The 57671-nt window shown below is 56.3% G+C and carries 54 protein-coding genes and 1 tRNA gene (1 of these 55 only partly in view); 26 read left to right on the forward strand and 29 right to left on the reverse strand.

The window, feature by feature from the left end; translation table 11 throughout:
* Positions 1-762, reverse strand: partial view of a LysR family transcriptional regulator gene (locus AC2Q8J_RS08500; RefSeq protein WP_204997376.1) — the 5' portion only. The gene continues 186 nt to the left of window position 1, outside the view; 762 of the gene's 948 nt are visible here — the first part of the coding sequence; its start codon is at positions 760-762; its stop codon lies off the left edge, out of view.
* A 154-nt stretch (positions 763-916) separates the two neighbouring features.
* The gene (locus AC2Q8J_RS08505) at positions 917-3103 is read right to left on the reverse strand and encodes a malate synthase G (RefSeq protein WP_372879803.1); all 2187 of its coding nucleotides are present in this window, start codon (positions 3101-3103) and stop codon (positions 917-919) included.
* 362 nt (positions 3104-3465) lie between these two features.
* On the opposite strand from AC2Q8J_RS08505, the gene AC2Q8J_RS08510 reads away from it, so the two are divergent.
* The 7 genes from AC2Q8J_RS08510 to AC2Q8J_RS08540 all read left to right on the forward strand — a co-directional run bounded on the left by AC2Q8J_RS08510 (position 3466) and on the right by AC2Q8J_RS08540 (position 13600).
* Positions 3466-5061 carry an isocitrate lyase gene (locus AC2Q8J_RS08510; protein ID WP_204997374.1) on the forward strand — a complete coding sequence of 532 codons (1596 nt, stop codon included), beginning with the start codon at positions 3466-3468 and terminating at the stop codon, positions 5059-5061.
* A 232-nt stretch (positions 5062-5293) separates the two neighbouring features.
* Positions 5294-5857, forward strand: a complete 564-nt coding sequence (locus AC2Q8J_RS08515) for a hypothetical protein (RefSeq protein WP_372877524.1) — start codon at positions 5294-5296, stop codon at positions 5855-5857.
* Positions 5858-5926: 69 nt separating this feature from the next.
* Complete coding sequence (rraA, locus tag AC2Q8J_RS08520) at positions 5927-6409, forward strand: ribonuclease E activity regulator RraA (RefSeq protein WP_204997372.1); 483 nt, start codon at positions 5927-5929, stop codon at positions 6407-6409.
* Positions 6410-6458: 49 nt separating this feature from the next.
* Entirely contained in the window at positions 6459-7493 is a 1035-nt protein-coding gene (locus AC2Q8J_RS08525; RefSeq protein WP_286696235.1) for an LLM class F420-dependent oxidoreductase, read from the forward strand.
* Positions 7494-7592: 99 nt separating this feature from the next.
* The gene (aceK, locus tag AC2Q8J_RS08530) at positions 7593-9350 is read left to right on the forward strand and encodes a bifunctional isocitrate dehydrogenase kinase/phosphatase (protein ID WP_372877526.1); all 1758 of its coding nucleotides are present in this window, start codon (positions 7593-7595) and stop codon (positions 9348-9350) included.
* Positions 9351-9404: 54 nt separating this feature from the next.
* Positions 9405-10478, forward strand: coding sequence for an efflux RND transporter periplasmic adaptor subunit (locus tag AC2Q8J_RS08535; protein WP_486451062.1), 1074 nt, complete (start codon positions 9405-9407; stop codon positions 10476-10478).
* Positions 10475-13600 carry an efflux RND transporter permease subunit gene (locus tag AC2Q8J_RS08540; protein WP_486451063.1) on the forward strand — a complete coding sequence of 1042 codons (3126 nt, stop codon included), beginning with the start codon at positions 10475-10477 and terminating at the stop codon, positions 13598-13600. Before AC2Q8J_RS08535 ends, AC2Q8J_RS08540 begins: the two co-directional genes overlap by 4 nt.
* 52 nt (positions 13601-13652) lie before the next feature.
* Here the strand turns inward: AC2Q8J_RS08540 and AC2Q8J_RS08545 are convergent, their stop codons facing one another.
* The 4 genes from AC2Q8J_RS08545 to typA form a co-directional block, all read right to left on the reverse strand.
* Positions 13653-14237, reverse strand: a complete 585-nt coding sequence (locus tag AC2Q8J_RS08545) for an outer membrane beta-barrel protein (RefSeq protein ID WP_286696238.1) — start codon at positions 14235-14237, stop codon at positions 13653-13655.
* A gap of 156 nt (positions 14238-14393) precedes the next feature.
* Positions 14394-14831 carry a D-aminoacyl-tRNA deacylase gene (dtd, locus tag AC2Q8J_RS08550; protein ID WP_372877534.1) on the reverse strand — a complete coding sequence of 146 codons (438 nt, stop codon included), beginning with the start codon at positions 14829-14831 and terminating at the stop codon, positions 14394-14396.
* Positions 14832-14864: 33 nt separating this feature from the next.
* Positions 14865-15842 (reverse strand): prolyl aminopeptidase, encoded by a 978-nt coding sequence (gene pip, locus AC2Q8J_RS08555; protein WP_486451064.1) that lies wholly within the window; start codon positions 15840-15842, stop codon positions 14865-14867.
* An 84-nt stretch (positions 15843-15926) separates the two neighbouring features.
* On the reverse strand, positions 15927-17735 hold the full coding sequence (gene typA / locus AC2Q8J_RS08560; RefSeq protein ID WP_286696241.1) for a translational GTPase TypA: 1809 nt from the start codon (positions 17733-17735) through the stop codon (positions 15927-15929).
* A gap of 189 nt (positions 17736-17924) precedes the next feature.
* Between typA and AC2Q8J_RS08565 the strand changes: the two genes are divergently transcribed.
* Positions 17925-19271, forward strand: coding sequence for a sodium-dependent transporter (locus AC2Q8J_RS08565; RefSeq protein ID WP_372877540.1), 1347 nt, complete (start codon positions 17925-17927; stop codon positions 19269-19271).
* Between the two features lie 29 nt (positions 19272-19300).
* Positions 19301-19735, forward strand: a complete 435-nt coding sequence (locus tag AC2Q8J_RS08570; protein ID WP_204997362.1) for a hypothetical protein — start codon at positions 19301-19303, stop codon at positions 19733-19735.
* A gap of 13 nt (positions 19736-19748) precedes the next feature.
* Here the strand turns inward: AC2Q8J_RS08570 and AC2Q8J_RS08575 are convergent, their stop codons facing one another.
* On the reverse strand, positions 19749-20168 hold the full coding sequence (locus AC2Q8J_RS08575; protein WP_372877542.1) for an acyl-CoA thioesterase: 420 nt from the start codon (positions 20166-20168) through the stop codon (positions 19749-19751).
* Complete coding sequence (gene thiI, locus AC2Q8J_RS08580; RefSeq protein WP_288363910.1) at positions 20165-21619, reverse strand: tRNA uracil 4-sulfurtransferase ThiI; 1455 nt, start codon at positions 21617-21619, stop codon at positions 20165-20167. Before thiI ends, AC2Q8J_RS08575 begins: the two co-directional genes overlap by 4 nt.
* Positions 21620-22001: 382 nt before the next feature.
* Here thiI and glnA point away from each other — a divergent pair, with 382 nt between their 5' ends.
* The 4 genes from glnA to ntrC all read left to right on the forward strand — a co-directional run bounded on the left by glnA (position 22002) and on the right by ntrC (position 26733).
* Positions 22002-23408 carry a glutamate--ammonia ligase gene (gene glnA / locus AC2Q8J_RS08585; RefSeq protein ID WP_204997359.1) on the forward strand — a complete coding sequence of 469 codons (1407 nt, stop codon included), beginning with the start codon at positions 22002-22004 and terminating at the stop codon, positions 23406-23408.
* A gap of 117 nt (positions 23409-23525) precedes the next feature.
* Positions 23526-24026: a DUF4124 domain-containing protein gene (locus AC2Q8J_RS08590; protein WP_486451065.1), complete on the forward strand. Its 501-nt coding sequence runs from the start codon at positions 23526-23528 to the stop codon at positions 24024-24026.
* 218 nt (positions 24027-24244) lie between these two features.
* The gene (gene glnL, locus AC2Q8J_RS08595; protein ID WP_286837108.1) at positions 24245-25318 is read left to right on the forward strand and encodes a nitrogen regulation protein NR(II); all 1074 of its coding nucleotides are present in this window, start codon (positions 24245-24247) and stop codon (positions 25316-25318) included.
* Positions 25315-26733, forward strand: a complete 1419-nt coding sequence (gene ntrC, locus AC2Q8J_RS08600) for a nitrogen regulation protein NR(I) (protein WP_027873074.1) — start codon at positions 25315-25317, stop codon at positions 26731-26733. The genes glnL and ntrC overlap by 4 nt, the downstream gene beginning before the upstream one ends.
* A gap of 20 nt (positions 26734-26753) precedes the next feature.
* On the opposite strand, the gene AC2Q8J_RS08605 is transcribed toward ntrC, so the two are convergent.
* From AC2Q8J_RS08605 to AC2Q8J_RS08620, 4 genes are all read right to left on the reverse strand, one after another.
* Positions 26754-27221, reverse strand: coding sequence for a tRNA (cytidine(34)-2'-O)-methyltransferase (locus AC2Q8J_RS08605; RefSeq protein ID WP_288363908.1), 468 nt, complete (start codon positions 27219-27221; stop codon positions 26754-26756).
* Positions 27222-27311: 90 nt separating this feature from the next.
* On the reverse strand, positions 27312-27797 hold the full coding sequence (secB, locus tag AC2Q8J_RS08610) for a protein-export chaperone SecB (RefSeq protein WP_204997356.1): 486 nt from the start codon (positions 27795-27797) through the stop codon (positions 27312-27314).
* A 38-nt stretch (positions 27798-27835) separates the two neighbouring features.
* A complete protein-coding gene (grxC, locus tag AC2Q8J_RS08615; RefSeq protein ID WP_027873077.1) occupies positions 27836-28093 on the reverse strand; it encodes a glutaredoxin 3 in 258 nt (85 codons plus the stop codon).
* Positions 28094-28099: 6 nt separating this feature from the next.
* The gene (locus AC2Q8J_RS08620) at positions 28100-28516 is read right to left on the reverse strand and encodes a rhodanese-like domain-containing protein (RefSeq protein ID WP_204997355.1); all 417 of its coding nucleotides are present in this window, start codon (positions 28514-28516) and stop codon (positions 28100-28102) included.
* Between the two features lie 196 nt (positions 28517-28712).
* On the opposite strand from AC2Q8J_RS08620, the gene gpmM reads away from it, so the two are divergent.
* The 3 genes from gpmM (at position 28713) to AC2Q8J_RS08635 (ending at position 32903) form a co-directional block, all read left to right on the forward strand.
* Entirely contained in the window at positions 28713-30281 is a 1569-nt protein-coding gene (gene gpmM, locus AC2Q8J_RS08625; protein WP_486451066.1) for a 2,3-bisphosphoglycerate-independent phosphoglycerate mutase, read from the forward strand.
* A 37-nt stretch (positions 30282-30318) separates the two neighbouring features.
* Positions 30319-31446 carry a murein hydrolase activator EnvC family protein gene (locus AC2Q8J_RS08630; protein WP_286696252.1) on the forward strand — a complete coding sequence of 376 codons (1128 nt, stop codon included), beginning with the start codon at positions 30319-30321 and terminating at the stop codon, positions 31444-31446.
* A gap of 119 nt (positions 31447-31565) precedes the next feature.
* On the forward strand, positions 31566-32903 hold the full coding sequence (locus AC2Q8J_RS08635) for a S41 family peptidase (protein WP_486451067.1): 1338 nt from the start codon (positions 31566-31568) through the stop codon (positions 32901-32903).
* Here the strand turns inward: AC2Q8J_RS08635 and AC2Q8J_RS08640 are convergent.
* Complete coding sequence (locus AC2Q8J_RS08640) at positions 32897-33613, reverse strand: hypothetical protein (protein WP_486451068.1); 717 nt, start codon at positions 33611-33613, stop codon at positions 32897-32899. The genes AC2Q8J_RS08635 and AC2Q8J_RS08640 overlap by 7 nt on opposite strands.
* A gap of 190 nt (positions 33614-33803) precedes the next feature.
* Between AC2Q8J_RS08640 and AC2Q8J_RS08645 the strand changes: the two genes are divergently transcribed.
* On the forward strand, positions 33804-34049 hold the full coding sequence (locus AC2Q8J_RS08645; protein ID WP_486451069.1) for a Rho-binding antiterminator: 246 nt from the start codon (positions 33804-33806) through the stop codon (positions 34047-34049).
* Positions 34050-34108: 59 nt separating this feature from the next.
* Here the strand turns inward: AC2Q8J_RS08645 and hisF are convergent, their stop codons facing one another.
* The 4 genes from hisF to hisB are packed head-to-tail and all read right to left on the reverse strand — an operon-like array spanning position 34109 to position 36941.
* Complete coding sequence (gene hisF / locus AC2Q8J_RS08650; protein ID WP_204997404.1) at positions 34109-34885, reverse strand: imidazole glycerol phosphate synthase subunit HisF; 777 nt, start codon at positions 34883-34885, stop codon at positions 34109-34111.
* Between the two features lie 28 nt (positions 34886-34913).
* Positions 34914-35645: a 1-(5-phosphoribosyl)-5-[(5-phosphoribosylamino)methylideneamino]imidazole-4-carboxamide isomerase gene (gene hisA / locus AC2Q8J_RS08655; protein WP_374973575.1), complete on the reverse strand. Its 732-nt coding sequence runs from the start codon at positions 35643-35645 to the stop codon at positions 34914-34916.
* A 21-nt stretch (positions 35646-35666) separates the two neighbouring features.
* Entirely contained in the window at positions 35667-36335 is a 669-nt protein-coding gene (gene hisH / locus AC2Q8J_RS08660) for an imidazole glycerol phosphate synthase subunit HisH (protein WP_486451070.1), read from the reverse strand.
* A 12-nt stretch (positions 36336-36347) separates the two neighbouring features.
* Positions 36348-36941, reverse strand: a complete 594-nt coding sequence (gene hisB, locus AC2Q8J_RS08665; protein WP_027873086.1) for an imidazoleglycerol-phosphate dehydratase HisB — start codon at positions 36939-36941, stop codon at positions 36348-36350.
* Between the two features lie 81 nt (positions 36942-37022).
* Here hisB and AC2Q8J_RS08670 point away from each other — a divergent pair, with 81 nt between their 5' ends.
* From AC2Q8J_RS08670 to AC2Q8J_RS08685, 4 genes are all read left to right on the forward strand, one after another.
* The gene (locus tag AC2Q8J_RS08670) at positions 37023-37424 is read left to right on the forward strand and encodes an acetyl-CoA sensor PanZ family protein (protein ID WP_486451071.1); all 402 of its coding nucleotides are present in this window, start codon (positions 37023-37025) and stop codon (positions 37422-37424) included.
* A complete protein-coding gene (mutY, locus tag AC2Q8J_RS08675; protein WP_486451072.1) occupies positions 37417-38487 on the forward strand; it encodes an A/G-specific adenine glycosylase in 1071 nt (356 codons plus the stop codon). Before AC2Q8J_RS08670 ends, mutY begins: the two co-directional genes overlap by 8 nt.
* Complete coding sequence (locus AC2Q8J_RS08680; RefSeq protein WP_286696258.1) at positions 38484-38756, forward strand: oxidative damage protection protein; 273 nt, start codon at positions 38484-38486, stop codon at positions 38754-38756. Before mutY ends, AC2Q8J_RS08680 begins: the two co-directional genes overlap by 4 nt.
* An 84-nt stretch (positions 38757-38840) precedes the next feature.
* Positions 38841-38916, forward strand: a tRNA-Phe gene (locus AC2Q8J_RS08685).
* An 877-nt stretch (positions 38917-39793) separates the two neighbouring features.
* On the opposite strand, the gene AC2Q8J_RS08690 is transcribed toward AC2Q8J_RS08685, so the two are convergent.
* The 10 genes from AC2Q8J_RS08690 to cyoA form a co-directional block, all read right to left on the reverse strand.
* On the reverse strand, positions 39794-40081 hold the full coding sequence (locus AC2Q8J_RS08690) for a hypothetical protein (RefSeq protein WP_486451073.1): 288 nt from the start codon (positions 40079-40081) through the stop codon (positions 39794-39796).
* The gene (locus AC2Q8J_RS08695; protein WP_486451074.1) at positions 40078-41688 is read right to left on the reverse strand and encodes a PepSY-associated TM helix domain-containing protein; all 1611 of its coding nucleotides are present in this window, start codon (positions 41686-41688) and stop codon (positions 40078-40080) included. The genes AC2Q8J_RS08690 and AC2Q8J_RS08695 overlap by 4 nt, the downstream gene beginning before the upstream one ends.
* 14 nt (positions 41689-41702) lie before the next feature.
* Positions 41703-41987 carry a hypothetical protein gene (locus AC2Q8J_RS08700; protein ID WP_204994614.1) on the reverse strand — a complete coding sequence of 95 codons (285 nt, stop codon included), beginning with the start codon at positions 41985-41987 and terminating at the stop codon, positions 41703-41705.
* Between the two features lie 231 nt (positions 41988-42218).
* Positions 42219-42767, reverse strand: a complete 549-nt coding sequence (locus AC2Q8J_RS08705; RefSeq protein WP_027873093.1) for a response regulator transcription factor — start codon at positions 42765-42767, stop codon at positions 42219-42221.
* Between the two features lie 4 nt (positions 42768-42771).
* A complete protein-coding gene (locus AC2Q8J_RS08710) occupies positions 42772-44100 on the reverse strand; it encodes an ATP-binding protein (RefSeq protein WP_288362323.1) in 1329 nt (442 codons plus the stop codon).
* 82 nt (positions 44101-44182) lie between these two features.
* The gene (locus AC2Q8J_RS08715; protein ID WP_486451075.1) at positions 44183-44902 is read right to left on the reverse strand and encodes an SURF1 family protein; all 720 of its coding nucleotides are present in this window, start codon (positions 44900-44902) and stop codon (positions 44183-44185) included.
* 7 nt (positions 44903-44909) lie between these two features.
* Positions 44910-45257: a cytochrome o ubiquinol oxidase subunit IV gene (gene cyoD, locus AC2Q8J_RS08720; RefSeq protein WP_027873096.1), complete on the reverse strand. Its 348-nt coding sequence runs from the start codon at positions 45255-45257 to the stop codon at positions 44910-44912.
* Positions 45254-45883 carry a cytochrome o ubiquinol oxidase subunit III gene (gene cyoC / locus AC2Q8J_RS08725; protein ID WP_204994618.1) on the reverse strand — a complete coding sequence of 210 codons (630 nt, stop codon included), beginning with the start codon at positions 45881-45883 and terminating at the stop codon, positions 45254-45256. The genes cyoD and cyoC overlap by 4 nt, the downstream gene beginning before the upstream one ends.
* Positions 45883-47877, reverse strand: a complete 1995-nt coding sequence (cyoB, locus tag AC2Q8J_RS08730; RefSeq protein ID WP_486451076.1) for a cytochrome o ubiquinol oxidase subunit I — start codon at positions 47875-47877, stop codon at positions 45883-45885. The genes cyoC and cyoB overlap by 1 nt, the downstream gene beginning before the upstream one ends.
* A 75-nt stretch (positions 47878-47952) precedes the next feature.
* Positions 47953-48906: a ubiquinol oxidase subunit II gene (gene cyoA, locus AC2Q8J_RS08735; protein ID WP_204994619.1), complete on the reverse strand. Its 954-nt coding sequence runs from the start codon at positions 48904-48906 to the stop codon at positions 47953-47955.
* A 194-nt stretch (positions 48907-49100) separates the two neighbouring features.
* On the opposite strand from cyoA, the gene AC2Q8J_RS08740 reads away from it, so the two are divergent.
* The 5 genes from AC2Q8J_RS08740 (at position 49101) to AC2Q8J_RS08760 (ending at position 55148) form a co-directional block, all read left to right on the forward strand.
* Entirely contained in the window at positions 49101-50375 is a 1275-nt protein-coding gene (locus AC2Q8J_RS08740; RefSeq protein ID WP_486451077.1) for an MFS transporter, read from the forward strand.
* 127 nt (positions 50376-50502) lie between these two features.
* A complete protein-coding gene (locus AC2Q8J_RS08745; protein ID WP_486451078.1) occupies positions 50503-51822 on the forward strand; it encodes a DASH family cryptochrome in 1320 nt (439 codons plus the stop codon).
* Positions 51819-53312: an FAD-binding domain-containing protein gene (locus tag AC2Q8J_RS08750; RefSeq protein WP_486451079.1), complete on the forward strand. Its 1494-nt coding sequence runs from the start codon at positions 51819-51821 to the stop codon at positions 53310-53312. Before AC2Q8J_RS08745 ends, AC2Q8J_RS08750 begins: the two co-directional genes overlap by 4 nt.
* Positions 53312-54874, forward strand: coding sequence for a cryptochrome/photolyase family protein (locus tag AC2Q8J_RS08755; RefSeq protein WP_486451080.1), 1563 nt, complete (start codon positions 53312-53314; stop codon positions 54872-54874). Before AC2Q8J_RS08750 ends, AC2Q8J_RS08755 begins: the two co-directional genes overlap by 1 nt.
* Positions 54875-54902: 28 nt before the next feature.
* Positions 54903-55148, forward strand: coding sequence for a DUF202 domain-containing protein (locus AC2Q8J_RS08760; RefSeq protein ID WP_204994624.1), 246 nt, complete (start codon positions 54903-54905; stop codon positions 55146-55148).
* Here AC2Q8J_RS08760 and AC2Q8J_RS08765 read toward each other — a convergent pair.
* Positions 55145-55585 carry a DUF3429 domain-containing protein gene (locus tag AC2Q8J_RS08765; RefSeq protein WP_286838625.1) on the reverse strand — a complete coding sequence of 147 codons (441 nt, stop codon included), beginning with the start codon at positions 55583-55585 and terminating at the stop codon, positions 55145-55147. The two genes, AC2Q8J_RS08760 and AC2Q8J_RS08765, sit on opposite strands and share 4 nt — an antisense overlap.
* 135 nt (positions 55586-55720) lie before the next feature.
* A complete protein-coding gene (locus AC2Q8J_RS08770; RefSeq protein ID WP_286696301.1) occupies positions 55721-57661 on the reverse strand; it encodes an alpha/beta hydrolase in 1941 nt (646 codons plus the stop codon).
* Between the last annotated feature and the right edge of the window lie 10 nt (positions 57662-57671).

Genomic DNA, 57671 nt, shown 5'->3' on the forward strand with positions numbered 1-57671 from the left:
GGTGGCGATCAGATCGGGGTGTCTTGCCAGCAAGGCAGCCACTTGATAGTGGCGCGTGAAAACGCGAATCTGACGTTCGTGCCCCACTTCGGCAAGTGCCTCATCCACCCAGCCCAAGCGCTGACTATCTCTGTGGCTCATGCCACGGCCAACCCCCATACCGGTCTTGCTTACCCAGATATGCGGCGCAGCAAGAAAGGCATCCATATCAAAATTCTCCAGCGCCTTATTCTCGCTGCTCATCAGGCAGGAAAAACTGTCGCGCCAGACGGTAGCCTGATGGAAGGATTGCGGCAAACGGTCGAAACGGTTGACCGCCATATCGATCTTGCCTTGCTCAAGGTCCTGGAAGGTCACATCGGAGGGCGTCAGGATATCCAGTGTAATATTAGGTGCCTCGTCACGGAGCTTGAACAAGAGCCTCGTCAACAAGGTCGATTCGGCGTAGTCACTGGCCATAACCCGGAACACCCGCGTGCTCTCAGTCACTTCAAAGTCTGATACGGGCAGCACCGCCTGTTCTACTGAGGACAGAATATTCCTTACCTGCGGTTGCAGCTCCAGCGCGCGCTCTGTCGGCGTCATCCCCTCACTGGTACGCACTAAAAGCGGGTCATTAAACAGGTCACGCAAGCGCCGCAAACCGTTACTCAGGGCTGGCTGGGTAATTCCCAATTGCTCCGCCGCTCGCGTGACATTTTTCTCGCGCAGAAGCACGTCCAGGTAAACCAGCAGGTTCAGGTCGATACGCGACAAATTCATGAGACTGATGACTCCGCTACTCAATATAATACGGGGTGATTATGGGCAGTTTTTCGCCACTTCGCCAGCAAAGCACATAGAAAGCAGGCAAAAAAAAGGCCCGGTAGAACCGGGCCAAGCCTCACTGACAGGAAATCGTTGTGGACCGGAGTCCTTAAGCGCCGTGCTTCGCTTTGTATTCAATACGGCGGCGGTGCAATACTGGTTCTGTGTAGCCACTGGGCTGTTTGACACCTTCAAAAACCAGCTCACAAGCAGCCTGGAAAGCCACACTATCGTCAAAGTTCGGCGCCATATTGCGGTAGCTTGCATCGCCGGCATTCTGGCGATCAACAACCGCCGCCATCCGCTGCATCGTTTCCATTACCTGCTCTTCGCTGCAGATGCCGTGGCGCAACCAGTTGGCGATGTGCTGACTGGAAATGCGCAGTGTCGCGCGGTCTTCCATCAGACCCACATCGTTGATGTCTGGAACTTTAGAGCAGCCCACGCCCTGGTCGATCCAGCGAACAACATAGCCGAGAATACCCTGGGCATTGTTATCCAGCTCGTTCTGAATCTCTTCAGCGCTCCAGTCGGTGTTTTCGGCGACTGGGATGGTCAAAATATCTTCCAAAGCGGCGCGCTGACGATCCGCCAACTGCTCTTGCTGGCTGCGCACATTCACTTCATGGTAGTGCATTACGTGCAGGGTGGCTGCCGTGGGCGACGGTACCCAGGCACAGTTGGCACCGGCTTTGGGGTGACCGATTTTGGCCTCCATCATCTGCGCCATTTCGTCTGGCATGGCCCACATGCCCTTACCGATTTGCGCCTTGCCACTGAGGCCGCAGGACAGACCGATATCCACGTTCCAGTCTTCGTAGGCCTTGATCCAAGCCTGTTGCTTCATGTCAGCCTTGCGGACAAAAGCGCCGGCTTCCATGCTGGTGTGGATTTCATCGCCGGTGCGATCCAGAAAGCCGGTATTGATAAAGATCACGCGCTCACTGGCGGCAGCAATACAGGCTTTAAGGTTAACCGTGGTACGGCGCTCCTCATCCATAATACCTATTTTCAGGGTATTGCGAGCCAGACCGAGAGCGTCCTCAACGCGGCCAAACAGCTCGGCGGCAAAGGCCACTTCTTCGGGGCCGTGCATTTTCGGCTTAACGATGTAAACACTGCCGGTGCGTGAGTTGCTCAGGCTACCGGTCTTTTTCAAGTCGTGCATCGCCGCCAGTACGGTAACCATGGCATCCATAATGCCTTCAGGGATTTCGTTACCCTGTGCGTCGATAATCGCGTTATTGGTCATCAGGTGACCGACGTTGCGCACCAGCAGCAGGCTGCGGCCGTGCAGCACTTTTTCACCGCCGTTGGGCGCTGTGAACAAGCGGTCTTCAGCCATGCGACGAGTCTGCTCTTTGCCACCTTTGCTAAAGGTTTCGCTGAGGTTGCCCTTCATCAGGCCGAGCCAGTTGCTGTAGGCCACGCACTTGTCTTCAGCGTCTACCGCGGCAACCGAGTCTTCACAGTCCTGGATGGTGGTCAGGGCAGATTCCAGGCAAACATCTTTCACCTGAGCGGCATCGGTTTTGCCAATCGGGTGGCTGCCGTCAATCTGAATATCAATATGCAGGCCGTTGTTAACCAACAGGATATTGCTGGGCGCAGCGGCATCGCCGATATAACCGGCAAATTTCTCCGGCGCTTGCAGACCGGTATTGGCGCCATTCGCCAGGCTAACTACCAGACTGCCATTTTCTACTTTGTATGCCGTGGCATCGGCGTGACTGCCTTCAGCCAGAGCAACATGCTTGTCGAGGAAGGCCTTGGCATAAGCGACAACCTTATCACCGCGAACCGGGTTGTAAGCGCCAGCGCGCTCGGCACCACCCTCTTCAGAAATCACATCGGTGCCGTACAGAGCGTCGTACAGGCTACCCCAGCGGGCATTGGCAGCGTTCAGACCAAACCGGGCATTCATCACCGGCACTACCAGCTGAGGGCCAGCCAGTTCGGCGATTTCTTGATCGACGTTTTCGGTGGTAATGGTAAAATCAGCGGGCTCGGGCAGCAGATAACCTAGCTCTTCCAGGAACGCTTTATACGCCGCCATATCCGGCTTACCCGGGTTGGCGCGGTGGTAATCGTCGATCTTGGCCTGAATCTCGTCCCGCTTGGCCAACAGAGCTTTGTTCTTTGGCGCCAGATCAGCGACAATCGCGGCCAGTGCAGACCAGAACGCGTCGGGCTCGATGCCGGTACCCGGGGCAACCTGCTCATTCACCAGACGGTACAAGACCTCGGCAATCTGAAGACCACTGTGTTCTACCCGGTTGATTTGCTGCGCTGACATCTGCCACTCCTTCTAGCGTCGGTGAGTCTGTAAACCGCCCTTTATATAAGAAGCATGAATGTTAACAGCTAACACATGCAAATCAGAGATAACGGCTTAGGAGGACATCCTAGCTAGCCGCCAATGATTTCACAAATATATCCACATTATGCTTGTTATTCATTTATTAAATGGTGGATAACCAGCGGGCCCCGCAGCAATTTATTAAAATAGAAATTGCTTATGCAAGCGAAGCAGCACAACACCCCAGCAACATTCCTCGCGAAAATACCGAATATAGAATCTATAAATTAGAAAAATTTATAGGTCGCGAGTACACTAGCCTGCGTTAAACCACCCACCGCAATGAAAAGGGACCGCATATGTCATCGTTAGAAGCAGACATCCAATCCATCGCCGGACTTAAAGAGCAAGCCGGTAGCCCATGGGATGCTATCAACCCCGAATCTGCCGCGCGCATGCGTGCTCAGAACAAATTCAAAACCGGCCTGGACATTGCCAAGTACACCGCTGGCATCATGCGTCGCGACATGGCCGAGTTCGACAAAGACAAAACCAAGTACACTCAGTCTCTGGGCTGCTGGCACGGTTTTGTTGGTCAGCAAAAGCTGATCTCTATCAAAAAGCACTTCGGCTCAACTGAGCGCCGCTACCTCTACCTGTCTGGCTGGATGGTTGCTGCACTGCGCTCTAGCTTTGGTCCTCTGCCTGACCAGTCTATGCACGAGAAGACCGTTGTTGCCGACCTGGTAAGAGAGCTGTACACCTTCCTGCGCCAAGCTGACGCACGTGAGCTGGGTGGCTTGTTCCGCGAGCTGGACGCAGCACGCGAAGCTGGCGACAGCGCTAAAGAAGCTGAAATCCAAAGCAAAATCGACAACCACGAAACTCACGTTGTACCCATCGTTGCTGACATCGATGCCGGTTTTGGTAACGCTGAAGCGACTTACCTGATGGCCAAGCAAATGATCGAAGCCGGTGCATGCTGCCTGCAGATCGAAAACCAGGTTGCCGATGAGAAGCAGTGTGGTCACCAGGACGGTAAAGTAACCGTACCCCACGCTGACTTCCACGCTAAGCTGCGCGCGCTGCGTTACGCCTTCCTTGAGCTGGGTGTTGATGACGGTGTTATCGTTGCACGTACTGACTCTGAAGGTGCTGGCCTGACTAAAGAAATCGCTGTTGTTCGCGAGCCAGGCGACCAAGGTGACATTTACAACTCCTTCCTGGATTGTGAAGAAGTTGCTCCAGAAGACACTGCTGAAGGCGATGTACTGATCAGCCGCAACGGCAAGCTGGTTCGTCCTAAGCGCCTGCCTTCAGGTCTGTACCAGTTCCGTCAGGGCACTGGCCACGAGCGTTGCGTATTTGACTGCATCGAAGCGATCAACGCTGGCGCTGACCTGCTGTGGATCGAAACTGCAGTACCGACTGTTCACGAAATCAAAGGCATGATGGACGAGATTCGCAAGGTTCACCCCGATGCGAAACTGGTTTACAACAACTCGCCTTCGTTCAACTGGACACTGAACTTCCGTCAGCAGACTTACGATGCATGGGCGGCTGAAGGTAAAGACGTTTCTGCTTACGACCGTGACAACCTGATGTCTGCTGAGTACGACGACTCTGAACTGTCTGCTGCAGCTGATGCACGTGTACGCACCTTCCAGGCAGACACTGCCCGTGAAGCGAACGTATTCCACCACCTGATCACTCTGCCGACTTACCACACTACAGCACTGTCTGTAGACAACCTGGCGAAAGAGTACTTCGGTGACAAAGCAATGCTGGGTTACGTTGAAGGCGTTCAGCGTAAAGAGATCCGTCAGGGTATCGCCTGTGTTAAGCACCAAAACATGGCCGGTTCTGACCTGGGCGACGATCACAAAGAGTACTACGCAGGTGAAATGGCACTGAAAGCAGGTGGTGCGAAAAACACCTCTAACCAGTTCAGCTAAATCTGAACACGCGTTAGGCGACGTGCCCGGCAATTAGCAACACGCGGGGCACAGCGCACTTGCGAATCGAAAGGCGACACCTTAAAAAAGGCGTCGCCTTTTTTGTGGGCAGAATTAGCTAAATAAGATAATCGCAGACCTTTTAGGGCCCGCAGAGATATTGCTAAGCTGTGCAAAGCTTCCCTAAACTTCTACATGCTTTCCAACTCAAACCGACTGTGTAACTTCTACTATGACTGACGCACCAGATTTTCTTAAAGATGCCAGGGCTTTATTAAGCGAACAGGGCTTTACCACCAGCAGCACGTGGTATCACGGCACCTCTTCGGCGCTGGTTGACGCCATCATGGAGCAGGGCTTAAAACGCTCTGGCGACAAGGCACTGAAGCAAGCGGCCAAAGAAACCATGGCCACTATCGGCAATAGCTATTCCGAATCTATCGAACCGGTCTTCTTAACCCAGAGCAAGGAATTGGCTTTTTACTGGGCCGAGCAAACCGTGAGAAATCGCCGCGTAAGGTTTCAGGGCGAGGAGCAGCCAGTTGTACTTGCGGTAACACTTCCTGAAGAACTGAACGCCAAAGTGAAACCCGATGTAGGCGCCGCCAGCTTATTATTAGTCGAAGAGGGCGAGCAATTTATGGCTTATCTGGCAGGTATTTACCAAGCTAATAATTTCGACGCGCCCGAAATAGACCTAATGAAAGCCGATCGCTTGGAGTACCTAAATAAATTGGGCATGGCCTATTACGATGCAGATATTAGTGCATCGTGCCTCGCTGTAGTCACAGACTAAGCCCTAACCCGAATCATTTATTTTATGCTCAGCGCCAACACTGCCGCGTTGAGCCCCCGGAGGAAAATCATGCCCATCTCTACACCCGATCTCTGCGACGAATTCGGCGACGACGTACGCGTTCTTGAACTGCCGCTGCGCCACTACGGCGCGACTCACAATTTCGGCGGCCAAGTTGTCACCATTAAGTGCTTTGAAGACAACTCCTTGGTTGCCGAGCAAGTTAAACAGCCTGGCGAAGGCCGCGTATTAGTCGTTGATGGCGGCGGCTCAGTGCGACGTTCACTGCTTGGCGACAACCTTGCTGGCGCCGCGGTTAAAAATGGTTGGAGCGGTATTATCATCTACGGCTATCTGCGCGATGTGGAAGAGATCGCCCCGATGGAGCTAGGCATATTGGCACTGGGCAGCGTGCCGCGTAAAACCGAGAAGCGCAACGAGGGCCAACTCAATGTCGCCCTACACTTTGGCGCTATCGATATCGCACCGGGCGACTACGCCTATGCCGATGAAACCGGCGTTATCTTCTCCAGCAAAGCGCTGGTAAGCTAACCGATTCGAGGGGGCGCAGGGCCCCGCTAAAATAATAAGGGGAACAGCAATGAAACTGGGACTACTACTGGGCTACTCGGGCGCGAAATTAACGCTGCCAATGGATGACATTAAACACGCCGAAGCCCTGGGCTTCGACTCAGTGTGGACAGCTGAAGCCTATGGTTCTGATGCCGTTAGCCCGGCCGCCTGGATACTTGCACAAACCGAAAAAATTAAGGTGGGTACTGCCATTATGCAGATGCCTGCTCGCAGCCCCGCCATGGCGGCGATGACGGCAATGAGTCTGGACGCCCTGTCCGATGGCCGCTTTATCGTCGGCCTGGGTGCATCGGGACCGCAGGTGGTGGAAGGCTGGCACGGCGTGCCCTACGGCAAGCCCGTCACCCGCACCCGCGAGTACATCAAAATTATGAAGCAGATTTTCGAGCGCAAAGGCCCGCTGGAATTTGACGGCAAGATGTACCAGATTCCCAACAAAGGCGAAGGCACCACCGGCCTGGGCAAAGCGCTTAAGTCAATTTTGCACGGCGACCCAAGCATCCCCATTTACACGGCGTCCATCACTCCCGCCGGGGTAGCCGCCTCGGCCGAAGTCGCCGACGGCGTATTCCCGGTGTGGATGAGCCCAGACAAGTATTCGGTGCTTGAGCCGGCGATCAACAAGGGCCTTGAGAAGAGTGGCCGCAGTAAAGCCGACTTCGATGTTGCTCCATTTGTCGGCGTTATCATGGATGACAACCTCGATGGCTGTCGCCACTTCATTAAAGACTTCCTCGCGCTATATATTGGCGGTATGGGCGCCAAGGGCAAGAACTTCTACACTGACTACGCCACCCGCATGGGCTACGGCGACGCGGCAGAAAAAGTGCAGGACCTCTACCTGGCCGGTAAGAAGGATGAAGCCCGCGAAGCGGTGCCCAACGAACTTGTCGACGAGGTCGCGCTGGTTGGCCCAGAAGCCCGCATTCGCGAGCGCGCCCAAGATTGGAAAGCAGCGAATCAACGCGGCGAAGTCGGCACAATGATTCTCAACTGCCAGCAGGCTGAAGCCCGTGAAGTAATGGCGGACTGCTTCCTGTAAGCGCAAACATCGCAGCCCCCCACTGCCCGACTTCGCTTTTCTGCGAAAGTCGGGCAGACTCTCAGCTATACCCTCCCACGTGACAGGACACTACCAGCAATGACCGCTGTTACCCGCCGACTCGCGATGGCCATTCTCAATGGCTTCGATGCGTTTTTCGCCGAATTTAAAAATATCACCCTCGGCGCCCAAGCCCGTTTTGAAGCCGCCGATTGGCACGGCTCTCAAGAGGCGATGCGCGCGCGCCTCAACCTCTGGAAGCAAAAACGGGTCATTGTCGCCGAAGCCGCCCACACCATTACCGGCGGCAGCGTGCAGGACCGCGAGCACTGGGAAGTTGCCAAGCAAGAATACGCCGAGCTAATTCAGAATCACGACAATTACGAGATTGCACAATCCTTCTTTAACTCCATTTACTGCTACGTCTTCGAGCACGAAAAAATTCGGGATCAACACACCTTTGCCACCACGCCGGCAGGACACCGAGGCCCAATCGATAGCGACTCTATTCTCCGGCGCTACAAGTTCAACGGCGACAATGGTGCCGCCATCGTCAGACAAATGTTAGACGACTGTGAGTTCAATATTCCCTGGGAAGACCAGCAGCGCGACATTCAATTTGTCATGAATGTCGTCAACCAAGACCTGGTGCCCCGCATCCCCGAAGGTACTGGAGAGATTTGGGTCGAGACCCTGGAGTCACTATTCTTTCGCAACAAAGCGGCGTATTTGGTTGGGCGCGCCTACAGCGGCAATTTCAGCAAGCCCTTCGTGCTGCCGATCCTGCACTCCGATGACGGTTCGCTCTTCGTCGACACCCTGTTGCACGAGCCTGACGACCTCTCAATTCTTTTCAGCTTCAGCCGCAGCTACTTTATGGTTGACGCCTCGATTCCTTCGGAATACGTGGCATTTTTACGACGCCTCATGCCGCACAAAGAGGTATTCGAGCTCTACAACGCAATCGGTATGCAAAAGCACGGTAAAACCGAGTTTTACCGCTTTGCCGTCAACGATACGTTAAACAGCGAAGATCCCTACGTGATCGCCCCCGGGATCAAGGGCATGGTGATGCTGGTATTCACCCGGCCGGACTTCGGGTACGTGTACAAAGTGATCAAAGACAAGTTCACGCCTCCTAAAGAGATGAGCCGGGAACACGTTAGGAAATGCTACAGCCTGGTAAAACGCTGGGACCGCGGCGGCCGCATGGCCGACACCCAGGAGTTTAACAACCTGGCCTTTGACCGCCGCCGTTTCTCCGACGAGCTCATGGCCGAGCTCTACAAAGAGGCTCCCTCGCTGGTCGAGGAGCACGGCAATGTGTTGATACTCAAGCACGTCTATATTGAGCGGAAAATGATTCCTCTCAACCTCTACCTGAAAGACTGCAACGAAGAGCAGCTTTACAGCGTAATGGACGAATACGGCAGCGCCATTAAACAACTCGCAGCGGGGAATATTTTCCCCGGCGATATGCTGCTTAAAAACTTTGGCGTTACCCGTCACGGACGTGTGGTGTTCTATGACTACGACGAAATTTGTCCGCTGACCGACTGTAACTTCCGCCGCCTGCCAGAGCCCAAAACAGAGGAGCAGGCCATGGCCACTCACCCCTGGTATGAGGTCAAACCCGAGGATGTGTTCCCGGAAGAGTTTCGCCTGTTCTTCTCGGGGAATCAGCGCGCCAAGAAGGTATTTGACGAATTGCACAGCGACCTCTACGACCCCGATTACTGGCGCGAGCTGCAGGACAAGATTCGCAACGGTTATGTCGCCGACGTATTCCCGTATAGAAAGAAACAGCGCTTCCAACAGCGCGATGGCGGCAACAACAGCCCTGCCACCTCAAATTAACTCTGGCTGGGAATAACACCTTTATAGGCAGCAATTTCAGGGATCGCGATTACCGTGTTAAGAAAACGCCTCAAGTTCGTACTACCACCGTTAATCGTTATCGGCGCACTGCTGCTGGCCAAGGTGCTTATCAGCAGCCGGCCAGAGCTTGCATCCCAACCCCGCGTGGACGAGCAACCGCTTGTGCAGGTGCACACCATCGAGCGCCAAGGGGCCGCGATGACCCTGGGCTCGCACGGCACGGTGAGAGCAAAAACCACCTTGCAATTAACCAGTGACGTCGCCGGCAGAGTCACCTGGGTGAACCCTGCGCTGGAGGTCGGTGCCATTATCGCTGCCGATACCCCCATCGCCAGAGTAGACCGCAGCCAATACAAACTGGCAGAAGCCCAGGCGCTACTCGCCCTGCGCGATGCCGAATTAGCCCTGGCGGACACCCGCAGCCGCTTTGAAACCCGCAACCCACGCCACCCACAAATTCGACGGGCGCGAGCCCAGATTGCCGCCGCCAAAGCGCAAATCCGCAAGGCTAATGTCGACCTTTCGCGAACAGAAATCTCACTGCCGATGGAAGCGCTGGTCAGTATCAAACAAGTGGCTCTCGGGCAGTATGTGGCTCCCGGCAGCGTCCTCGCCAGCTTTGAAGCGGTCGACCAAGTAGAGATTCCCCTGCCGATTAGCCACGCCGAGTTAGAGATGCTGGAGGCAGTCGATGGCGTCAGCGTTACGCTCCATGCCATCGACCAACAAATCGGTCGCTGGCAAGCGCGCCTCGGTCGCCTCAATCAACAATTGGACGACGCGACTCGGGTCGCCTATGCCGTGGCAGTGCTGGACGCCCCCTACGCGACCAAGCCGGCGTTGCGCATCGGTCAGTTTGTTCGCGCCGACATTCACGGCGTTGAATTTGACGACGCCTTTCGCATTCCCGCGAGCGCGGTTTTTGAAAACCGCTTCGTTTACCGCCTCGACCCACAGCAGCAATTGCAGAGCGTGACGGTAACCCTACTGCAAAAAAATGCCCAAGACGCCGTGGTAAGAGGAGACATAAACGTCGGCGACCAGCTGGTACTCAGCCGCCTAGACATTATGACCGAGGGCATGAAAGTTAGAGTCGAGTCGCTATGACGCCCTATGATCGCCGCAGTGGCGCCATTGGCTGGATGGCCCGCAATCCCGTCGCTGCCAATCTGTTAATGGCCGTGGTGATGCTCGCCGGGCTGGTCTCCCTGCTAGATTTGCGCAAAGAGGTCTTCCCCACGATCCCACTGGAGATGATCCGCATCACTGTTCCCTACCCTGGCAGCTCACCCAGCGAGGTAGAGGAAGGCATTCTGATCAAAATTGAAGAAGCCCTGCAGGATATGGAAGACGTCGACGACATCATTGCCGAAGCCAATGAGAATGTCGCCACAGTGCTAGTGCAAATGCAGCCCAAGACCGATATGGCGCCGGTACTCAACGATGTCACCTCCCGCGTTAACGCCATCGCTTCGTTTCCCGCCAATGCCGAAAAACCCATCATTGAAGAAATACTGGCCAAGAATCACACCATCAACCTGAGTATCGCTGGCGAAAAGCTTAGCGAGCATCAACTCAAAGCCCTTGCTGACGACGTGCGCGACGACCTGCTGGCCACCGGCGAGATTACCCAGATTGAACTCGTCGGTGTGCGCGATTACGAGGTGGCCATCGAGCTCTCCGACAGCACACTTCGCCAGTACGGCCTGAGCTTCGACCAAGTGGTAACGCTCATTCGCAGTCGATCCGAAAACTTACCCGGCGGCAATGTTCGCACCGACAGCGGTACGATTACTCTTCGCTCACAAGGTCAGGCTTACAGTGGCGATGAGTATCGCCGCATTCCGCTACTCACCCGCCCGGACGGCACCCGCTTGCTGGTAGGCGATATTGCCAATGTGCGCGATGGTTTCAGTGAGCAGCCTATTCTCAGCCGCCTGAATGGCGCCAACGGCGCGCGGCTCACAATTTTCACCGTCGGCCGCCAGAGCACCCTCGATGTCAGCCAGTTAGTCAAAGACTACGCCGCCCAGAAGCAACTGGAATTACCCGATGGCGTCAGCCTCAATGTCTGGTTCGATAACTCGCGTATCCTCAAAGGCCGAATCGACCTACTACTCAAAAATGCGCTGCAAGGGGGCATTTTAGTTCTATTAGCACTGGCGCTATTTTTACGCCTGAGCATGGCATTTTGGGTGTTAATCGGCGTGCCATTCAGCTTTCTTGGCGCCATGATGGTGATGAACCTTGGCTTTTTCGACTACTCGATAAACCTGATGTCGCTATTCGGCTTTTTGCTGGTGCTGGGCATTGTGGTGGACGATGCCATTGTTACCGGCGAGAGTGCCTACAGCTACCTGGAGAGAGAACAACAAGGCTTAGACAGCATTATTCACGGGGTAAAACGCGTCTCGACAGCGACAATTTTTGGCGTGCTTACGACTATTATCGCCTTCACCCCGATGCTGACAATGACCTCGCACATCGGCCGCTTTGGCTCCAATATCGCGGTGGTCGTGATCTTCTGCCTGATCTTTTCTCTGATAGAAACCAAGCTGATCCTGCCCGCCCACCTTCGTCATATCAAACTAGATAAAAAATCCACCGGCCCCATCGCCGCCCTGCAAAACGGCTTTGACCGCCAGCTAAAAGCGTTTGTGTACAATATTTATCGCCCAGCATTGCAAACCTTGCTTGCGTATCGCTATGTCAGTCTCGCCGTATTTGTGGCCGGCTTTATTGTCGTTCTCAGCCTGGTACCCGCTGGCATTGTCCGCATGGTGTTCTTCCCCGATGTTCCCTCTGACCAGATCGTAATTAGCCTGCGGCTGCCGCCCAGCGCGCCCTACCAGCTCACTCATGACTACGCACTGAAAATCGAGGCGGCGGCCACGACCGTCAATGAGCGCTACCGCGAACGTACTGGTGAAGATGTCGACGCCATTAGCAATATTGAAACCCTGAGCAGCTCCGACGACCAGGCAAGAATTTGGGCGTCCCTCGTCCCCTCGGAACAACGGCAAATCGATTCCGTTATTCTCGCCCAGTGGTGGCGAGAAGCGATCGGCCCGCTCCCCGGTATTAAACAGCTGAGCTTCGATGCGAAAGCGGGCCCGGGCGAAGGCGTCGACCTCGACGTCGCGTTAGAGTCTGACGACCTCGCTGAACTGCAGCGCGCCGCACAGTGGCTCAAAGCGGAGCTTCAGCAAATAAGCGGCGTATTCGATATCCGCGATACCTTTGGCGCCGGCGCACCGGAGGTGGATATTCGCATTAAACCCGCCGGCGAATTGCTGGGCCTCGGCCAGGCTGAAATTGCCCGCCAAGTGCGCCAAGCCTTCTTTGGCGCTGAAATTCAGCGTTTCCAACGCGGCCGTCACGAAGTGCGAGTCTACGCGAGATTGCCACTCGCCGAGCGCAACACGCTGGAAACCCTGGAACAATTGTGGATCAAGCTGCCTAGTGGTGAGCGGGTACCCTTCAGTGAAGTGGCCGAAGCGCAATATTCCTCCGGCATTTCCAGCATCAAACGGGTCGACAGAAAGCGCGTGGTCAATATCCAAACGGGCATCGACAAAGCCACCATTGAACCCGATGCGGTGGTCGCCAAGCTCGACCGGGACGTGATGCCCACACTACTGAAACAATTCCCTGCGGTTAGCTATTACTACACCGGCCAGGTGGAAGAGCAGCAAAAAGACACCCGCGAACTGCAGGTGATGGGGTCGCTGGTATTACTGCTGATTTTTGCCGCACTGGCCATTCCGCTGAAGTCCTATATCCAGCCGCTGTATATCATGTCGGCAATTCCCTTTTCAGTGGCAGGCGCCATTATTGGACACTGGCTCACCGGCAATGATCTGAGCATGCTATCTATTATCGGTGTGGTTGCGCTCGCCGGGGTGGTGGTGAATGACTCGCTGGTTCTGGTGGACTTCATCAACCAGAAGGTTTCCGAGGGAGAAGAAAAACTCAAAGCCGTGGTCGAAGCCGGACAGATGCGCTTTCGCGCGGTGATACTGACCTCACTAACCACTTTTTTGGGGCTACTGCCCATTCAGCTGGAAACCTCGATACAGGCGCAATTCATCAAACCAATGGCCACCTCCGTTGGCTTCGGCATATTATTTGCCACGGCGGTCACATTATTTTTAGTGCCAATCCTGTTTTTTATCGCCCATGACATCAGCCAGTTTTTTGCTAAACGACTGAGCCCAAAAACCCTCTGAAGCGTGCAAAAAAAACGGCGCTCCCTGCGCCGTTTTTTTGCTGCCGCCGCAGTTAAAACTGCACGCGGCCACTAATGCCAAAGCTGTCTGTATCCAGGTCGCCAACAAAGCTGCGATTCAGCTCCGCTGCCACAGAGACCAGCGGCGTCACGTAGAGTCGCACACCAGCACCAAGCACAGCGCCGCTATCGTCACCCTTATCGTAGTCTGCGTGGGCATAACCCGCACTGAGATTACCCTCTATATTATTGGTCAGCCAGGTGCGTGATTGCACACTCGCTGCCAAAGTATCGATGTCGTTGTCACCCCGGTCGGGATCGGTATAGCTGTAGTCCAGCGCCAATACTAAGTCGCTGCGCTCAGATATCCGCATCGGATGGCCCACACCGAGGCTCACCACATCGGCCTCACCGGGATCAAAATCCAGATTACCCACTGACGCGCGAATAAATACATTGCGATCCAAGGCCAGCGAGCCGCCTCCATAAAGGTAGTCGCCATCGCGATCATCCACCTCAATATCAGCCACCCCTAATTCCGCATAACTGTAGCTAAATTCCTTTGCCATCAGTGGTGAGCTGACCGCCAGTGCAAGAAAGCCAGCGGGAACCATTAGAGTCGATGTAATGCGCTTCATAAGACATCCTTTTTTTGCCAATAGATGCCTTTTAGACGAGCTCATATTACTGAGTTCACCGAAAAAACCGGCTTTGTGAAGAAGTTGACACAGGCGCAAAAAACGGCAAACACGCGGGAACCGCGTCGCCATAAATCTGTCGGGAGTGGGATAACGTTACGATTCCAGTAGAAAAGTCACCGGCCCGTCATTGAGCAGAGAGATCTGCATATCCGCGCCAAATTCTCCGCTTGCCAGTTTTGCCTGACGAGGAGAAAGCCACGCCAGGGCATGATCGTAAAGCTGGCGGGCGCGCTCGGGTTCGGCGGCCGTTGAAAATCCGGGGCGCCGCCCCTTACTGGTTTGTGCCGCGAGGGTAAACTGGGAAACCACCAACAGCCCGCCTTCAATGTCGCGCAGCGACAAATTCATACGCCCCTGCTCATCGGAAAAAATGCGGTAATTCAGCACCCTTTCCAATAACTTTTCCAGCTCGGTTTCACTGTCGTGTTTTTCCAGCCCAAGAAACAACAATATTCCCTGACTAATTTCACCAACGCAGCGCTGATCAACCTCGACCTTCGCGTGGCGAACCCGTTGAAGTAGTGCTTTCATTCAATTCTCTATACGTAAATCCGTGGTGCAGTATTATGCGCCCTCGCCCGAAAACTGCCGTACCAGCACCTCGGCAATCTCATCTGTTGCCTTAACCAGGGCATCACTCATGCTCGGCTCAAAAGCGGAATGCCCGGCATCGCGAACCACGAACAACTCGGCGGCTGGCCAGTATTGCGATAGCGTCATCGCATTGTCTAGCGGGCAGATCATATCGTAACGACCGTGGACAATAACCCCGGGAATATCTGCCAGCGCCGACATATTATCCAGGATTTGCTGATTCAACAGGTACGGGTCACTGCGGAAAAAGTGATTCTCGATATGCGCCATCGCCACGGCGGTGTGAGCGTCCAGCAAATGCGACTCAACATCGTGGTTAGGGCGCAGCGTTGAGCAGCGCCCCTCCCAGTGGCACCAAGCCTTTGCGGCGGACATCCGCGCCAGTTCATTACTGCCGTGCAACTGCCGGTGATAAGCCTCGATCCAGCTCTCACCGGGCTGGCGATGGGCAGCCTCATCAAACTCCTGCCAGTAATCGGGAAAAACGCGGCTCGCGCCTCCCTCCTCGTAAAACCACTGAAGCTCCTGAGGACGGCACAAAAATATACCGCGCAATATCATCGCCAGCACGCGGCTCGGGTGACGTTGTGCATAGGCAATACTGAGCGTGGATCCCCAGGAGCCACCAAACAGCACCCAGTGATGTACACCCAAATACTCTCGAATAGCTTCCATGTCTTCGATCAGCGCTTGCGTCGTATTGTTGTCCAAACAGGCATGGGGCTCGGATTGGCCACAGCCGCGCTGGTCAAACAAAATAATGCGGTAGATTTCTGGGTCGAAAAAGCAGCGCGCCTTGGGGCTGCAACCCGCACCGGGACCGCCGTGCACAAATAGCACGGGGATACCGTCCGGGTTACCAGATTCTTCTACATAGAGAACGTGGGGGGCTTGAACAGCCAGACGATGACGTTGATAAGGTTTGATATCGGGATAAAGTGCCAACATTCAGCGCACCTGAGGTCGATTAACAGCGGAGACCTTCAGTGTAGCGCAGCGAGGGACGGCTTGCCCGCCCTCGCCCCAGGCAAATTATTTTGCCGCGCGTTTGCGCTCGTTTTCCGTTAGCAGCTTTTTACGCAGGCGAATGCTCTTCGGCGTCACTTCCACCAACTCGTCGTCTTCAATGAACTCGAGCGCTTGCTCAAGGGTATGACGTACCGGCGGCGTCAGCGTCAGCGCATCATCGGTGCCAGAAGCGCGAACGTTAGTCAGCTGCTTGGCCTTGGTCGCATTCACCACCAGGTCGTTGCTGCGGCTGTGCAAACCGATAATCTGCCCTTCGTAAATTTCCTCAGCGTGGCCGAGGAACAAGCGACCGCGATCCTGCAGGTTAAACAGACCGTAGGCAAGGGTTTTGCCCTTCACCATCGAGACCAATACGCCGTTTTGGCGTTTGGCCATCTCACCGCCTTTCACTTCACCGTAGTGGTCGAAGACTGTGGTCATAATGCCGCTGCCCGAGGTCAGCGTCAGGAATTGACCGCGGAAGCCGATCAGGCCACGCGCAGGCGCAATAAACTCAAGCTTAACGCGACCTTTGCCGTCGGGCTCCATGTTGGTCAGCTCTGCCTTGCGCAGCCCCAACTCTTCCATGACGGCACCTTGGTGCTGATCTTCAACGTCGATAACGACCTGCTCGTAGGGCTCTTGCAGAACACCGTCAATTTCTCGCTGAACAACTTCAGGACGTGACACACCCAGCTCAAAACCCTCGCGACGCATGGTTTCAATCAATACCGACAAGTGCAGCTCACCGCGACCGGACACTTTGAATTTGTCGGGGCTGTCGCCCTGCTCAACCCGCAGCGCCACATTGTGGATCAGCTCTTGCTGGAGACGGTCGTTGATATTACGCGAGGTAACAAACTTGCCTTCCAAACCGGCAAACGGTGAATCGTTAACCTGGAAGGTCATACTGACTGTGGGCTCGTCAACGGTCAGCGCTGGCAACGCTTCCGGCTGACTGGGCGAACAGATGGTATCGGAAATATTTAAGCCTTCGATACCGGTGATACATACAATATCGCCGGCTTGTGCTTGCTCGACTTCAACACGCTCCAGACCGTGATAACCCATCACCGTGAGCACACGCCCTTTGCGCTGCTTACCATCGGCGCCAACAACCACAACCTGCTCATTGGGCTTCATGGTACCGCGCGTGATGCGGCCAACACCGATAACGCCGACATAGCTGTTGTAGTCCAGCGCTGAAATTTGCATTTGCAGCGGACCGTCAACATCGACATCTGGCGAAGGCACTTTATCCACGATCATCTCAAACAGCGGCGTCATATCCTCCGCCAGCTCGTCGGCCTCTGGGCCGGCAATACCGTTCAAGGCAGATGCGTAAATGATGGGGAAATCAAGCTGTTCGTCGGTCGCACCCAGGCGGTCGAACAGGTCAAAGACTTGGTCAATTACCCAGTCAGGGCGAGAGCCCGGGCGGTCGACTTTATTGACGACGACAATGGGCTTGAGACCGCGCTCGAACGCTTTTTGTGTAACGAAGCGTGTCTGCGGCATAGGGCCGTCTACGGCGTCTACCAACAGCAGTACACAATCAACCATCGACAACACCCGCTCTACTTCACCGCCAAAGTCGGCGTGCCCTGGGGTGTCCACAATGTTAATGCGGTAGTCGTTCCAGCGGATCGCGGTGTTCTTAGCTAGGATGGTAATGCCGCGCTCTTTCTCCTGATCATTGGAGTCCATAACACGCTCGGTGTCTTGGTTGCGGCGGTCGAGCGTACCCGACTGACTCAGCAGTTTATCAACCAGGGTCGTTTTACCGTGGTCAACGTGGGCGATGATGGCAATATTGCGCAGCTTATCAATCATGGGCGAGGTCGTCGTCGGATAAATTTGGGCGCGCAGTATACACCAGCAGCGCCGAGATACGCACAACTCATCGGCATCTACGACATATTGCCAGTGTTTACTCGACCACCGCACTGGCCAAACCTTGGGCCGAAGTACCATTTGCCGCTACAATTCCCAAAAAAGCCTTCCCGCGACGGAAAAAATAATATGAGTAAAGCCCTTTCGGCCCCCGAGGGCGTGACATGGAAATCGCGCTGGACATTTATACTTGCCGCCACAGGCTCAGCCGTCGGCCTTGGCAACATTTGGAAATTTCCCTACATCACGGGTGAATATGGTGGCGGTGCATTTGTACTGGTTTATCTCGCCTGCATATTGATGATCGGCATTCCCGTGATGATCGCTGAAGTTATGCTCGGCCGCGCCGGGCGCAGCGACCCCGCCGACTCAATGGCCAAACTGGCAAAAGAAAGCGGGCGCAGTCGCTACTGGGGCGTGATCGGGGGTGTCGGCATGCTCGCCGGCCTGCTTATCATGATGTTTTACAGCGTTGTCGCTGGCTGGGCGTTGGAATACGTATCACAGAGTATCGGCGGCACTTACAGCAATTTAGACCCGGCGCAAATCGAGAGCAATTTCAGCAGTTTACTCGCCAGCAACAGCCAACAGTTGCTTTGGCACAGCGTGTTCTGCCTGCTCACCGCCGGCGTTGTGGCAGCGGGGGTCACACAGGGCATCGGCAAGGCCGTCGACATTTTGATGCCCATGCTGTTTTTCTTCCTGTTGCTACTGGTGGGCTACAGCGCAGTAAACGGCGATTTCGAAGCCGGGCTGCACTTTATGTTCGACACGGATTTTAGCCGCCTAAACGGCGAGGCAATACTGGTAGCGATGGGGCACGCCTTTTTTACCCTGAGCCTTGGCATGGGCGCCATCATGGCCTACGGCGCATACTTTCCCGGGCATTCATCCATCGGCAAAACCGTCATGACGATCGCCGCACTGGATACCATTATCGCCCTACTGGCGGGCATGGCGATGTTCCCGCTGGTCTTCGCTAACGACCTTACGCCGGGCCAAGGGCCGGGGCTGATGTTTGTCACACTGCCAATCGCCTTCTCCAACATGAGCGGCGGCATCTTTTTCGGCACCCTGTTTTTCACCCTGGTGAGCATCGCCGCACTCAGTTCGTCGATCTCCCTGATTGAGCCGGGCGTTGCCTGGCTGGAAAAGCACGGTATCAAGCGGCCAGTATCCACCTTCGGCTTGGCCGGTATCGCCTGGCTGGGCGGCATCGCGAGCATTCATTACGAGTCCGTGTTCAACGCCCTGGACTACCTGACGGCCAACGTTATGCTGCCGCTTGGCGGCCTGTTAATCGCAGTATTTGTCGGCTGGCTGATGCCTAGCGACCGGGTGTTCGACGAAACCGGCATATTGCACGCCAAGGTCTTCAAAGCCTGGCGCTTTTTGTTGCGCTACATTGCACCACTGGGCATTATCGCGGTGTTCCTGCACAGCCTGGGCCTACTCGGCTGGCTTATGCGCCACTGATACCGTTAGCACCTCATTTAGGATCACTTGTGAACAGCACCCTGCTCCGCAGCTTTATTCTGGTTGGTCTCATTGCCTTTGGTGGCCTGTATTACTACAGCAGCCAAGTCGAAGAGCAGTACGGCGAGCCCGCGCGCAGTTATTTAGACACGGCACTGAGTAGCATTTCGAGCTGGCAGCCCGCAGCGCTGCGCGCCCAGCTCAGCCGCGAAACACTGGCGCAAGTCAATGATAAGCAACTGGCTGCTCTCAGCGCGCAATACCAGCATTTAGGGCAATATCAGCGCATGGACGAACTGCGCTTTTCTCGCCTGAGTGGCGCCCTATCTCTCTTTGCAGACTCGCCGCGACTCAGTTACAGCAGTAAGCTTTATTTCGAAAACGGTAGCGCGATCATGACCGCAACGCTGACCCTGCAAGATCAGCGCTTCAAACTGTATAACTTCAATTTGGCTACGCCCTGACGCGGCAAAAGCGCTAGCTTTCGATCAGCGACCGCGCCAGTACGGCTCTGGCAGCAGCAGAAATGGCTACCGGCCGGTGATCCTCATTCACATGTACCAGGGTGGCATCGCCCTCTGCCACCAGCTGCTCACCATCGTCACTAAATAGCGCTTGCCGCAAACTAAAGCTACTGTTCCCCACGCGCGTAACCCAGGCGCGCGCCCGCAGCGATCGGCCGTGTCGCCACTCCTGCCGGTAATTCAAAGCGATGGCAGCAATAACAAGCCGAAAGCCGCCCAGGGCTAGCATTTCCTCGGAGCGCAGCCAGTGCACTCGCGCCTCTTCAAGATAAGAGAAGTACTGCACGTGATTGATATGCCCCAGGCTGTCTTGATCGGCCCAGCGAGGCGCTATCTCGACATCAAATAACGGCGGTTGCGTGTAGATAGTCATGAGGGGCGATACACCTTAATGTTGTCATAACCCTGCTCAAGCAGGTGTGCAGCATGCAGACGACTCATCACTCCCTTGTCGCAATACAGCTGGTAGACCGTGTCGCGATCGAGCTCAACGCAGCGCTTATGCAATTCATAAAAGGGCATGCACGCCACGCGATTGCGTTCCAACTTGAGCGGCTTGCGGTCAACTTCATCGGGGTGGCGCACATCCAGCACCACGGCGTCAGCCAAGGGAATCGGCAGCACCTCGACCTCGGTATGGCTGACCTCTTCATCTGCCAATTTGTCGATGTTGATATATTTGGCACTGGCAACCGCGCGCTCAAGCACTGAAAAATCGAACTTCTCTTCCTCCGCAGCAATCCGCTCCGGGCGCGCGCGCGTGGTGGGCTTCACAGAAATCACACCGCAGTATTCAGGCATATTCGCGGCAAATTGCTCGGTGCCAATTCTGGACGCGGTATTGATAATATCCAACTTGTCGGTGGTGATCAGCGGGCGCAACACCAGGGTATCAGTCACCTGATCGATCACAGAGAGGTTGGTTAGCGTCTGACTACTCACCTGAGACACCGCCTCACCAGTCACCAACGCTGGCGCCTCCAGCTCCGCCGCCACCTGTTCGGCAGCGCGCAACATCATGCGCTTGAGAATCACCCCCATCTGTGAGTTCTCAACATTCTTCAAAATTTCGGCGACAACATCTTCAAATGGCACGCTGATAAATTTCACGCGATGCGACGCACCAAACTTCTGCCAGAGGTACAGCGCGACTTCTTTTACCCCCACCTCGTGCTCACGACCACCGAGATTGAAAAAGCAAAAATGCGTGCGCATGCCCCGCTTCATTGTCATGTAACTGGACACCGTGGAATCAAAGCCACCGGAAATCAGGCTAACAACGGAGTCGACGGTGCCGATGGGGTAGCCACCCAGCCCTTCGTGGCGTCGCCTGACAACAAAGAACTGATTGTGACGGACTTCGACGCGCACCACTTCATCGGGGTTTTTCAGCTTCACCCCACCCGTTTCTGAATACTGATTTAAGCCACCACCGACGTAGCGTTCAACCTCATTGGAATTGAACTCGTGATCACCCGTGCGCTTGCAGCGCACCGCAAAGGTTTTACCACGCAAGCTATCGCCAACGGCGTCCCGGACCTTTTCATAGATATCGTGCACATCTACCAGGGGGTACTCTGCCACCTCGACGACATGAGCAATGCCCGGGGTATTGCCCAACACTGCCAATATCGCCGCAATATCGGCGTCGGCACGACACTGGGTTTCAATAGTGATACGGTCCCATTCACGAACGATCTGGAGTTCAGGGTCAATCGGGATCAGCAGCTTGCGCAGGTTATCGCGCAACTGTTTGATGAACTTTTTGCGAACAGGCTTGCTCTTGATGATAATTTCAGGGAAGAGCTTTACGATGAACTTCATTGTGGCACCACGGAGATAGCTGGGCGGGCATTATAGCGGTTCACTTAAAACGCTTCAGCTCCGCAGAAACCCCGACAACGCACCAAAATGAAACACCAGAGCACCATATTGGTGCGCACTTTTTGGCAAAACGCACAGTTTTCAGGCAAAGTGGGTTTTTCGCTCGGATTTTGAACAAAAAACCAGCACAAAAATATGGCACGCATATTGCTCTATAAATTTCGAACAGAAACAGCGGCGCCACGGCCCGCAGCGCATATGCGTGTTTACTTTCGGTTCTATGCAGATGTCGCTATGCGGCACGCGGCAATGAACCTATAATCGCCACTGCTTTCGGCCACGCCGAATCGACTACAAGACTCTATATTGGAGGATGTTAAGAATGTCAGAGAACACTCTGAAGTTAATCGCCGATAATGACGTGAAGTGGGCGGACCTGCGCTTCACCGACACTAAAGGTAAAGAACAACACGTCACCATGCCGGTGAGCGAAATCGACGCGGGCTTCTTCGAAGAAGGCAAAATGTTCGATGGCTCATCGATCTCAGGCTGGAAAGGCATTAACGAGTCAGACATGATCCTCATGCCGGACGACGAGGCCTCTGTTCTCGACCCCTTCACCGACGAGCCCACTATTATCATTCGCTGCGGCATCGTTGAGCCTTCTACTATGCAGGGCTACAACCGTGACCCACGCTCTATCGCTCAGCGCGCCGAAGACTACATGCGCTCTGCCGGCATCGCCGACAGCGCACTGTTTGGTCCCGAGCCCGAGTTCTTCGTGTTTGACGACGTGAAGTGGAAAGTGGCAATGGAAGGCGCGAGCTACGCGATTTCTTCTGACGAAGCCGCCTGGGTTTCTGGCAACAGCTTCGAAGAAGGCAACACTGGTCACCGTCCTGGCGTTAAAGGCGGTTACTTCCCCGTACCACCTGTCGACAGCCTGCACGACCTGCGCGCAGCAATGTGTAACGCAATGACCGACATGGGTCTGGAAGTTGAAGTACACCACCACGAAGTAGGTACTGCTGGTCAGTGTGAAATCGGTGTTGGCCCTAACTCTGCTGTGAAAAAAGCTGACGAAGTACAGGTACTTAAGTACTGCGTACACAACGTCGCTCACGCCTACGGCAAGACCGCTACTTTCATGCCCAAGCCAGTTGTCGGCGACAACGGTAGCGGTATGCACGTGCACATGTCACTGAGCAAAGACGGCCAAAACCTGTTTACTGGCGACGCTTACGGCGGCCTGTCTGAAACAGCACTGTACTACATCGGCGGTATCATCAAGCACGCTCGCGCGATCAACGCCTTTGCCAACGCTTCTACTAACTCGTACAAGCGCCTGGTTCCCGGCTTTGAAGCACCTGTTATGCTGGCTTACTCAGCACGTAACCGCTCAGCGTCTATCCGTATTCCATTCATCACCAACCCGAAAGCACGCCGCGTAGAAGTTCGCTTCCCAGATCCCTCTGCGAACCCCTACCTGGCATTCGCGGCCCTGCTGATGGCTGGCCTTGACGGTATCCAGAACAAGATCCACCCTGGCGATGCGGCAGACAAAGATCTGTACGACCTGCCTGCAGAAGAAGCGGCTGAAATCCCGACTGTTGCGTCTAGCCTCGAGCAAGCGCTGCAAGCACTGGATGCAGACCGCGCCTTCTTGACCGCTGGCGGCGTATTCGACGACGACATGATCGATGCTTACATCGAGCTGAAGTCTGAGGAAATCGAGCGCCTGAACATGACAACTCACCCCGTTGAGTTCGACATGTACTACAGCGTTTAATACGCCTTGTGCGAAAAAGCCCGCTTCGGCGGGCTTTTTTTTGCCTGTCATTTTTTAAACCTTGCCGCGCCTATCAACTCGTCGCACACTACAGAAAAGTGATAGCGAGGGCTTTTTATGTATCGTCTGCTGAGCCTTATTTGCGTAGCGAGCGTGCTCTGCAGCCCACTGCATGCAGAAATCTATCGTCATACCGACGAACAGGGCCGCACCGTTTACAGCGACTCTCCCCGCGACGGCGGCAGCCCGGTCGATCTACCCCCGGTAAACACCACGCCGGCTGTGTCGCCACCGCCACCGGCCAAGCTGGACCGACATGCCACCCCCGTACCGGCCTCAGTCAAGGTACAAATCATCCAGCCGCGCGACGGCCAGGTATTCCCCAATGGCCGCATTCCCACCACTGTTAATGTAAAGCTTGAGCGCCCCCTGCGCGGCGACGAGAGCCTGCGCATCGCCGTCAATGGCAAAACCCTTAGCCGGGGAAGCGCCACCTCTGCACGCATTGAGCACCTGAGCCGCGGCCGGCACCAAATCAGCGCAGAAGTCCTCGGCCCAAACGGGGAAAAGCTGAGTCGAGACACTGTTTCAGTCGTGGCCCACTGGCCAAACAACTGACCCTCCAGCCAAGCTATACACAAAGCACCAAATTGGTGCACACTAAGACAATAGCGGCGGTCGAGCGCGCCATCGCGGGGCCAGCCCCAGCGGCGCAGCACCGCGGCACGCCATATACAACGCCCAATTAGCGCCCACTCAATAACAACGCCCCCATTCCGGGGCACTGGCCTAATTATTGCTTTGCAATGAACCATAATGAAGACAGTGGCGAGCCCATGCCCCCAGCGAATTTGCACCACCACATACTCGACAACCTGAAAACGGCGATCCTACTGGTCGAGCCCAACCTCACCGTGAGTTATATCAACCCGGCGGCAGAGTCGCTGCTGGCGGTGTCTGACCAGCGCATCCACGGCGAGGCCATCACCCACCTTTTTCACGAAGACGAAGACACCGTTGTGAAACTGCTGGACGCCATCAACAACCGCGAGGCATTCACTAAACGGGAAACAGTATTAACCCTGCGCTCCGGCGACGAAATCACGGTGGACTATGCGGTAACGCCGATTGTGGAACACCCGCGAACGTCTCTTATCATCGAGCTGCAGCCGCTGGATCGACTGCTTCGCATCAGTCGCGAAGAAGGCCTGCTATCTTCCCAGCAAAACAGCAAAGCGCTGCTGCGCGGCATTGCCCACGAAGTGAAAAACCCGCTCGGCGGCTTGCGCGGTGCGGCACAACTTCTGGCACGCGAACTCGACGACCCGCGCCTGCACGATTACACCAACATCATTATCGAAGAGGCCGACCGCCTGCGAAACCTCGTCGACAATATGCTGGGGCCCAATAAGATGCCCAACCAGCTGCCCACCAATATCCATGAAGTGCTGGAGCGCGTGCGCCAGCTAGTGGAAGTTGAGGGAGGCGAGGAGTTAAGCATCATCCGCGATTACGACCCCAGCATCCCCGACATCATCGGCGATCGCGAGCAATTAATTCAGGCGGTACTCAACATCGTCCGCAACGCGCTTCAGGCGCTGAAACAATCCCCTCCTGAAGACGGCGCACAAATTACCCTGCGCAGCAGAACGCTGCGCCAATTTACCATTGGCTCTCACCGCCACCGACTGGTGTGCCGCGTGGACATTATTGATAACGGCCCGGGCATACCCGAAGACCTGGCACCGTCGATATTCCTGCCAATGATCAGCGGCCGCGCCGACGGCTCTGGGCTTGGACTGTCGATCTCACAGTCCATTCTCAACCATCACCAAGGCCTTATTGAATGCCACAGCGAACCCGGTCGCACGGAGTTTTCGCTGTTTATACCCGTGGAGCAAAACCGATGAGCTATAGCAACACCGTATGGATTGCCGACGACGACAAATCGATTCGCTGGGTACTCGAAAAAGCCCTCAACCAGGCCGGCATTGAAACCCGCAGCTTCGAAAATGGCGATGCCCTGCTTGCTCAGCTGGAGTCGGGGGTGCCCGACGCGGTTATCAGCGATATCCGCATGCCGGGTATCGATGGCTTAAAACTGCTGTCGCGCATCAGCGACATCCACCCCGGTTTGCCGGTGATTATTACCACCGCCCACTCAGATCTGGATAGCGCCGTTGCCTCCTATCAAGGAGGCGCCTTTGAATACCTGCCCAAACCCTTCGACGTCGACGAGGTATTGGCAACAACCCAGCGCGCCCTGCAACACGCCAATAAAAACCGCCCGGTACTGCCCGAGGAAGTGCCGCTGGAGAGCACCGAAATTATCGGCGAAGCACCCGCGATGCAGGAGGTGTTTCGCGCCATTGGCCGCTTGTCCCAGTCCAATATCACGGTACTGATTAACGGCGAATCCGGTACCGGTAAAGAGCTTGTCGCCCAGGCCCTCCACCGCCACAGCCCGAGGGCCAGCAAACCTTTTATCGCGCTGAATATGGCTGCGATCCCCAAGGACCTGATGGAATCGGAACTCTTTGGCCACGAAAAAGGGGCCTTCACCGGTGCCACTGCCCAGCGTCGCGGACGCTTTGAGCAGGCCGATGGCGGTACGCTTTTTCTGGACGAAATAGGCGATATGCCCGCCGAAACCCAAACCCGCCTGTTGCGGGTACTCGCCGACAGTGAGTTCTACCGCGTGGGGGGGCATACCCCGGTGAAAGTCGATGTTCGCATTATCGCGGCCACCCACCAAAATCTTGAAAAGCTGGTGCAAGACAACAGCTTTCGCGAGGATTTATTTCATCGCCTAAACGTTATCCGCATCCACCTCCCCAAACTTGCCGAGCGCCGGGAAGACATTCCCAAACTGATGCAGCACTTCTTTACCATTGCCGGCAATGAACTCAATGTGGAGCCCAAGCGCCTGCTGCCCGACACAGAGGAATACCTCAGCCAACTCGATTGGCCCGGCAACGTTCGGCAATTGGAGAACACCTGCCGCTGGCTAACGGTGATGGCATCGGGACGGGAGATTCACCTTAATGACCTGCCCCCCGAACTGCTGGAGCACAGCGACAGCGAAGCGGCACCCGCGGCTAACTGGCAGGAGAATTTACGCCGCTGGGCCGACCAAGAATTACTACTGGGCAGGGATAAGCTGCTGGATCGCGCGGTACCGGAGTTTGAGCGAATCATGATCGAAACAGCGCTCAAGCACACCCACGGCCGACGTCGCGATGCCGCCAACTTACTCGGCTGGGGGCGCAACACCCTCACCCGCAAAATCAAAGAACTGGATATGGGTGGCGATGAGGACGAGTAGCCCTGGCTAGCGCAATACCGCTACCGAAGCGCGCCGGCAAACCCCTGCTGGCGCCATGCTTCATAGCTGACCAGAGCCACCGTATTTGACAGATTTAAGCTGCGCGCGCCCTCCATCATGGGCACCCGCAGGCAGTGATCCGGACCGAGTTCATCACGAATTTCAGCGGGCAGGCCCGCGGTTTCAGAACCGAACAGCAACACATCGCCGGGCCGGAATGCCACCTCGGCATAGTTGCGCTGCCCCTTGGTCGTCAGCGCAAAAATGCGTTGCCCCGCCACCGCCTCGCAAAACGCGGCGTAATCGGCGTGGCGGCTAACCCGCGCCATGTCGCTGTAATCCAATCCCGCACGCCGCAGTTTTTTCTCTTCCAAGTCAAAGCCCATGGGCTCGATCAAATGCAGATGGCAGCCGTTGTTCGCCACCAAGCGAATGATATTGCCGGTATTCGGCGCGATCTTGGGTTCGTGCAAAGCAATATGGAACATGGCGCATTCACCACAGCAGCAGGAAAGAAACAGGCCGAGACAGACATCCCGGCCTCGCCGCGCAGGGAGCGCAGCTGATATGCAGAGAGTTTAGTGAGTGGTCTCTTCAGCGGCAGCTTTTTCATCCGCCTGCGCTTTGGCCTGGCGGTAAAGCGCCTCAAAATTCACCGGCTGCAGTGCCAGCGCCGGGAAACCGCCTTTTACTGCCAGTGCGTCAACTGACTCACGTACATAGGGGAACAGCATATTCGGACAGGCTATGCCCAGCAGCTGGCGCAGCGCCTCACCTTCAATGCCCTCTGCGACAAACAGGCCCGCTTGCTGCACTTCAACCAAAAACGCGGTCTCGTCTTCTTCCAGCTTGGCGGTCACTGTCACCGTCAGCGTCACTTCATAGCTGTTTTCACCCACGGGCTGGCTGCGCGTGTTGAGATCCACGTGCATTTTCGGCTTCCAGCTTTTGGTGAACACCACAGGGCTGGACGGCGACTCAAAGGAAGCATCTTTTATGTAAATGCGCTGCAATGCGAACTTGGGCGTATTGTCTTGTGCTTGGGCGTTTTCTTGTTCAGCCATTGTCGGGTCTCGACTCCTGATAGGTAAATTTTCGTTATTTAACTGGCTGCCAACAGGCGATCCAGCTTGCCGCCACGCTCCAGCGCAAACAGCTCGTCACAACCGCCAACATGGGTTTCACCCACCCATATCTGCGGCACTGTGCGCTGCCCCGTACGGGACAACAATTCTTGGCGCAGGTCGCTGCGGCCGTCTACCGGCACTTCGTCGTAGGCAACCTGTTTGTGTTCAAGCAAGTGCTTGGCGCGCACACAGAAAGGGCAAAAGCGAGTGGTATAAATAGTGACCTTCGCCATAAGCCCTTAGCCTTTCACCAGCGGCATCTGCAGTGCCTGCCATTCGCTAACACCACCTTTTAAACGGTGCACATTGCTGTAGCCCAGTGCCGCCAGCTTTTTACCCGCCGCACTGGAGTGCTGACCCAATTTACAGATCAACACCAAGGGCTGCTCCTTGTCACCCGCGACGCGGTCAATCTCCTTGTCCAACTTGGCAAAGGGCAGGCTCACCGCATCTAAAATGTGGCCCTTGTTGTACTCAGCCTTGTCGCGCAGGTCGATCATCAAGGCCTTTTCTTGATTAACGAGGTTCACCACCTGCTGTGGCGTCAACGCGCGACCTGCTCGGCGTGACTCGTGAAAGCTCAATAGCATAAGGCACGACAGCAGGGCAGCTACCAGCAGCCACTGTTCAGCGATAAATAAAATCAGTTTTTCCATGAATTCTCTCGAATCACTCGTGTGAACATCGTCAAAAAAGCCGTAGGCCGGCGCGCGAAAAGGCCAGAGTATACACCGCTAAACGGGAATTCTCACCACGCCAAGCGTGGCCGCCTCCCAAAGGAAAAGTTACAATGCCTTATTTCGTTTTCACCGCGCTACACGCGAGCGGCGATGAGACCTCAACGACTTAAGAATGGATTTTCTACGCATGGCTGACCCACAGGTAAAACAACCCGTCGTTCTGATTATTCTGGATGGCTTCGGCTACCGGGAAGCACCGCAGGACAACGCCATTTACCACGCCAATACGCCCAATTGGGACGCACTGTGGAAAAACCAGCCGCACACCCTGATCTCAGGCTCGGGGCTGGATGTTGGTTTGCCAGACGGCCAAATGGGCAATTCGGAAGTCGGCCACATGAGCCTGGGGGCGGGCCGCATCATCTACCAAAATATTACCCGCATTGATAAAGAAATTGCCGATGGCAGTTTCTTCGACAACGACGTTTACAAAACCAATATCGACAAAGCGGTCGCCGCTGATAAAGCCGTGCACATTTTCGGCCTGCTATCCCCGGGCGGCGTCCACAGCCACGAAAACCATATACTGGCAATGATCGATATGGCCGCTCAACGCGGCGCCAAAAAAGTGTATGTACACGCCTTTCTCGACGGCCGCGACACACCGCCACGCAGCGCCCAGGCCTCGCTGGAAAAAGTCGACGCCAAATTTGCCGAACTCGGCTGTGGCAGGCTGGCGTCAATGATCGGCCGCTACTACGCCATGGATCGCGACAACCGCTGGGACCGCGTTGAAAAAGCCTATCGCCTGCTGACCGAAGCAGAGGCCGAGCACCGCTACAGCACTAGCCAAGACGCCCTGAGCGCCGCCTATGCTCGCGACGAAAACGATGAATTTGTCGCCGCCAGCGTTATTCAAGCCGAGGGCCAGGACAGCGCCGCCATTGCCGATGGCGATACCGTCATCTTTATGAACTTCCGTGCCGACCGCGCTCGTGAAATTACTCGCGCGTTTGTGGAAAACGATTTCGATGGCTTTGAGCGCCGGGTTCGCCCGGCGCTTGCCAGCTTTGTCATGACCACCGAATACGCCGACAGCATCGACGCGCCCGTGGCCTACCCGCCGGAGAATATCCAAAACAGCCTCGGTGAACTGCTGGAGAAACACGGCAAGACACAGCTGCGGATCGCCGAAACTGAAAAATATGCCCACGTTACGTTTTTCTTCAGCGGCGGCCGCGAAGCACTCTATCAGGGTGAAGAGCGCAAGCTGATCAACTCCCCCGACGTTGCCACCTACGACTTAAAGCCGGAAATGAGCGCCCCGGAAGTCACTGAAGAGCTGGTCGCGGCCATACGCAGCGGCAGCTACGATGCGATTATCTGCAACTATGCCAACGGCGACATGGTGGGCCATACCGGCGTTTTCGACGCCGCCGTAAAAGCCGTGGAAGCGCTGGACGACTGCATTAAACAGGTTATCGATGCCGTTCGTGAGGTCGGTGGCCACTGCCTGATTACCGCAGACCACGGCAACTGTGAGCAAATGCTCGACTACGACGCCGACCAACCACACACTCAGCACACCACCGAGTTGGTGCCGCTGGTGTACGTGGGCGACGACACCGCAACCCTGACAGCCGAAGGCGGTCGCCTCGCTGATATCGCACCGACGATGGTCGCATTGCTGGGCATTGCTCAGCCGGAAGAAATGACCGGCAAGAACCTGATCAGTCACTGAGGAATTGCGAATTAGCAGCAAACGGGCACATCTAGGGATGCCGTTCATCGTCCTGCTGTTCGCTGGCCTGTTGGCCAGCGCCAGCCTTGCTGAGGATGAAGCCGCCACCCGCCAACAGCTGAAAGACCTCAGCCAGCAGCTTCATTCACTGAAAAAGCAGCTTGGCAGTACCCAGAAAGAACGCAGTCGTGCCGCGCGGGAGCTTCGCGAGGTTGAGGTCGAGATCGGCAAAATCGCGGCTAAACTGCACAGCACTCGCGCAGAGCGCGACCGCCGCCAGAGCAAATTGACCGCCCTTCAGGGCGAACAACAAACCCTGCGCCAGCGCCAAAGCCAGCAAAAAGCACTGATTGCAGAGCAAATTCGCAGTGCGTACACATTGGGGCAAGAGCGGCAGATCAAAATGCTGCTCAATCAGGAAGACCCTCAATCGCTCAGTCGGCTGATCACCTACTACGACTATTTCAATGCCGCCCGCAGCCAACAGCTCGACAGCTATCGCGAAACACTCACTGCCCTCAACGCGCTGATCCCCGAAATCAGCGCGCAAACCGAGGCGCTTAGCGCCACAGAACGCCAGCTGGCCCAGCAGCGCCAGCAACTGGAAGTTCAGCAGCAACGCCGCCAGCGCAGTGTCGCGAAACTCGACCAGGAGCTGAAACAGCAACAGAGCAGCATTGGCTCGCTGGACAAGCAACGCAAGAGCCTGGAGAGCATCCTCTCGGCAATTGAGCGCGAAATTACCGATATCGCTATTCCATCGAGCTACCGCCCCTTCAAACAAATGCGCGGTGCCATGCCCTGGCCTGTTGCCGGTAAGCGGCTGAATCGTTACGGCGCGCCGCGCCAAGGCAGCGCGGTACGGTGGCAGGGAGTGCAAATTGCCGGTGAAGAGGGCAGCCCGGTGCGCACCATCCACAATGGCCGCGTTGTCTACGCCGACTGGCTGCGTGGGGCCGGCCTACTGATTATTGTCGACCACGGCAATGATTATATGAGCCTCTATGCTCACAACCAGAGTCTGCTCCGCCAGGAAGGCGACTGGGTGCGCGGTGGCGAGGCGATTGCCACGCTCGGCAACAGTGGCGGTCAGCGGCGCAGCGGACTGTATTTTGAGATTCGCCACAAGGGCCGCCCTACTGACCCCGCCCGCTGGTGCCGCTGAACGCGGCAGCCCACATTTAGAGGTAGCGACAAATCCCGACAAAGCTGGCTACAATGGGTGCTTTGTTTCTGTCGGCGGGCGCCGGACGCCCCGCCGCATGTTGTATCGGGAAGCTGATAATGCTGCGTCATCTTAGTCGAGCCGCCGTGCTCAACCTTGCTCTGCTCTCTCCCTTTTGTCTGGCCGAGGCGCCCGCCTCGCCACACAGCGCGCAAGGCGAGCTGCCCCTTCAGGCGCTGCGAAATTTTGCCGACGTATTCAACCAAATTCGCCGCAGCTATGTTGAAGAGGTGGACGACGAAACGCTATTAGAAAATGCCATTCGCGGCATGCTCAGCGGCCTGGACCCGCACTCCGACTACCTGGACTCCGACTCCTTCGACAACCTTCAAACCCACACCACCGGCGAATTCGGCGGCCTGGGTATCGAAGTGGGCATGGAAAATGGCTTTGTCAAAGTTGTTAGCCCCATCGATAACACGCCAGCACAACGGGCGGGTATGCAACCCGGCGATCTGATTATCCAGATCGACCAACAGCCCATCAAAGGCCTTAGCCTGCAAGAGGCCATCGAACTGATGCGCGGCCCCAAGGGCAGCCCCATCACCCTCACTATTCTGCGCGAAGGGGTAAAAGCGCCGATAGAACTGGAACTGAAGCGCGACATTATCACCGTCGCCAGTGTACGCGGCCGCATGCTCCAGCCCGGCTACGGCTATCTTCGCATTTCGCAGTTCCAAAGCCGCACCGGCGAAGACCTGCGCAGCGAGTTGGCAAAACTTAAAGCCAACCGCAGTGGCTTGCGCGGAGTGGTACTGGACCTTCGCAACAACCCAGGCGGCCTGCTGCAGGCTTCCGTACAAGTGGTCGACACCTTTTTAAACGACGGGCTTATTGTCTACACCGAGGGGCGCTTACCCAACGCCTTTAGTCGCTATATGGCCAGCGACACCAACAACGCCGACGACACCCCTCTGGTGGTGCTAATAAACGGCGGCTCGGCCTCCGCCTCAGAAATTGTTGCCGGCGCACTGCAAGACCACCGCCGCGCTATTATTCTGGGCACCCAGAGTTTTGGCAAAGGCTCGGTCCAAACCGTGCTGCCACTGGCCGAGGACAGCGCCATAAAACTGACCACCGCCCGCTACTACACCCCCAGCGGCCGCTCGATACAAGCGCAGGGCATCGTGCCGGACATTATTGTCGAGCGTGCTCGCATTGAATCTCTGGGCGCAGAAAAAATGGTTACCGAAGCTGACCTGGCGGGCCACCTGGGCAACGAAAGCGGAAAAGAAAACAACGGCAGCAACCGCATTGTCGACAGTGCTGCCAACGAACTTGCTGCCACCGATAACCAGCTTTACGAGGCACTCAACCTGCTAAAAGGCCTGCATATTATGTCGGCCAATAGTCAGCGTTTGGCCAAGCAAAAACTGGAGGCGCCAAACGCTCAGTGAGCGCTTTCCGCCTCAACACGCAGGGACTCGGCCAGGGCCTTAATCACGCCCTGGCCAAGAGGCAGCAGAAAAATATCGCCATCGCTGACGCCGTCCACCGACACTCCTAGTACATAGCGCTCACTCACGATGTACTCACGCAGCGCATTGTAGTTAACAGAGGTGTGCCAGAAGCGCTCTCCCTGACCATTCACCCCCTCGACTTCCAGCGACAGCTTTGGCGACACCCTCACCACCAGCCCTTCCACAATCCCGATGCCGGCACGGGTAATATCACTGGAGGGGTAGGACAAATAGCCGCGCAAATTCATATAGGCTCTGCCGGCGTCCACAGGGTACTCAAAGCGAATGGCCGACAGCTCATTGTGATCACCGTACACCATTACCATTTCCGACTCCCCAGCCTGCACCACGGGCACACCTGACACCTCACGCACGCCATCAACAATCAGGCGTTCAAAGCGGCGCAACTGCGCATCCAGCTGAGCACTGGCGACCGGGTCGAGAGCGCGCTCCACAGCTTGAAAAACGCGCTGCCAAGAGTTGATGCGCCGCTGATCCTTGCCCTCTGGCTCCGTCAATGCGCTGAGCGATTCAAAGTCTACCGTCAGGCTACGTATCTGCACGTCACCCTGATAGTTGTGGGTCAAAGGCTGATTGGCACAGGCGGCCAGCAGCACTATAGAAATAGCGAGTATCGCTCGCAGCATGATGGATTCCTCAAAGCCCGCACCCGCCGGATGGCGCGCACATTGCCGCAGATAATAGCGCAATACTCGAAGTTGGGAAGTAGCCGCAGCGCCGCGAGTCGCAAACTAACCGCAGCGCTCTCCCAGCACGGGCGCATTTGCCCGCGCGGATGCGTTATGCTGCGATTTTCCTTCTCGGGTATTTAGGATAATGATTCGCTGCGAGCTGCACGATTACATAGAAATTGCCTGCACCTTTCGCTACCCCGTGCGCTTAACCATGCGAACCGGAGAGGTACTAGACGGTGTGGCGGTAGACACCAGGCGCGACGCACAGGGCGAGGAGTGTATCGCCATCCGCGTGGATGGCGCTGAATGCTTGGTGGTACTGGATAAACTGGCGAGCATGAAAGCAGGCGTACAGAACCCGCATTTCGACACAGTTTTCTTTGATTAAGCGGCGCTCATTGCACTCAGCAAGACCGTGAAACAAAGGCCAGGTGCCTTGGCAATGCCTTACAGCCGAACCTCAACACCTTTGTCGGCCATATACGCCTTGGCTTCGGGCACTGTGTGCTCGCCAAAGTGGAAGATGCTGGCCGCCAACACCGCGTCGGCTTTACCGGCGGTTACCCCTTCGACCAGGTGGTCTAGGGTACCGACACCACCCGAGGCAATAACAGGCACAGAAACCGCGTCGGCCACCGCGCTGGTGAGCGCCAGGTCGTAGCCGGCCTTGGTGCCGTCGCCGTCCATACTGGTTAGTAAGATTTCGCCAGCGCCCAGCTCAACCATTTTTGCCGCCCACTCCACCGCATTGATGCCGGTAGGCTTGCGGCCACCGTGGGTAAATATCTCCCAGCGCGGGCTGCCATCGGCCTCATCGTCGACGCGCTTGGCATCGATCGCCACCACAATACACTGCGAGCCAAAACGCTCGGCGGCGTCACGCACAAAGTCGGGGTTGTGAATAGCTGCAGAGTTGATCGCTACCTTATCCGCCCCCGCATTCAGCATGGTGCGAATGTCTTTGATCTCGCGAATACCGCCGCCCACGGTGAGGGGAATAAACACCTCGGCAGCAATCTGCTCAACCGTGTGCACGGTCGTCTCACGTCCCTCGTGGGTGGCCGTGATGTCGAGAAAGGTGATTTCGTCGGCGCCCTGTTCGTTGTAGCGCTTGGCGACCTCAACCGGGTCGCCCGCGTCGCGAATACCGACAAAGTTCACGCCTTTTACCACGCGCCCTTTATCAACGTCCAAACAGGGAATAATGCGTTTTGCCAGAGCCATTGCAGTGCTTACCTTGTTGTTAAGGGGCTTATTCGCCGTCGCAGTAGCGCTGCGCTTCTGCCAGATCCAGCTCGCCTTCATAAATCGCGCGACCGGTAATCGCACCGAGAATCCCGGCATCGGCCACGGCCTTCAGCGCGCGAATATCATCCATATTCGTCACCCCGCCAGAGGCAATAACTTTCAGGCCAGAGGCCTGGGCCATGGCAACCGTGGCATCGATATTCACGCCCTGCATCATGCCGTCGCGGGCAATATCGGTATAAACGATGGACGACACACCGTCTTGCTCGTAGCGCTTGGCCAGCTCTGTTGCCTGAATATCAGACACTTCGGCCCAGCCGTCGGTGGCCACCAGGCCATTTTTTGCATCCAGACCAACAATTACCGCACCGGGGAAGGCTTTGCAGGCCTCGGTAACGAAGGCGGGCTCTTTCACCGCCTTGGTACCGATAATCACGTAGTTCACACCGGCATCCAGGTATTGCTCAATGGTATCGAGCGAGCGGATGCCACCGCCAATCTGTATTGGCAGATCCGGGTAGGCCTTGGCGATCGCCATCACTGCGTCGCCATTTACAGGCTTGCCGTCAAACGCGCCATTCAGGTCAACCAAGTGCAGGCGGCGAGCGCCCTGCTCTACCCAGCGTGCAGCCATTTCTACCGGATCGCTGCCATAAACGGTGGCGTCGCCCATTTCACCTTGGCGAAGGCGCACGCACTGGCCGTCTTTCAAATCAATTGCGGGAATCATTAACATAATTACAAAACCTGATAACGCTTAGGATACGGGCCGGAAGGTCGGTTGCCCGCCATCCCAGCGCAGAAAGTTACTGAGCAGACGCAGACCGGTCTCGCCGCTCTTTTCCGGGTGAAACTGCACGGCAAACACATTCTCACAACTCATTGCGGCATGTATCTCTACCCCGTAGTGAGCCGTGGCGGCAACAAATTCAGGCGCGTCGATATAGTAGCTGTGCACAAAGTAGAAACGGCTATTATCGGCAATACCTTCCCACAGCGGGTGGTCGATGGTTTGGCTAACCGTGTTCCAGCCCATGTGCGGCACTTTCAGGCGCTCGCCGTTGGCCTCGCGCAGCTCTTTACCGAAAAACTTTACCTGGCCCGGTAGCACGTCCAGGCACTCGACGCCGCCGTTCTCCTCACTGCTTTCCATCAGCGCCTGCATACCCACGCAAATACCCAGCAGAGGTTTAGTGGCAGCCACTTCCTGAACAATTTCATCCAGGCCGCGGTTTTTCAGCTCGGCCATGCAGTCGCGAATCGCGCCCACACCTGGGAAAATCACCCGGTCAGCGGCAAAGATGGTATCCGGGCAATCGGTAACCTGTACCTCAACGTCGTCGCCACCGACCTTGTGCAGTGCACTGGCCACCGAGTGCAAATTACCCATGCCGTAGTCGATAACGGCAACGGTTGATTTAGTCATATCGCAGAAATCCTAGAGACACCCTTTAGTCGACGGGGTAATGCCCGCCATACGCTCATCCACCGACAAGGCCATACGCAGGGCACGACCGAAGGCTTTAAACACCGTCTCGGCCTGGTGGTGAGTATTGGTGCCGCGCAAATTATCGATATGCAGGGTGACCTTGGCGTGGTTGATAAAGCCATGGAAGAACTCTGAGAACAGGTCTACATCGAAACCACCCACGCTGGCACGGGTATAGGGCACGTGGTATTCCAACCCGGGACGCCCAGAGAAGTCGATAACGACCCGCGACAGGGCCTCATCCAGCGGCACATAGGCGTGGCCGTAACGGGTGATGCCTTTTTTATCGCCCACCGCCTCGGCAAAGGCCTGGCCCATGGTAATACCAATATCTTCCACGGTGTGGTGGTCATCGATATGCAAATCCCCCTTGGCCTGCACAGCCAGGTCAATCATGCCGTGGCGGGCAATCTGATCCATCATGTGATCGAGAAAGGGGACCCCGGTCTCGAAACTCGATTGGCCGGTGCCATCCAAGTTAACGCTGACCGTGATTTGGGTTTCCAGGGTGTTGCGGCTGATACTCGCCTTGCGCTCTGTCATCGACGTCTCTACTGAAGATTGCGTACAATACGCCATTATAAAAAATCCCGACCCGTATTACAGCCAGCAGAGTGCGGATAAATGCCCGTATATTCAGAATACATTCGCGATCCTGCCCCAGAGGACCGCGTAGACCTAGAACGTCTCTATGCCGACGACGCCGAAAAACTCATCAGCGCCGCGCAGGGTGAGCAGCTATTGCTGATTGGCGGGCGCTTTAATGACCGCCTGATCGCCGCGATGACCTTAACGCCGATCCACAATGGCGACTACCAGTTGGCCAGGCTCACCGTTCGCGATATCACCCGTCGACGCGGTGCAGCGCGCCAGCTATTGATCCAGGCAATGAAAGCATTACCTGAGGACCTGCGCAGCATGTCGGCCGACATCACCAGCGCGCCAGAACTCAGCCCGCTGCTGACCGAGCTGGGGTTTCAAAATCAAGGATCGACGTGGCAGTGGCAGCGCCCCAGCGGTGAGTGACAGCGACTTCAGCCGCCGCCTGCTGAACTGGTTCGACCAGCACGGCCGCAAAGACCTGCCCTGGCAGCAAGACATCAACCCCTATCGGGTGTGGGTGTCTGAAATTATGCTCCAGCAAACCCAGGTCACCACGGTCATTCCCTACTACCAGCGCTTTATGGCCCGCTTCCCCAGTGCAGAGGCGCTGGCGCAGGCTGATATCGACGATGTTCTCGCCCTTTGGACAGGGCTGGGCTACTACGCCCGAGCGCGAAACCTGCACAAAGCGGCGCAAACCATTGTGAATGAGTACAGCGGCGAGTTCCCGCAAACACCGGAGACTATCGCGTCACTGCCGGGTATTGGTCGCTCCACGGCTGCAGCAATATTCAGCATTGCCTGCGGTGGCAGCGCCGCCATTCTCGATGGCAACGTCAAACGCGTACTCAGTCGCCACAGCGCCATCGATGGCTGGCCGGGCAAGCGCGAGATTGAACAACAGCTTTGGCAGCTCGCCGAGGCTTACACCCCACAAGAACGGGCCGCCGACTACACCCAGGCCATCATGGACCTCGGCGCAACCCTTTGCCGGCGCAGCAAACCCGAGTGCGATCGCTGCCCCGTCAGCGACGATTGCAAGGCCAAGGCAATGGGCCGCCAGAGTGACTACCCTGGTAAAAAGCCACGCAAAGCCCTGCCGGTAAAAACCACCCATATGCTGTTGATTGAAAACCCTCAAGGGGAGATCCTGCTGGAAAAGCGCCCCAGCAGCGGCATTTGGGGCGGCCTGTGGAGCCTGCCGGAGCTGGACAGCGACGGTGATATCGACGACTACCTCGACGCGACGGTTGGCCACGGTGGCGTTGCCGAAGCGCTGAGCCCGATGCGCCACACCTTTAGTCACTATCACCTGGACATTCAACCGCAGCACATCCGTCTGCAGCGAGAGCCGACGCGGATCATGGAAGGCACTCGCCAGCTTTGGTATAAGGGTGGGCAACAACAGCTCGGCCTCGCGGCGCCCGTCAAAAAACTGCTCGACAGCCTGCTGCAAAACGACTTATTTACGGAATCTCAGCCATGACACGCACCGTTTTCTGCAAGAAATACCAACAAGAACTCGAAGGCCTGGCAAAGCCGCCCTACCCCGGCGCGAAAGGTCAGGAAATTTACGAAACCGTTTCCAAAAAAGCCTGGGAAGAGTGGCAGGCCCACCAAACCATGCTCATCAACGAGAAACAGTTGAGCATGATGGACCCCAGCTCGCGAAAATTCCTCCAGGCGGAAATGGAAAAATTCTTTGCCGGCGAAGACTTTGAACAAGCCGAAGGCTACGTTCCTCCCAGCGAGTAAGTTCCTGTTTTCAAGGGCTTGACTCATCGAATCGGAACAGGTTTAATACGCGCCTCTTGCGAAGCACATCAGATGCGTCGCCATGCCCAGATAGCTCAGTCGGTAGAGCAGTGGATTGAAAATCCTCGTGTCGGTGGTTCGATTCCGCCTCTGGGCACCATTTAAAATCAAAGACTTAGTCAACTCTCCCCTTAATTAACATACCTCAAAAATTTTCGATGTAACGATCGATGTAAGCAGGTTTTAGGGTATCGTCGTTTTTTAGCAAAGCCCCCACCCACAAATCGAGATAGTAAGTGCAAAGAAAATCGGCTTAGTTGACCACTACAGCCGCAGAAATCAGCTCAGCCCGCCAAACCGAGACAGAACTGTGCATCCTCCCAGCTCGGGCGAATAAACTGCTACTCATTGGGATATACAAAAGCCCGTCAGTCGCGCTGCTATGGTCATTAAGGATACCTTTGGTGTTCTACCCCGTTTCGGTGTACAAGGTAGTTCCAGCCGCAAAAGGTATCGAATAACAGTCACAACAGGGAATGTTGATATGAGAGCAGTAATACTACTCGCATTCATTGCGGGAATTCCTGAATCGCCACCTGTTTGCTAGATACCTCCCAGCCAGAGAAGCGATAAGCAAACCTCGAAGCGAGGTTAAAGAGAGCAGTGCGATTAGCGAAAGCCAATGCCGCCCTCGCCGGTGCGCTAGCTGAAATCAAGTAAGGGGGAATAATGATAATCAACAAGAAGCCTAACTCAGTTTCGAAATTTCCCACACCAGAGAAGGTGAAGCGCGAAGTGCAATCGAGGAACGAAACTTTGCCCACGCCAGAAGCGGAGCCGCTTCGTTGTTGCGGCGGTTTAACCGCACCCTATTTAACGCTGGTGCCCTCCGGCAGCGATGAGCGCAAGTAGCCAACTTTCCCCCCTCATAGGGTTTGTTTTATTGCATTCTTTGATGAGCACCCTTTATCCTCTAATGACGTGGACCCCGTCTACACGATAGCAAACGCGTATGGCATGTATTGTTGTGTGGTCGTTTAAGGACGGGCTGCAAGAACTTCGGAGAGCAGCCAGCCATAGGTTAGGCTGGCACCCAACCATAACATCAGGCTGGCCCACATTCCCGCCAGCGCGAGCAGCACACCGGGCACAAGCATTGCGGTGAGTAGCCATCTACGATGACGTTGCGGAAGTGGTGAAAAGCCCTTGGCGGGGCTTGCGCCATAGCGGGCTAATTTTTGACGCCAACGCAATCGCTTTGGGTCGCGCAGGGCGAGCGCTGTTACGCTAAGCGCGCTGACGACGATGCTGAGCAGCAACATCATGGCGTGTTCACCTCCATGTCGCCGGTATCGATGAGGGGTTCCTCGGGCAACGCCAGGGTTTGACACCATTCACGGCGAAGCAGCCAGGCCCCGCCAAGCAGTAGGGCAACATCCAAAACCACAACAGCCGTTAAACCACCTGTGGCCGCGCTTACCCAGCCCGGGCCGCCTAGCAACAAACGCAGCGCTACCAAGGCGCAAAGTCCTAGCCCCAAACTGATGACGAGTATTCGCCGCACGCCAGTAACACGTCGAACGACGCTGGCAAGAATGCCGCTTAGCACCAGGCAAAGACCGAAGGCCTTGAACATCAGTGGCTCAACTGCCCCAGCCAGCACACCAGCTTGCTGCAGCAAATAGGCCGCCGCGGCGGCGACCAGTGCAAGAGGAAGCCCCCAAGCACTCCATAGTGTTGCCCGCAGTAGATACTGCCATGTTTTCAGCTGCTCTCGGCGCTTAACCCATAGGGTCAGGCCACTAATACAGACATAGGCGCCGGCAAACCCCAGAGCGAACCACACCGTTTTCGACAACCAACCGGCAAAATTTCCAAAATGCAGCGGCCCCATAAGCGCAACCAGGTCACTGCCCAGCGAGGGCGATTGCCCCAGAGCCGGTTTTTCACCAAGATTTTCACCAGTCTGGGCGTCGAAGGCGTAGCCTTTGGGCAGCAGCTCGCCCTCTGCTTGCCAGGGAAATACGCTAATGCGTGCGTCTTGCCTTCCCCAGTGGTCGACGGTTAAAAACCGCGTGCGATGCCCCGCCGCCCGAACGTCTTCCAACATGGCGTCGATATTCGCCATTTCGGCAGGGCGCGGGTCCTCGGCCGGAGGTAAGCCCTGAACAGTTTCGATAAGTTTTTCCTGGTCGCCGCCGAACGCCACCATGGCAATGGCGGGAATGGCAAAGGCGCCGGCCAGGCTATAGAAGCTGCCGGTAAACGCCAAAATAAACGCAAACGGCAGGTTCCAGGTACTCGCCATCACGTGAGCGTCTTTGTGACTGAGCACATCTCCACCGCGCCGGCGACGTAAAAACGCATCTTTAATAAGATGGCGGTGCATGGCAAAACCGCTAACGCAGGCGACTAATAAACTCAGGCCAAGAATACCGGTTAACATCAGGCCCCAAGGCGAGGGCACATGCAGTTGCACATGCCATTCGACCAGAAAGTGCCCGAGCTTGCCGTAGTGGCTTTGCGCTTCGATCTCGCTCTGGGTGCCCTCAAAGCGCTGCAGGATGTCTCCACTGGCCGGGTCAAATACGAATAACACCCCCTTTTCTTCCGGGTGTTCTCCATCCTCTGCCTCAGCATGAGTGTGGAAAAAAGCACGGATACGACCGCCTGCAGTTGCAAAGACAATGAGCTCGTCGAGATATTCAGGCGCCACATCGGCGGCGGCCTTTCTCAACATAGCATCAGTGCCCAGTGGAAAGGTTTCCGGTATAGCGGCCGGCAGCGGCGAGGCCCAGTCATTTATGTCGTCGGCGAATACCGCGATCGTGCCGGTTAAGATCACCCAGTAGAGCAGCAGGCCGAAAATCACCGCGCCCCAGCCGTGAAGCGCCAGCATCGTTTGAGTCGTTTTTTGCTGTAGCTTTAGCATCGAATTCTCGCCGTTTATTGCTGCGCTTGCAGTAGGTGCTGCGCAATCAACGCCGCGTGCACGGCAGTCAATATAAAGATCACTACCGAAGCGCGGCCCAGCCGATCCAATACGCTATAAAAGAACAGCACTGCCCAGATCGCGGGCAGCAGCACTACCGGAATAACGAAGTTATTAACCTGTGCCTGCCCCTCCGGCAGCCAGAGAGAACTGCCCGCCATAATAATGAGCGTGGCAAGTAGTACCAGCGGCCCAGCCAACACAAACCGCCAGATTTTTTCAGTGCGCGTTCCCGCCATCACTCCCGTCTCTCTGCTTTTTCATCCCTAATTTGTCAGCGCGATGACTACGCCGCGCAGGCGCGAGTTGGCGCTGCAGCGCATTATAACGAGAACGATTTTCATTTGCTATTAAGGGGCATGCGTTTTCTTGCGCCTGCGCAGAAGTAGCAGTAACGGCACCACACCGCAGCCCTTTCGGCGTGGGAGAAAGGAAAATTCGATTATTGGGATAGGGTTGGCGAGCGCCGTTTATTTAACTTGCTGCTTAGCCAGTTTTCTCGCCAGTGTGCGGCGATGCATACCGAGGCGGCGTGCGGTCTCAGAGATGTTAAAGTCGGTTTCAGCCAGCGTCTGGTGGATGCGTTCCCACTCCAGGGTTTTGATGGAGGTCGCACGCCCCGTCACTTTTATATCGGCGTTGCCTTCGGCATTGTTGAAAGCCGCTTCAATGTCATCGGTATTTGAAGGCTTAGCTAAGTAGTGGCAGGCGCCAAGTTTCACCGCCTCAACCGCCGTGGCAATGCTTGCGTAGCCGGTGAGCACCACAATGAGCATATCGCTGTCGTGTTTATGCAGGGCCTGCACACAGGCAAGACCCGAGGCCTCGCCATCGAGCTTTAAGTCCACCACGGCGTAACCGGGAGAGACCTCTGCCAGCAGCGCTTCCACCTGTTCCAGGCGGGTGGCGTGATGAACCTTATAGCCGCGGCGCTCAAATGAACGGCGGAGCGTGCGCGCAAACGCCTCGTCGTCTTCGACGAGCAACAAGGTTTTCTGATCGTGCTCGGCCTCAGCCATTGCATTAGTCCTCTTTTAACACCAGCGCATCGAGGGGGAGGCGAAGCATAACCTCCGCACCGCCCTCGTCAAGGTTGCGCGCCGCAAATACACCGCCCAACATCCTCGCTACGTTAAACACCAGAAACAGCCCCAATCCGCTACCTGGCCGCCCTTTGGTGGATTGATAGGGCTGGCCGAGGCGCTGGTAAACTTCCGCAGCAAAACCGGGGCCGTGGTCGCGCACCGCAATAATTAAGGTGTCGGCGTCGCGCTGCACGGTCAGCGCAATCCATTGCGGCGACGCTTCTAAAGCGTTATCCAGCAGATTACACACGGTTTGCTTCAGCACCGAGTCTGAGGCGATATCGACATCCTCGCCAAACTGGTTGTCGAAGCGCAACTCTCGGCTATTGCGTGTGCTGCGCCATTCATCGACCAGCTCATCAAAAAACTCACAAACGGTAGTTTCTACCGAGACTTCACCGCGCGTTTCGCCCGCCGACATGAGTATCCCGCTAACAATCTCCTTGCAGCGCTTAACCTGGGTTTGCATTTCGCCGATGTCATCCCCCAGATCGACGGAGTCGCGGAACACCGGCATGTGGCGCCAGTCACCCAAAATAACGTCGATGGTCGCCAGCGGCGTTCCCAACTCGTGGGCCGCGCCGGAGGCGAGCAAACCCATTCGCAGAATATGCTCTTCCTCGGCGGCCCGCTGCCGCAAGTCGGCAAGGCGGGCGTCGTGTTCTCTATGAGTACGGGTAATACGGTTAACAAAGATCACCAACAAGGCTGCCGTCAGTACCACACAGATAAACATGCCCTGCACGTAAACACTGTCGACACCGAGGTGGTAGTCCAGTGGCAAGCCAGCCAGCGGATGGCCGACTTCCGCCAGCCACAAAAAACACAGTGCGGCGACGCCCGCCAGCGTCCAGGCCAGTGGCGCCACCATCAGCACCGCCGCCAACCCCACTTGCAGTACATAAAGAAAGGCAAAGGGGTTGCTGACGCCGCCGCTCAGGTAGAGCTGAGCCGTGAGGGTGAACATGTCGACCAGCAGTCCGACAAATAACTCGCCGGCGTAGAGCTCGCGACCGAGACGCAAACTGATTTCGTACACCAGGTTGTAGGCCGCCAGACCCGCCAATACCCCACACATTTTTGCCAGCGGCAGATCGACCCCCAAACTAAAATGAGTGACCAATATAGTAAATAGCTGCCCGAGCACCGCCAACCAGCGCAGCTGCACCAGCTGGCGCATATGTTTGCTGAGGGTTTCATTGTTGCGATAGCTGAGCAGCGACATGGCGGCCAACAGAGCGCCTGCCCTGGCCCGGGGGTGTGACATTCTAGGGTTTCTCCCACGCGGTGATAGCGGTCGTTATTATACGTAAGAGACGGCCATCCAGCTCTAGAGCGCGCCGGCCTGCTTAGCGGCGGCGCTTCGCCTCTCGATACAGCATAGCAGCCGCAGCCAAAACCATGGCGGCTAGCGCATACCAGGTCAAGGCGTACACCATGTGAGAGTTGTGAAAGGTGACAACAGTCAGCCCACTGACCGGGGCATTGGCACCGGATTCCGCCGTTTTTGCATCGACGAAGTATGGCGCCAGCGGCACGCTCAAGGCGTTTGCCATTGCCTCGACATCCCGCGAATACCAGCGCTGTTGTTCAGGGAGGTTATCGCGCAGAAATGCGCCCTCTGGCTCAGTGAGCCTGAGCAAGCCCGTCACTTCCTGAGGCCCTTCCGGTGGTAAAGGTGCGCTCACGCCTTGATCGATATAGCCGCGATTCACCATCACCGTGCCGGCGTGCTCGGTGCGCAGCGGTGTCATCACCCAGTAGCCGCTGCCCAGTTCGGTGACGGCTTTGGCGAGCAGTGTCGCATCGCTAAGGTATTCGCCGCGAAGGCGAATGTGGCGGTATTCATCGCGGTCTCGATTGATACCGGGCCAATCTGCAATGCCTGGCGCCGCTTGCGCAGCGGCGTCCACGCGTGCAGTGACGCGCTCAATCAGCCCGAGCTTCCATACCCGTCGCTCCAGTTGCCAGTTACCCAAGGCCACCAAGCCCGCCGCCGTTGCCAATGCGACCAGCATGGCAACGGCAAGAAAGAACTGATGGCGGCGCGACGTGGGCGAGGCAGCCATAAGCGCCTTACATCATCCCCGGCATCATGCGGACGTTCATGTTGTACATGACCCACAATGAGCCGAACAAAGTGATGAACAGCAGCACCGCTGTAAATAGTAGCGACAGCATATTCCAGCCGCCTTCGGACTGAAAATTCATGTGCAGGAAGTACACCATGTGCACCAGAATCTGCACAACGGCGAACCCGAGGATCACCATCGCAGTCGTGCTATTGGAGTCGAAGACATTGCCCATAACCAGCCAGAACGGAATGGCCGTGAGAAACACCGACGCCAAAAAGCCAATCATATAGCCGCTAAAGGACGCGTGCGGCAGCTCTTCGTGGTGTTCGTGATCGTGATGATCGCTCATGACATAGACCCCATCAGATAGACAAAGGTAAAGACACCAATCCAAATGACATCAAGGAAGTGCCAGAACATCGACAGACAAAATACCCGGCGGCGATTCGTTAAGGTCAGGCCGTGCTTAGACAGCTGCAGCAACAGCGTTACCAACCAAATCACACCAATGGTTACGTGCAAGCCGTGGGTACCGACCAATGCAAAGAAGGCGGTTAGAAACGCACTGCGCTGTGGGCCCGCTCCCTGATGAATCAGGTGGTAGAACTCATACAGCTCAACGCTTAAAAACGCCGTGCCCAACACGCCGGTGAGCGCCAGCCAGAGCAGTGTGCCCTGCAGCTTGTTCTGCTGCATTTGCAGCAGTGCAAAACCGTAGGTGATCGACGACAGCAACAAGAAGGCGGTGTTGATCGCCACCAGCGGCAGGTCGAACAAGTCGGCACCAGTGGGGCCACCGGCAAAGCTTTGGCTGAGTACCCCATAGGTTGCAAACAGTGCCGCAAAGATGAGGCAGTCGCTCATCAGGTACAACCAGAAACCCAGCAGCGTACCGTTAGGCGCGTGGTGATCGCCGCGCACGAAAAACTCCAGGTCGCCGTTTTTCGTCGCAGCCGTGGCAGTGGGATGTGACATTAGGCTTTCACCTCACTTGCTTGCGTTTCGATGCGCGCCACCTCATCAGCGGGGATGTGGTAATCGCGATCGTAGTTAAAGGTATGCACGATGGTCGCCAGAATCAGCGCCACCAACGACAGCGCCGCGGGCAGCCACATGTGCCAGATCAGGGTAAAACCCAGCACCGTGCTGATACCGGCAATCACCATTCCCGCCGCTGTATTTTTCGGCATATGGATCGGTAAGAAGCCGTCTTGAGGGCGCTTCACACCGTTGGCCTTCATTTGCCACCAGGCGTCGTTGTCATGCACGCGCGGGGTGAAGGCAAAGTTGTACTGCGGCGGCGGCGACGTGGTCGACCACTCCAGCGTACGGCCATCCCAGGGGTCACCGGTTTCGTCGCGCAGTTGGTCGCGCTTGCGGTAGCTGAAATAGAACTGCAGCAGGAAGCAGATAATACCGATGCCGACTAACACGGCGCCGACCAGCGCGATCTGGAACCAGATCTGCAGCGACGGATCGTCAAAGTGGCTCATGCGACGCGTTACGCCCATCAGGCCCAATACGTACAGCGGCATAAAGGCCAGATAGAAACCGATAATCCAGAACCAGAAGGTCATTTTGCCCCAGAAGGGGTCCAGCTTGTATCCCGTTACTTTCGGGTACCAGTAGGCGATAGCCGCAAACACACCAAAGACCACACCACCGATAATCACATTGTGGAAGTGAGCAATCAGGAACAGGCTGTTGTGCAGTACAAAGTCAGCGGAAGGCACAGCCAACAGTACGCCCGTCATACCACCGATAACAAAGGTCACCATAAAGCCGACCGTCCACAGCATGGGCACGTCAAACTTGATACGACCGCGGTACATGGTAAACAGCCAGTTGAACACCTTGGCACCGGTCGGGATCGAGATGATCATGGTGGTGATGCCGAAGAAGCTATTCACCGTTGCCCCGCTTCCCATGGTGAAGAAGTGGTGCAGCCATACCAGGTAGGACAGGATGGTAATGACCACTGTCGCGTAGACCATCGACGAGTAACCGAACAGACGCTTGCCGCTGTAGGTCGCCACAATTTCTGAGAACACACCAAACAGTGGCAGGATCAGGATATAGACTTCGGGGTGACCCCAAATCCAGATCAGGTTCACGTACATCATGGCGTTACCGCCAAGGTCGTTGGTGAAGAAGTTAGTGTCGAGGTAGCGATCCATAGACAGCATCGCCAGCACCGCAGTCAGCACGGGGAAAGCCGCCACAATCAGGACGTTAGTGCACAGCGCTGTCCAGGTGAATACCGGCATTTTCATCATCGACATGCCCGGTGCGCGCATCTTCACGATAGTAACCACGAAGTTGACGCCCGACAGCAGTGTACCGACCCCGGCAATCTGCAGGGCCCAAATATAGTAGTCCACCCCCACGCCCGGACTTTGCAGTATCCCGGTCAAAGGCGGGTAGGCCAGCCAGCCCGATTTCGCGAACTCGCCCACGAACAGTGACATCATCACCAAAATCGCGCCCGAGGCCGTCATCCAGAAGCTGAAGTTGTTAAGGAAGGGGAAGGCGACATCGCGGGCACCGATTTGCAGCGGCACGATGTAGTTCATAATGCCGACCACAAAGGGCATGGCCACGAAGAAGATCATAATCACACCGTGGGCGGTGAAGATCTGGTCGTAGTGATCCGGCGGCAGGTAGCCCATGGAATCACCAAACGCGATGGCCTGCTGGATACGCATCATGATCGCGTCGGCAAAGCCGCGCAGCATCATCACAATGCCCAGAATCATATACATCACACCGATGCGTTTATGATCGATACTGGTAAACCATTCGGTCCACAAGTAGCCCCACAGTTTGGCGCGAGTGATCGCAACCAGCAGGGCAACACCCCCAATCGCTACCATGGCGAAAGTCGCCACAATAATTGGGTCGTGGTAAGGAATGGCCTCCAGACTGAGTCGGCCAAAAATCATTTTACCTAGGTCGAACGTGTCAGACATGGGAATTACCGGCGCCCCAGGCGCTGTTCGGGTGAATGGAAGGGCTGCACTGCAACCCGCTCAAAATGTGAGGCATCAATGCGCATGGTGATCTGCCTCGTGTTGACTGTGATCCTGATGACCACTGTGGCCGCCCATCATGTCCTTCATGCAGAGCGTGCCGGGATCAACGCAGCGGTTAAGAATGGCGTCGTAGAGGCCAGGCATCACCGTGTTGAAGTAGCGAACCGGGTCATACTGACTGGGTTTCTCCAGCTCTTTATACGCGGTACGGCTCAACTCGGTGCCCTGGCTTTTAACGGTGTCCAGCCACTGAGCAAAGCCTTCGTCGGTCTTGCCGTGGAATTTAAAGCGCATACCGTTAAAGCCGGCACCGGAGTAGTTAGCAGAGAAACCGTCGTAGACGCCTTCCTCATTAATAACGGCGTGCAACTGCGTTTCCATGCCGCCCATGGCGTAGATCTGGCCCGCCAGGGCCGGGATGAAAAACGAGTTCATCATCGTTGTTGCGGTGATCTTAAATTTGATCGGACGATCCAGCGGTGCCGCCAGCTCGTTAACCGCCGCCACATCGTACTCGGGGTAGAAAAACAACCACTTCCAATCCATCGCGACCACTTCCACGATCAGCGGCTCCACACCGGCCGGAACCGGCTTGCCTTCGTCTACGCGGTCGAGCGGACGGTAAGGGTCGAGTTGGTGAGTACTCACCCAGGTCATGGCGCCCAGAGCAATAATGATTGCCAGCGGCGCCGCCCAGATCACTAACTCCAAATGCGTTGAGTGATCCCAGTCGGGCTGGTATGTTGCTTTTTTGTTCGACGCGCGATAGCGCCAAGCAAACAGCAGCGTCAGCGCAATGACGGGCACAACGATAATTAACATAAGTACCGTTGCCCAAATAATCAGGTCAGCCTGCTGAGCGGCGATATCGCCCGAGGGCGACATAACAACCCAGTCGCAGCCACTGATCATTGCGACGCCCGCCGTCGCAGCTAATGATTTGATAAGGGTTTTGAACACTGTCATCGCTACACGCTTGTCCAGTTATTGCATTGGGTTGTGGACTGTACGTGAACGAATAGGGAGTGAGAATTGGACAATTTGTCCTATGTTCGCTTTCAAACAAAGCCGTTAGGCTTCGTGTCACTCAGAGTACTACGGGCGGAAAACACCTTCTGACTATGGCAAATTTAACAGCAAATACCTCAACAGCTGAGGACATGAAAACCCCAGCGGGACACTCTCCAGTCGCCCCCAGCGAAATAGCAGTGGGCGTCATTATCGGCAGAGCTTCCGAGCATTTTGACTTCTTCGTGTTCGGTATCGCCTGCGTGCTGGTCTTCCCGCATGTCTTCTTTCCTTTTACTGACTCGCTAAATGGCATGCTCTATGGCTTTGCCATTTTCGCTATGGCCTTCGTCGCTCGCCCCTTCGGCACCGCACTATTCATGGCCATTCAGCGCCGCTGGGGCCGAAGCGTTAAGCTAACCGTATCGCTCTTCCTGTTAGGAACGGCGACGGCGGGCATCGCCTTTTTGCCAAGCTACGCCAGCCTGGGTGGCAGCGCCATCTTCCTGCTTGCCGTGTTCCGGATCTTGCAGGGCTTTGCGTTAGGCGGCTCATGGGACGGCCTACCATCACTGCTCGCATTGAATGCGCCCCCGGCTAAGCGCAACTGGTATACCATGTTCGGTCAGCTGGGTGCGCCTATCGGCTTCCTGCTTGCCAATGCATTGTTCTTATACCTAACACTCAGCGTAAGCCAGGAAGATTTCCAAAACTGGGCGTGGCGCTACCCCTTCTTTGTCGCCTTCGCAATTAACGTTGTCGCCCTGTTCGCACGGCTGCGCCTAGTGCTCACCGAAGAGTACACACTGGCGATGGAAGAGAAAGAACTGGAGCCGGTCAGCACCAAGAGAATGCTCGATGAAGAAGGCCCAACGATCTTCCTCGGCGCCTTTGCGGCACTGGCCAGCTACGCCCTGTTCCACATTGTGACGATCTTCCCGCTGTCGTGGATCTCGCTGCAGAACTCTCAGGTCATCACCAATGTGCTGACCGTGCAAATCTTCGGCGGTGTGATCGGCGTTGTCGCAACCCTCGCCTCGGGCCTGATTGCCAGCCGCCTCGGTAAGCGGGCGCTGGTTGCCTCGATGGCGGTGCTGATCGCTGCCTTCGCCGCCTTTGCCCCCGCACTACTTGGCGGCTCGGCGGGTGCGCAAAACGCCTTCATCCTGATCGGCTTTGCGCTGCTCGGCTTGTCATATGGCCAATCGTCGGGAACCGTTACCGACAACTTTGCCCCGCGCTTCCGCTATGCCGGTGCGGCACTGACTTCTGACTTCGCCTGGTTGTTCGGCGCAGCCTTTGCCCCGCTGATCGCCCTGGGCCTGTCTGTGCACTTCGGTTTGACCGCCGTGTCCGGCTACCTGCTCTCCGGTGCGCTAAGCACCCTGCTGGCACTTTATATCCTGCGCCGCCTCGCGGCGAAGTAAGCCAGCTCCCTTTTAGGCTCTCGCCCCACTCCCCCGGGGTGGGGGCCTTATTTTCCCGCCACCTTTTAGCAAATCCAAAGCCTCCCCGACGCCCTATAAGTTCTAGAGACCACTACTGGGGTTAGGCATGCGCCGAGGACTATTTTTATTCAGCAATGACCTTCGTCTGCACGACAATGCAGCGCTGCGGCGCATTGCCAGTCATGTAGACGAGTTGTTGCTCGTGTATTGCCTGGACCCAGAGTTATTCCGGCCTCGATTCTGTCAGACCCCGGCTCTGGGTAGCCACCGCCTGAAATTTATCCAGGAGAGTCTGCGCGACCTACAGGCGCAACTGGCCTCGATGGGCCAGCGACTTACCATTGTCGAGGCGTCGGCAGGGCGCACGATTCCGGCGCTGGTCGAGCGCTACGACGTTGCAGTCATCGCGCAGGCGCAGGCCATCGGGCTGGATGAGCGCCGACAGTGGCAAGCCCTGCAACAACAGCTCCCCGACTGCCGTTTTATCGAGGCCAATAATCACTGTCTGTTTGAAGTCGACGAGCTGCCGTTTTCGCTGGGTGGCCTGCCCGAAAGCTTTTCAAAATTTCGCCGCAAACTCGGCGACCAGCTTCCCAGCCCCGCGCTCGCCGCACCCGCTTCTCTTCCGCCGCCACCTGCCGGTTGGCGCACCGAGAGCCACGCAGGTTATAGCGCCGCTGGCGAGCAACGGTTTATTGGCGGTGAAACGGCTGCCATCGCTCACTTGAAAAACTATTTTTCAACAGCGCTGCCCACCCAGTACAAAGCAACACGCAATGCACTGTGGGGGTGGGAGACCTCAACCAAGTTTTCTGCCTGGCTGGCAAACGGCTGCCTGTCGCCCAGGCGGCTGCTCGATACGCTGATCGACTACGAGCAAAGCGTGCAGCGCAATGGCTCCACCGAGTGGATTTACGTCGAGTTACTTTGGCGGGAGTACTTCCAGTTCTATGCCCTGCGCCACGGCGCAGACCTGTTTTCATTTTCAGGCATTAAGCACCAAAAACCGCTAACCAGCTTTTACCCACAACGCTTTCGCCAGTGGTGCGAGGGCACAACGCCCTACCCAATCGTTAATGCGTGTATGCGCGAGCTAAATGCCAGCGGCTACATGAGTAACCGAGGGCGGCAGATCGTCGCGAGTTGCTTCGTCCATGAGATGGGACTGGACTGGCGCTACGGCGCGGCTTATTTTCAGCGCCAGCTCATCGATTACGACGTCGCCAGCAACTGGGGGAATTGGCAGTATCTGGCAGGTGTTGGCGCTGACCCGCGCGGACACCGACACTTTGACCTGAATAAGCAAACCGAACAGTTCGACCCCGATGGTGAATTCCGCCGTCACTGGCTCGGCGAGGACGCCACCGCCGTCGAGCTCGACCATATCGATATCGTTGACTGGCCCATCCTGAGAGAGGGGCAATGAGCCGCGCCATTCAACTGGTGTGGCTAAAACGCGACCTTCGCCTCAGCGACCACGCCCCCCTTGTCAACGCCTGCGCAGCGGGCGGACCGGTACTACTTCTATACATTTTCGAACCGGAATTACTGGCCGACCCGCACTACGATGAACGTCATTGGCGCTTTGTGTGGCAGTCGCTGGAAGCCATGCAAACTGCGCTGAAACCCTTTGGCGGACACGTTCAGGTATTGCACGGCGAGCCACTGGCGATTTTTTCCGCTCTGCAGCAGCGCCTTACCATCGACACCGTTTTCAGCCACCAGGAAATCGGGCTGGCCTCCACGTTTGCTCGCGACCGCCGACTTGCCGCGTTCTTCACCGCATCAAACATACGCTGGCAGCAAAGCCCTAGCGGTGCGGTTCAGCGCGGCGCAACGCATCGGCGCGGCTGGGACAGTCGATGGCAGAAAGTCATGCGCGCCTCACCGGCCGCGCCATCACTGAATAGCACCACATTTTCAGAGCCACTGCAGCTAAACGACTTTGACATGCAGCCACCGGCAAGCTGGACAAGTCCAAACGCCGCCTTTCAGCAGGGCGGCGCTGATGCCGCCTGGCAAACCCTGCACAGCTTCTTTGAGCACCGTGGCAAGGACTACTACCGCTCACTGTCCAGCCCTGAGCTGAGTCGCGCCGCATGTTCCCGTCTGTCGCCATACTTGGCGTGGGGCTGCATTAGCCTGCGCGAGGTCTATCAATATTTGCTCGCGCGCTGGCGCACGCCGGGCTGGTCTCGCAGCCATGTCGCCTTTTCCTCACGGCTTCACTGGCACTGTCACTTTATGCAGAAATTTGAAAGTGAATGTGAAATGGAGAAGCGGCCACTCAATCGCGCCTACGAGGCGTTTCCATGGCGGGAGGGGGAAGACGCGGAGCGCGACCTGATCGCCTGGCAATCGGGTAAAACCGGCTATCCTTTAGTGGATGCCTGCATGCGCTGCCTGCAGGCCACCGGTTACATCAACTTTCGGATGCGCGCTATGTTAGTGAGCTTTCTCTGCCATCACCTACGGATCAATTGGACGCGGGGTAGCCAGCACTTGGCGTCACTCTTTCTGGATTTTGAGCCCGGCATTCACTACCCACAAATGCAAATGCAAGCCGGCGTTACCGGGATCAATACGCTGCGCATCTACAACCCTGTTAAACAATCCCAGGAGCACGACCCCGAGGGAACCTTTATTCGCCAGTGGTTGCCAGAGCTGGCAAACCTGCCCAGCCCCGTCATCCATCAACCGTGGCATATTCCACCGCTGGAGGCGGCGATGTATCACTTCACACCGGGCGAGGATTACCCGCTACCCATCGTCGATATTAGCGTCAGCGGGAAAACAGCACGAAGCGTGTTCTGGCAGTGGCGCGCCCGTCCCGATGTTAAGCAAGAAGCCCAACGCATCTTGGCCACGCATGTGCGCCCCAAACTCAACACCACCCCGACGAAGCGAGCCGGATAATGCGCCAGTATCAACGCCTGCGATTGATTCTCGGTGACCAACTGAATGCCAGCCACAGCTGGTACCGAGAGCACGACGATCAAACCCTTTACGTTATTGCCGAGCTGCATCAGGAAGCCAGCTACTGCCGACACCACATTCAGAAACTGTGCGGCTTTTTCGCCGCCATGGAGCAGTTTGCCAATGCGCTAAAAAAAGCGGGCCACCATGTCCTGCACCTGGACCTGGATGACACTGCAGAAGATGCCGACCTCAACGCCCTGCTGCAACGCTTATGCCGCCACTACGCGGTTTCACAGCTGGAGTATCAGCAACCTGACGAGTACCGGGTGCACCAGCAGTTACAAGCGCTGACACTAGCAAATGGCGTGCAGCATCACTGCGTAGACAGCGAGCACTTCATGCTGCCCTTTGCGGAACTGGGGCAGTATTTTACGGCAGGCAAAGCCCAGAAAATGGAATTTTTTTATCGCAAGATGCGCAAACGCTTTCACGTGTTAATGGACGGGGAAAACGGCGACGAGCCCCGTGGCGGGCGGTGGAATTACGATGCGGATAACCGCAACAAGCTCAGTGCTGAGGACCTCGATGCCATCCCCGAGGCGCTGTGTTTTGCCAACCCCGTCGGGCCGATTCGCGAGCGCATTGCCCGCCACAACATCGCCAGCATCGGCCAGTGCAGCGACGAGCTTCCCTGGCCGATTACCCGCCAGCAGGCCCTACAACTGCTCACGTATTTTTGTGAGCAGCTGCTACCGAACTTCGGCCGCTTTCAAGACGCCATGACTGCACGTAGCGACCACCGATGGAGCCTTTACCATTCGCGCCTCGCCTTTGCGATGAACAGCAAGCTGTTGTCGCCAAAGCAGGTGATTGATGCATCTCTGAATGCCTTTGAGCGAAGCGATGGCGCGATAGACATTGCGCAAATCGAGGGTTTTATCCGCCAGATTTTAGGCTGGCGAGAATTTGTGCGCGGCGTTTATTGGGCAAATATGCCCGACTACGGCGAGCGCAATGCCCTGAATGCCCAGCGACCGCTGCCGCGTTGGTATTGGAACGGCGAGACACACATGCACTGCCTGAAGCAGGCAATAGACCAGTCGCTGACGCACGCCTACGCCCATCATATCCAACGCCTAATGGTCACCGGGAACTTTGCGCTGCTGGCTGGCATTCATCCCGATGCGGTCGACAGCTGGTACCTGGGCATTTATATCGATGCCCTGGAGTGGGTGGAAATGCCCAATACTCGCGGCATGAGCCAGTACGCCGATGGCGGCTTGGTGGCCAGTAAAGCCTACGCCGCGAGCGGTAACTACATGAACAAAATGAGCGACTACTGCGGCGACTGCCACTACAAGGTGAAAGAAAAAACAGGCGAGCGAAGCTGCCCTTTAAATAGCCTGTACTGGCATTTTATGCTGCGCCACCGCGAGAATTTTGCGCGTAACCCGAGGGTCGGCATGGTTTACAAAAGCTGGGATAAGATGGCTGATGACAAGCAACAAGCCGTGTTGCAACGCGCCGACTGGTGCCTGGAGAATATCGACACGCTATAGTGTTTGCACCTTTACACAGGAGCGCCACATGGAAGACAGCCAAGTACGCGACCAGCTCGCCTTAGAGCGCACCCTTCTCGCCAATGAACGCACGCTGCTTGCCTATTTGCGCAGCGCCCTCGCCTTCGCCGCTGCTGGTGCAGCCATCCTGCATTTCTACGCTCAACAAGCGCTGCTGGTCAGTTTGGCATGGGGCTTAGTCGCCGCCGGCGCGGCCATCGGCATTTGGGGCGCCTACCGCTTTGCTCAAGTTCGCAGGCGCCTGCGCAATTAAGCCAGGCGCACAATGAACAGCCCGGCGAGTAAGCAGGCGATCGCAACGCTGCTAAGGCAGCAGCGCAAACTGATATACCAGCTGGGTAAGCCATAGCGGTAATAGCGAAACAAGTCATAACACCAGAGAATACCGAGCAGGATGGCCAGCGTAAGGTAGGCTTGCGCCATTGGCATCCACACCGTAAATGCCACCGCGATCGCCGCCGCCATTCCCAGCAAGGCATCGTTAAAGCGCGGCGCCGAAAAGGTCCCTCCCCAAAGCGTTCCCGCCATAAAAGCGGTGATAGCCACGCCATAACTGTGCAACGCCACCTGGCCGGTCAGGCCAGCCCAACTGCCGCCGACATACACCGCCCACAGCGCTGCAATAAACGGTATCGCACCCAGCGCACCTGCCAGCAGATAGCTGCGTTGCGCAATGCCTGTTGTCGCCATAAATCTTCTCCTCTTTCGTCAGTGATACGAAAAACAAGAAAAGCCCGGATTTATCGGCCAGAAACAAAAAAGCGCCCGAGGGCGGGCGCAAGCTGTGAAACGACCATCCGGGAGAGTGGTCACGCACTAAAAGTGTTAGCGGTAGGGGACAGTCTGAAACAGCACATCGGTCAACTGAAAGGTGCCCGCGGGCTTTTGGTCAAAGGCTAATTTAATTGACGACAGCGCACTGAGGTCGACACCAGCATCGTGAATCACTTTGGCATCCAGTCGGAACGGCAGCATATTAATGACCGTCTTGGCTCCGGTATCGCGCGCCGATACCGTCAGCCCCGGCGGAAAATACAGCGCGTCGCTGTAGTCACTGGCGAGCAGGGTCACGGCGTTGCCAGACACATCGCTGAGCGTGAGATGCAGGTCCTGGCCGGTGGCATTTTCCGGCGTAACACTCACCCCCATACGCAGCGTCAGAAAGTCTGCCGCGCTGGCGTCCAGCCCCTCGGCGGGCAGGGCAAATTCAATACTGGCGCCCGTTCCCAGATAATTGGCAAACACCTGCGGCGCTTTAGAGATGGTTGACGGCGACGGGCAACGGTCTTCATTCATGCCCAGTAAGTCTTCCAAACTACCGCCATTTGGCGCGCACCAGCCGGTAAAGGTGAAGCCGTCAAATGTATTAGCGCCAAACTCGTTCATTAGTAACGAATCCTCGCTGAGCGTTTTGTCGACGACGATCAGGTTTTCTGACGACTGATGAAAGGACAAATGCAGTCGCTCATCACAGGTATCAACCCCCTCTGGACAGGCACTGGCGGGCGCGCTATCCAAGGCGCTCCAATACCCGGCGAATTGCTCTTCACCGCCAGCGAAAAGGCGCAGGAAGCTGCTGATCAAAAACTCGCCATGGCGGCGTTGGTCACTGCGGCTAAAGCGGCCGCTTACCGGCGAGGCTTCCGTGCAATAGGGGTCAAAGCCATTCAGGGTGGCGTCATCGTTAAACCAAAAGTCGTTGTAGTAATTGTGGTTGGCGCCCATCGCGGTAAGCATGAATTGCGGCTGCGACACATCGTCGGCGTTGTAGCGAACATTGTCATACATATATACGCCGTGGAGGGTCGACACATCGCCGTCACAGTAGGGTGACAGAGTGGCCCAGGCGGTATTGAGCGGCAGTTCGGAGTCAAAATCAGTAGGTGCTAGGGAGAACACCGCCTTTATGTCGTGGGGCTGGTCAAAATCGCTAGTGCGGCGAAATTGCGGGTCTTGGTTGTAGGTGATGGTTTTGGCAACCCCATTACCGCCCCGGGAGTGCCCCATCAGGCCGATGCGGCTGAGGTCAATGCTGTCGAGCAAAACACTAAAGTCATTACCGGCCTCATCCTGGTGGTAAGCCGAGTCGGGCTGGGTGGCGATATCGCGGAAAATATCCAAGTGGTGCAATATCACTTCCGCTCGGGCGGTGATGCCCTGGTCGTTAGAACCGGAGTCCTGGGCGTTGATGTCATTCACATCCACCGACAGCACCACATAGCCGTGGGAGGCCATGGTGTCGGCGATATAGTCATAGCCTTTATCCGAGCGGATAGGCACTAAACCGTTTGCTTCGCAGTCCGTGCCAGAAGATTCGTCGCCACTGGCATCGCCAGTAGTCGAACACGTTGAGTGGCGGCCGTGCTGGAACAAAATCAGCGGAAAGCCGTCTTCGGGTATGTCACTGGCGCTGTCTACCACCGGGTAGTGAATCACGCCGAGAATATCCACCGGGTCGGCAAACTGGTCGACGCTGCTGCCGTCGCTATCATCAATATTGCGGGTGGCCATCACCGCGGCATATTGGTAATCGATGGGGCCGGCAATCTGGTAGGGGCCCTCCGTGTCAGCATCTGGCGCGGCGCCATCAAAGCGGCTTTCAGAGAAAACCGGTGTTTCAACCACAGGAGGGGTGGGATCATCGACTACGCCTCCCTCTCCCCCTGCGCCCGATGAGCTTCCCGATCCGCCACAGGCGGTCAGTAACATCAGTGCACTACCTACGATCCACTTGCGAGGCGAATCAAAAGACGATGAATAAACCATGACACCACTC

It is taken from the genome of Spongiibacter sp. C9W (assembly GCF_057370015.1).

Coding starts and splice junctions, on each gene's coding strand:
- AC2Q8J_RS08505 (WP_372879803.1), bottom strand. CDS start 3,103: ATGTCAGCGCAGCAAATCAACCGGGTAGAACACAGTGGTCTTCAGATT.
- AC2Q8J_RS08510 (WP_204997374.1), top strand. CDS start 3,466: ATGTCATCGTTAGAAGCAGACATCCAATCCATCGCCGGACTTAAAGAG.
- AC2Q8J_RS08515 (WP_372877524.1), top strand. CDS start 5,294: ATGACTGACGCACCAGATTTTCTTAAAGATGCCAGGGCTTTATTAAGC.
- rraA (WP_204997372.1), top strand. CDS start 5,927: ATGCCCATCTCTACACCCGATCTCTGCGACGAATTCGGCGACGACGTA.
- AC2Q8J_RS08525 (WP_286696235.1), top strand. CDS start 6,459: ATGAAACTGGGACTACTACTGGGCTACTCGGGCGCGAAATTAACGCTG.
- aceK (WP_372877526.1), top strand. CDS start 7,593: ATGACCGCTGTTACCCGCCGACTCGCGATGGCCATTCTCAATGGCTTC.
- AC2Q8J_RS08540 (WP_486451063.1), top strand. CDS start 10,475: ATGACGCCCTATGATCGCCGCAGTGGCGCCATTGGCTGGATGGCCCGC.
- AC2Q8J_RS08545 (WP_286696238.1), bottom strand. CDS start 14,237: ATGAAGCGCATTACATCGACTCTAATGGTTCCCGCTGGCTTTCTTGCA.
- dtd (WP_372877534.1), bottom strand. CDS start 14,831: ATGAAAGCACTACTTCAACGGGTTCGCCACGCGAAGGTCGAGGTTGAT.
- pip (WP_486451064.1), bottom strand. CDS start 15,842: ATGTTGGCACTTTATCCCGATATCAAACCTTATCAACGTCATCGTCTG.
- typA (WP_286696241.1), bottom strand. CDS start 17,735: ATGATTGATAAGCTGCGCAATATTGCCATCATCGCCCACGTTGACCAC.
- AC2Q8J_RS08565 (WP_372877540.1), top strand. CDS start 17,925: ATGAGTAAAGCCCTTTCGGCCCCCGAGGGCGTGACATGGAAATCGCGC.
- AC2Q8J_RS08575 (WP_372877542.1), bottom strand. CDS start 20,168: ATGACTATCTACACGCAACCGCCGTTATTTGATGTCGAGATAGCGCCT.
- thiI (WP_288363910.1), bottom strand. CDS start 21,619: ATGAAGTTCATCGTAAAGCTCTTCCCTGAAATTATCATCAAGAGCAAG.
- glnA (WP_204997359.1), top strand. CDS start 22,002: ATGTCAGAGAACACTCTGAAGTTAATCGCCGATAATGACGTGAAGTGG.
- AC2Q8J_RS08590 (WP_486451065.1), top strand. CDS start 23,526: ATGTATCGTCTGCTGAGCCTTATTTGCGTAGCGAGCGTGCTCTGCAGC.
- glnL (WP_286837108.1), top strand. CDS start 24,245: ATGCCCCCAGCGAATTTGCACCACCACATACTCGACAACCTGAAAACG.
- ntrC (WP_027873074.1), top strand. CDS start 25,315: ATGAGCTATAGCAACACCGTATGGATTGCCGACGACGACAAATCGATT.
- AC2Q8J_RS08605 (WP_288363908.1), bottom strand. CDS start 27,221: ATGTTCCATATTGCTTTGCACGAACCCAAGATCGCGCCGAATACCGGC.
- secB (WP_204997356.1), bottom strand. CDS start 27,797: ATGGCTGAACAAGAAAACGCCCAAGCACAAGACAATACGCCCAAGTTC.
- grxC (WP_027873077.1), bottom strand. CDS start 28,093: ATGGCGAAGGTCACTATTTATACCACTCGCTTTTGCCCTTTCTGTGTG.
- AC2Q8J_RS08620 (WP_204997355.1), bottom strand. CDS start 28,516: ATGGAAAAACTGATTTTATTTATCGCTGAACAGTGGCTGCTGGTAGCT.
- gpmM (WP_486451066.1), top strand. CDS start 28,713: ATGGATTTTCTACGCATGGCTGACCCACAGGTAAAACAACCCGTCGTT.
- AC2Q8J_RS08630 (WP_286696252.1), top strand. CDS start 30,319: ATGCCGTTCATCGTCCTGCTGTTCGCTGGCCTGTTGGCCAGCGCCAGC.
- AC2Q8J_RS08635 (WP_486451067.1), top strand. CDS start 31,566: ATGCTGCGTCATCTTAGTCGAGCCGCCGTGCTCAACCTTGCTCTGCTC.
- AC2Q8J_RS08640 (WP_486451068.1), bottom strand. CDS start 33,613: ATGCTGCGAGCGATACTCGCTATTTCTATAGTGCTGCTGGCCGCCTGT.
- AC2Q8J_RS08645 (WP_486451069.1), top strand. CDS start 33,804: ATGATTCGCTGCGAGCTGCACGATTACATAGAAATTGCCTGCACCTTT.
- hisF (WP_204997404.1), bottom strand. CDS start 34,885: ATGGCTCTGGCAAAACGCATTATTCCCTGTTTGGACGTTGATAAAGGG.
- hisA (WP_374973575.1), bottom strand. CDS start 35,645: ATGTTAATGATTCCCGCAATTGATTTGAAAGACGGCCAGTGCGTGCGC.
- hisH (WP_486451070.1), bottom strand. CDS start 36,335: ATGACTAAATCAACCGTTGCCGTTATCGACTACGGCATGGGTAATTTG.
- hisB (WP_027873086.1), bottom strand. CDS start 36,941: ATGACAGAGCGCAAGGCGAGTATCAGCCGCAACACCCTGGAAACCCAA.
- AC2Q8J_RS08670 (WP_486451071.1), top strand. CDS start 37,023: ATGCCCGTATATTCAGAATACATTCGCGATCCTGCCCCAGAGGACCGC.
- AC2Q8J_RS08680 (WP_286696258.1), top strand. CDS start 38,484: ATGACACGCACCGTTTTCTGCAAGAAATACCAACAAGAACTCGAAGGC.
- AC2Q8J_RS08690 (WP_486451073.1), bottom strand. CDS start 40,081: ATGATGTTGCTGCTCAGCATCGTCGTCAGCGCGCTTAGCGTAACAGCG.
- AC2Q8J_RS08695 (WP_486451074.1), bottom strand. CDS start 41,688: ATGCTAAAGCTACAGCAAAAAACGACTCAAACGATGCTGGCGCTTCAC.
- AC2Q8J_RS08700 (WP_204994614.1), bottom strand. CDS start 41,987: ATGGCGGGAACGCGCACTGAAAAAATCTGGCGGTTTGTGTTGGCTGGG.
- AC2Q8J_RS08705 (WP_027873093.1), bottom strand. CDS start 42,767: ATGGCTGAGGCCGAGCACGATCAGAAAACCTTGTTGCTCGTCGAAGAC.
- AC2Q8J_RS08710 (WP_288362323.1), bottom strand. CDS start 44,100: ATGTCACACCCCCGGGCCAGGGCAGGCGCTCTGTTGGCCGCCATGTCG.
- AC2Q8J_RS08715 (WP_486451075.1), bottom strand. CDS start 44,902: ATGGCTGCCTCGCCCACGTCGCGCCGCCATCAGTTCTTTCTTGCCGTT.
- cyoD (WP_027873096.1), bottom strand. CDS start 45,257: ATGAGCGATCATCACGATCACGAACACCACGAAGAGCTGCCGCACGCG.
- cyoC (WP_204994618.1), bottom strand. CDS start 45,883: ATGTCACATCCCACTGCCACGGCTGCGACGAAAAACGGCGACCTGGAG.
- cyoB (WP_486451076.1), bottom strand. CDS start 47,877: ATGTCTGACACGTTCGACCTAGGTAAAATGATTTTTGGCCGACTCAGT.
- cyoA (WP_204994619.1), bottom strand. CDS start 48,906: ATGACAGTGTTCAAAACCCTTATCAAATCATTAGCTGCGACGGCGGGC.
- AC2Q8J_RS08740 (WP_486451077.1), top strand. CDS start 49,101: ATGAAAACCCCAGCGGGACACTCTCCAGTCGCCCCCAGCGAAATAGCA.
- AC2Q8J_RS08745 (WP_486451078.1), top strand. CDS start 50,503: ATGCGCCGAGGACTATTTTTATTCAGCAATGACCTTCGTCTGCACGAC.
- AC2Q8J_RS08750 (WP_486451079.1), top strand. CDS start 51,819: ATGAGCCGCGCCATTCAACTGGTGTGGCTAAAACGCGACCTTCGCCTC.
- AC2Q8J_RS08755 (WP_486451080.1), top strand. CDS start 53,312: ATGCGCCAGTATCAACGCCTGCGATTGATTCTCGGTGACCAACTGAAT.
- AC2Q8J_RS08760 (WP_204994624.1), top strand. CDS start 54,903: ATGGAAGACAGCCAAGTACGCGACCAGCTCGCCTTAGAGCGCACCCTT.
- AC2Q8J_RS08765 (WP_286838625.1), bottom strand. CDS start 55,585: ATGGCGACAACAGGCATTGCGCAACGCAGCTATCTGCTGGCAGGTGCG.
- AC2Q8J_RS08770 (WP_286696301.1), bottom strand. CDS start 57,661: ATGGTTTATTCATCGTCTTTTGATTCGCCTCGCAAGTGGATCGTAGGT.